Consider the following 57,671-nt stretch of genomic DNA (forward strand, 5'->3'; position numbering starts at 1 on the left):
CTTTCGCTCACCGTTGCGAGGTGGCGTATATTACGCTTTCCTCTTTCAGAGTCAAGCGTTTAATTTCGCTTTTCTCTGCCGGTATTCATCGCTGAATCCCGCTGACCCGGCGGGCTGTAAGCCGTTGTTCCGTGTCAGTGGAGGCGCATTATAGGGAGTTATTCCGAAGTGACAAGGGCTAAATGCAAAAAACTTTTTAACCGCCTCTTTTTTCATCATTACGGCGCGTAATGTAGCAAAAAACCGGCGTTTTGCCGTTTTAACCAACGAAGTAAGCCGCCAGATGGCATACTGGTAAGGTAAAAAAGAGAAAGGAACGGCACGTATGTCTTTAAGCGCACAGCAGTTGGCGGCACAAAAGAATATCTCCTGGGTATTAGCGGAGAAGCTGGCTCAAAAAATTTTGACCGGTGAATATCAGCCAGAAAGTATCCTTCCAGGCGAGATGGAACTGGGCGAGCAGTTTGGCGTGAGCCGCACCGCCGTGCGTGAAGCGGTGAAGACGCTAGCGGCAAAAGGCATGCTTTTACCACGACCGCGCATCGGAACGCGGGTGATGCCACGCAGCAGCTGGAACTTTCTCGATAAAGAACTCCTGGCCTGGTGGTTAACAGAAGATAACTTCTCCGATGTTGTCAGCCATTTCCTCGTGATGCGCGGCAGTCTGGAACCTCAAGCCTGTTTCCTGGCGTCAACCTCAGGGACGCCGGAGCAAAAAGCCCAGCTCAACGCTTTGATGGAGGAGATGGTTGAGCTGAAGAGGAACTTTCAGCGCGAACGCTGGATTGAAGTCGATATGGCCTGGCATGAACATATATATGAAATGAGCGGCAACCCTTTCCTGATCTCTTTCGCTTCTTTATTTCATTCGGTCTATCACACCTACTTCACGTCGATTACGCAGAATGAAGTGGTGAAACTGGATCTGCACCAGGCAATCGTTGATGCCATTCTGGATAGCGACGGCTTGCGGGCGCTGAGCGCCTGCCAGGCGTTGTTGAGCGCTCCCAACCATTCCGATAAATAGCAAGGGTATCGAATGACCAAAAAGAAAGCCCGCAGTATGGCCGGGCTGCCATGGATCGCAGCGATGGCTTTTTTTATGCAGGCGCTCGACGCCACCATTCTGAATACAGCCCTTCCCGCTATCGCCCATAGTCTCAACCGTTCACCGCTAGCGATGCAGTCGGCCATTATCAGCTATACGCTGACGGTGGCCATGCTTATCCCGGTCAGCGGTTGGCTGGCCGACCGCTTCGGCACGCGAAAAGTGTTTATCATCGCCGTCAGCCTGTTTACCCTCGGTTCCCTGGCCTGCGCGCTTTCCAACTCCCTGATGGAACTGGTTATCTTCCGCGTCATTCAGGGCATCGGCGGGGCCATGATGATGCCGGTAGCCAGGCTGGCGCTACTGCGCGCCTATCCGCGCAGCGAACTGCTGCCGGTGCTCAACTTCGTCACGATGCCTGGACTGGTCGGCCCTATCCTCGGTCCCGTGCTCGGCGGCGTACTGGTGACCTGGGCCAGCTGGCACTGGATTTTCCTGATTAATATTCCCATCGGTATTATCGGGATCGTGTATGCCCGCAAGTATATGCCGGATTTCACCACGCCACGGCGCCGCTTCGACACGCTCGGTTTTATCCTGTTTGGCCTGAGCCTGGTTCTGTTTTCCAGCGGAATCGAGCTGTTTGGCGAGAAAATTGTCGCCACATGGATGGCTCTGGCGGTTATCGCCCTGAGCATCGTTTTACTGTGGGCCTATATTCGTCACGCTCGCCGCCATCCCACGCCGCTCATTTCGCTTTCTTTATTCAAGACGCATACTTTCTCTGTCGGGATTGCGGGAAACCTGGCCACGCGCCTGGGTACCGGTTGCGTTCCGTTCCTGATGCCGCTGATGTTACAGGTTGGCTTCGGTTATCCGGCGATCGTCGCCGGCTGCATGATAGCGCCTACGGCTATTGGTTCGATTATTGCGAAATCAACCGTCACCCAGATTCTTCGCTGGTTTGGTTACCGTAAAACGCTGGTTGGGGTCACGATATTTATTGGCCTGATGATCGCTCAGTTTTCGCTGCAATCGCCGGATATGTCGATCTGGATGCTGCTGCTGCCGCTCTTCATTCTGGGAATGGCAATGTCCACCCAGTTCACCTCCATGAACACCATCACGCTCGCCGATTTAACCGATGAAAACGCCAGCAGCGGCAACAGCATGTTGGCCGTGACGCAGCAGCTATCGATCAGTCTCGGGGTCGCCGTTAGCGCGGCGGTGCTGCGGTTTTATGAAGGATTCGATAGCGCAAATACCATCGAGCAGTTTCACTACACCTTTATTACCATGGGGGTTATCACCGTGGTATCGGCGCTGGTATTTACCTTATTAAGAGCAAAAGATGGCCGCAACCTGATTAAGGAGCGGCACAAACGTTAGGCTGAGCCGCGAACCACCAGCTCGGGGGTTAACTGTACGCGCTGCTGTTTTTGTCCCGGGTCGGCCATACGGTGAATCAGCACATCGATGGCCAGCTCGCCCAGTTCATCTTTCGGTTGATGAATTGTGGTTAACGGCGGCGTCATATAGCGCGCCAGTTCAATGTCGTCATAACCTACCAGCGCCATATCCTGTGGGATACGCAGACCGCTCTGATAAAGGGCCTGATAGGCGCCTACCGCCATCGCATCGTTACCGATAAACACCGCCTGCGGCAGCGCTGGCAGCATCAGCAGCTTCTGCATGGCGCTGAAACCGCCGCCAAACTCAAAATCGCTGCTAATCACATATCCTTCAGGTACCGTGAGTCCGGCTCGGGCCATCGCTTCCTGATATCCCTCCAGGCGCAGTCGGGCAGGAGTTTTATCCAGCGGACCCGCAATACAGGCAATCCGCGTATAGCCCTGGTCGATCAGATACTGCGTCGCCATATCGCCGCCCAGCAGAGAGTTATCCTGAATCAGATCGCTATCGCCGTCGAACGGCGCCCAGTCCATCATCACCGTCGGTACAGAAGGGTAGCGCTGCATAATCTCCGGCGAAGGTTGATGCGTTTCAGTGCACAGCAGCAGTAAACCATCGACGCGCTTTTGCATCAGCGTCTCCAGATTACGGTTCATCCGCTGTTCATCGCCTTCGGTATTACACAGCACAAGGCTATAACCCCGTTCAAAGCAGCTGCGCTCCACGCCGCGCACCAGCTCCGAGTAAAACGGATTGGTACTGGCGGTAATGAGCATGCCTATGGTGCGGGTTTGATTTAATTTGAGACTGCGCGCCAGCGCGGACGGCGCGTAGTTCAGGCTCTTAATCGCGGCGTCGACTTTAGCGGTAATAGCTTCGCTAACGAAACGATCTTTGTTGATGACATGAGAAACCGTCGAAGTGGAAACGCCCGCAATGCGGGCTACATCCTTCATGGTAGCCAATCGTTACCCCTGTTGACGTAAAAATTCGTCTATTTCTTTTCGCCAGGGCACGGAGGGCTGAGCCCCTTTGCGGGTGACGGCGATAGCGGCGGCGGCATGGGCAAAACGAATCGCCTGCGCCAGTTCGCTACCTTCAAGCAGCGCGGTGACCAGCGCACCATTAAAGGTATCGCCAGCGGCGATGGTATCAACCGCCTGCACTTTAAAACCGGGAACCCGACGACCTTCACCTTCGCTGCTGGCCCATACGCCACGGCTGCCAAGCGTAATGATCACCGTACCAATACCTTTATCATGGAGCACTTTGGCGGCTTTTGCCGCATCATCGTCGCTTTCTACGCGAACGTCGGTGAGCTTTTCCGCTTCGGTCTCGTTAGGGGTAATGATATCCACCAGCGTGAGCAGATCATCGGGCAGTTCACGTGCCGGCGCCGGATTGAGGATAACTGAGGTTTGATTCTGGTGAGCGATTTTCGCCGCGGCCAGTACGCTTTCCAGCGGCGATTCCAGCTGCATCAGCAGCGCCTGCGCGCCGGCAATACGCTCTTTTTCCGCATCAACCTGAGCCACGCTGAGCGCGGCGTTAGCGCCAGCATGAATACCGATAGTATTCTCACCTTCAGCGTTAACAAAAATCAGCGCCACGCCGGTTGATTCTCCGGCAACGGCCCTGATCGGCGCGACGTCGATATTATCGCTTTTCAGCTGACGACGAACGCGTTCGCCAATATCATCATCGCCGGTACAGGCGATAAAGGCGATATTGGCTCCGCTGCGTCCGGCAGCAACCGCCTGGTTTGCGCCCTTACCGCCAAAAGCGACCTGATAGTGATGACCGGTAACGGTTTCACCCGGCGTTGGGAAAGCGTCAAGATTCAGGATGTGATCGGCGTTGATACTGCCAAGGACGACAAGTTTGCCTGCGGTTTTCATAATCAATATTCCCGGAAAGCGCGCCACCGGAATCCGGTGGCGCATGCCCTGCTTTTCTTTATTATGTTGTCCCTCGGACCGTCGCCGATCCGAATCGCACATTATTGCTTAATGACCAGTTTCAACTCAACCGGATAGCTGGTTTCCACTTTTTCGCCCTTCAGCACTTTATCGGCTGTCTCAACGCCTTTCACGCCGATCTGCTCCGGTAACTGGGCGATGGTCGCTGCCAGTTTGCCACTATTTACCGCTTTTTCGCCATCCGGAGTGCCGTCAAATCCAACAACCATCACATCAGATTTGCCTGCCGTTTGCAGGGCACGCAGCGCGCCCAGCGCCATTTCATCGTTTTGGGCGAATACGGCCTGCACATCAGGATGCGCCGTCAGCAGGTTCTGCATGACGTTGAGGCCCTTGGTACGGTCAAAATCTGCCGGCTGGCTGGCCAGAACGTTAAACTTATGCGCAGCAACGGCCTGCTGGAAACCTTCTCCACGCTCGCGCGCCGCGGACGTCCCGGCAATGCCCTGTAGTTCAATGATCTTCGCGCTTTCACCGACTTTCTTCGCGATATAGTCACCGGCCATCTTACCGCCCAGCACATTATCAGACGCGATATGGCTCACCACGTCGCCTTTTGACGCCTGACGGTCGAGGGTGATAACCGGAATTTTAGCCTGGTTAGCCAGCTTCACGGCGTTACCCACCGCATCGGAATCCGTTGGGTTGATCAGCAGCAGTTTGGTACCACGAACGGTTAAATCCTGCACGTTAGCCAGCTCTTTGGCCGGGTTATTCTGAGAGTCCAGAACCACCAGGTTATAGCCCAGTTTGTCCGCTTCTTTTTGCGCGCCATCCTTCAGCGAGACAAAGAACGGGTTGTTAAGGGTTGAGATAACCAGAGCGATAGTGTCTTTTGCCATCGCGTTTGCGCTTACGGTCGCACTTAACGCTACAGCAGAGACCAGGGTCGCCAGTTTTTTCATATTCATAGTTAAGATGTCCTGTAGAGTTATCAGTTACTGCTTCTTGTTATCTACCAGTACCGCCAGCAAAATAACCACCGCTTTCACGATCATCTGGTAATAGGATGAAACGCCTAATAAATTCAGTCCGTTGTTCAGAAAGCCAAGGATCAACGCGCCAATCAGCGTCCCGACAATACGGCCTTTACCGCCCGCAAGGCTGGTACCGCCGAGCACCACCGCCGCAATCGCATCCAGTTCATATCCGGTGCCCGCCGTCGGCTGCGCGGAAGAGAGACGCGCGACCTCAATAATGCCGGCCAGCGAGGCCAGCATGCCGCACAAAGAATAGACGATGATTTTAACTTTATTCACGCTGATGCCGGAAAGACGCGTTGCCGCTTCGTTGCCGCCGAGCGCGTAGATATAACGACCCAGGCGGGTATGGTGCAGCATGTACCAGGCGGCCAGGAAGACGATCGCCATAATCCACACCGGCGTTGGGATCCCAAGCGGACGGCCAATCCCGAACCAGCCAAACAGATCGGCGTTGTCGGTAAAGCCGGTGTTTACCGGGCTGCCGTTGGTATACACCATCGTCACGCCGCGCAGCAGCAACATCATGACCAGCGTGGCGATAAATGCCTGTACGCGCCCTTTCGCCACGATTACGCCGGTCACGGCGCCAATTGCCGCACCTAACGCCAGCGCAGCGGCCACCGCCACCAGCGCGTTGACCTCAATCCCCACAATGGAAGCCGCCACCGCGCCGGTCAGCGCCAGCAGGGAGCCGACGGACAGGTCGATGCCCGAAGTCAGGATAACCAGCGTCATCCCAACCGCCATAATGGCGTTAACTGAAGTCTGCTGCAGAATATTGAACAGGTTATTCACGGTAAAAAAGTTGGGGCTCATGGTCGAGACAATCGCAATCAGCACCAGCAGGGCAATCAGCGATTTTTGCTCCATCAGCCACGCTTTTGTGAAGTAGCGACGACCAGAAACAGCCGGGTTATTCATCTTTTTTACTCCTGATTCACACGGTTAAGCTTGCCCACAGCGGCAGCCATCAATACTTCCTGGGTGGCCTGCTCGCGTGTGAATTCACCGCCGAGGTGCCCTTCATGCATCACCATGATGCGATCGCTCATGCCCAGCACTTCCGGCATCTCCGAAGAGACCAGAATGATGCTCAGGCCTTCGGCTTTAAACTGGTTAATCAGCTGGTAGATCTCTTTCTTCGCCCCGACGTCGACGCCGCGGGTCGGTTCATCAAGGATCAGCACCTTCGGACGGGTCATCAAGCCGCGGGCAATCGCCACCTTCTGCTGGTTACCGCCCGATAGCAGCCCAATAGCCTGCTCCATCGACGGCGTTTTCACATTAAACAGGCGGATAAAATCACCTACCGCCTGCTGTTCATCTTTATGCTTCAGGCTACCGCCGCCGCGGCTGAAGTAACGCAGCGCGGTGAGCGACATATTCTCTTTAACCGACATGCCGAGCACTAAACCATCGCGCTTGCGGTCTTCGGAGATATAAACAATGCCGTTGGCCAGGCCATCCTGCGGAGAACGCGTAATGACCTCATGCCCATCCAGGGTAACCGATCCGCTGCTGCGCGGCAGCGCACCGTACAGCACCTTCATCAGTTCGGTTCGTCCGGCGCCCATCAGCCCGGCGACGCCGAGGATTTCGCCCTGGCGCAGAATAAAGGAGATGTTCTCCACCCCTGATCCACACAGGTTGTCGACCTTAAGGCGAACCGCGCCCGGAGCTTTGTCCAGATGCGGATACTGATCCTCCAGCTTGCGGCCGACCATCATCTCAATCAGCAGATCTTCATCCAGGCTGGCCACTTCGCGCTCGGCGATAAACTGCCCATCGCGGAAGACCGTGACGTCATCGCAAATCTCGAAGATCTCTTTCATACGGTGAGAGATATAGACAATACCGCGCCCCTGCGATTTCAGTTCGCGGATCACGCGGAACAGGGATTCGGTCTCGGTGTCGGTTAGCGCGTCGGTGGGCTCATCCATAATGATGACCTTCGACTCAAAGCTCAGCACTTTAGCGATCTCGACCATCTGCTGATCGCCGATCGACAAATCGCCCACCAGCTTTTGGCTGTTGAAGCGTAAGTTCAGCTTTGCCAATAGCTTGTCAGCTTCGGCATACATCGTTTTCCAGTCAATTTTGCCAAAGCGATTCACAAACTCACGACCGAGGAAAATATTCTCGGCGATCGTCAGCTGGGGGATCAGGTTGAGTTCCTGGTGAATGATGCCGATTCCGGCTTCCTGAGAAGATTTAGGTCCGTTGAAGGTGGTCTCTTTCCCCAACCACAGCAGCGAACCGGCATCGCGGGAGTAGATACCGGTCAGCACCTTCATCATGGTGGACTTGCCGGCACCGTTCTCCCCGACCAGCGCCATCACGCGACCTGGATAGACATTTAGCGAGGCGCCGGAGAGCGCCTTGACGCCAGGGAACGCTTTATCGATCCCTTTTAGTTGCAATAAGGCTTCCATATCGGCGACCTCAGAACGTCACGCCGGCACAGAGAATAACGTTCGCATACGGGGAACACTCCCCGCTGCGAATCACCGCCTGACTGTCTGCGGTTTCTTTTTTAAACTGCTCATGACTGGTGTAACGAATTTCAATGGTGTTTCCCTGGTGCTGCTGCAGCTGCTCAAGGTGAGTGAGCAACGTCGCATGGAGCTGCGGATTAAGGGTTTTAATCTCTTCCGCCAGGATAGCCGCTTCAACCTGCATTTCGCTCGTCACCACCTCCAGAACCTGCATAAAGGAGGGAACCCCGTGGGTTAACGCCATATCAATACGCGTGCTGCTGCGGGGAACCGGTAAACCAGCGTCGCAAACAACCAGCGTATCGGTATGCCCCAGACGGGAGATGACCGACGAGATATCAGCATTGAGGACGGTACCTTTTTTCATTTTCTCTTTTGCTCCATTAGCGAAACGTTTCGCTGGTATAAGTATTAGCAATAAGAGAACAGAAAACCATCACCAGATGTGAGAATTGTGATCGTCATCGAAACGTTTCGCAACGCAGCAGCGAGAAAGTCTGAAGCGAGCAGATAAAACAAAAAAGCCCTTCATTAAGAAGGGCCCTAGTGAATCAAATCTCAACCTGGGTGCCGAGTTCAATAACCCGGTTAGGCGGGATTTCGAACTGATCCGGCGCCCGCAGGGCGTTGCGCTGCAGCAGCAGATACAGCTTGCCGCGCAGGCGCAGATACCACGGCCGCTTGCCGATGATCAACGACTCATGCGACATAAAGAAGGAGGTCTCCATCATCCGGCAGCTCAGGCCTTCCAGCCCGCAGCGGTGGAAAACCTCTTCGACGTTCGGCGTTTCGCGCCAGCCGTAGCTGGCAACGACGCGCCAGAACGACGGCGATATCTGTTCAATCTGTACGCGACGAACGTTATGTACGTACGGCGCGTCTTCGGTACGCAGCGTGAGCAAAATCACCCGCTCGTGCAGCACCTTGTTATGCTTCAGGTTGTGCAACAGCGCGAAAGGAATCACGTTCAGCGCCCGGGACATATAAACAGCGGTACCCGGCACGCGAACCGGCGGCGATTTTTCAAGAGAAGAGATCATCGCCTCCAGAGAATTACCGTGCTCATGCATCCGACGCAGAAGGCGGAAACGCTCGCTCTTCCAGGTGGTCATGATGGTAAACATCACCAGACCGAGGGTCAGAGGCAGCCAGCCGCCGGAGACGATTTTATCGAGGTTCGCGGAGAAGAGCGGGATATCAATGCACATAAAGGCAACCAGCAGCAGCGCCACAATAAACTTATTCCAGTGCCAGTTTTGCCGCGCCACCGTCGTGAACAGAATGGTGGTCAGCACCATCGTTCCCGTTACCGCAATACCGTATGCCGCCGCCAGATTCGAGGAGTGCTCAAAGTTAACAATCACGATGACCACCGAGATATAGAGCAGCCAGTTGATAAACGGGATGTAAATCTGCCCGGACTCCATTTCCGAGGTGTGAATAATACGCATCGGCGACAGGTACCCCAGACGCACGGCCTGGCGAGTCAGAGAGAAGACGCCGGAGATAACCGCCTGGGAAGCGATAACCGTCGCCAGGGCGGCAATGATCAGCATTGGGATCAGCGCCCACTCCGGCGCCAGCAGAAAGAACGGGTTTTTAATCGCTTCCGGATGTTTAAGCAGCAGCGCCCCCTGACCAAAGTAGTTCAGTACCAGCGAAGGCAGCACGACCGAAAACCAGGCCAGGCGAATCGGCAATTTGCCGAAATGCCCCATGTCGGCATACAGCGCTTCCACGCCGGTAATCGACAGCACCACCGCCCCCAGCGCCACAAACGAGACGGTTTTATATTCGAGGAAGAAATGAACCGCCCAGTAAGGGTTCAACGCCTGCAGCACTTCAGGGTTAGCGAAAATACTGCGCGCGCCCAGTACCGCCAGCAGCAGGAACCAGATCAGCATAATCGGCGCGAACAGCTTACCCACCATGCTGGTACCGTGCTTTTGAATGGCAAATAGCAGCGTCAGGACAATGATGGATATGGGCACAACCCAGGTATCCAGGTCCGGAGCGATAATTTCCAGACCTTCTATCGCCGACATCACCGAGATGGCAGGGGTAATGACCACCTCGCCATAAAAGAAGCTGCCGCCGATAAGCCCAAGGATCACCAGGATGGACGTGGCGCGCGCGGAAGTGTTTCGCCCCGCCAGCGACATTAACGTCAGGATCCCGCCTTCACCGGCGTTATCTGCCCGCATCACGAAGGTGATGTATTTGAGTGAAACAGTAAGAATTAATAGCCAAAAAATGAGCGACAGGAAGCCAAAAACAGCATCACGCTCAACGCCAAAGCCAAACTGACCTGACAGACATTCACGAAGTGTATACAGTGGACTGGTGCCGATATCGCCGTATACCACGCCGATTGCCGCCAGCGTTATTGCCGGCAGCGATTGCTTATTATCAGTGCTCATAGACTAGTCTTTTCGTTTATAAAACAAATGTGTGCCTAGTCCCTTGGCCCACAAAAAGCGCACAGTATGCACGATTATTTGCTGAATCGTACCCCTAACTGACATCATCTTAACCTGACTCAAAGAAAATAAATCGATTCTTCAGGCTATTACCACCCCTAATCAAACATCTATACTCGACCTAACAACGACATTCTAAAAAGCACGCAACTCTATTATGGCTCAATCACATTTACTGGCAGAAAGAATTTCCCGGCTCAGCGCCGCGCTGGAAAAAGGACTCTTCGAACGCAGCCACGCAATACGCCTTTGCCTGCTTGCCGCCCTCAGCGGCGAGAGCGTTTTTCTGCTGGGCCCGCCGGGGATCGCCAAAAGCCTGATTGCCCGTCGCCTCAAGTTCGCCTTCCAGCAGGCTCGCGCATTTGAATACCTGATGACCCGTTTCTCCACGCCGGAAGAGGTCTTTGGCCCACTCTCCATTCAGGCGCTGAAAGATGAAGGGCGCTACGAACGTTTGACCGCCGGCTATCTTCCGGAAGCTGAAATTGTTTTTCTCGATGAGATCTGGAAAGCGGGCCCGGCGATTCTCAATACGCTGCTGACGGCGATAAACGAACGCCATTTCCGCAACGGGGCGACCGAAGAGAAGATCCCCATGCGCCTGCTGGTGGCGGCGTCGAACGAGCTCCCGGAGGCAGACAACAGTCTGGAAGCCTTATACGATCGTATGCTTATCCGCCTATGGCTGGATAAGGTACAGGATAAAACGAACTTCCGCTCAATGCTGATAAGCCAGCAGGACGAGAACAGTAATCCTGTCCCGGCGAGTTTGCAGGTCAGCGACGAGGAATTTCTGCAATGGCAGCAGGATATCGGCAGCGTGAAGCTACCGGACAGCGTATTTGAACTGATTTTCCAGCTGCGCCAGCAGCTGGATACGTTGCCAAACGCGCCTTACGTCTCAGATCGTCGCTGGAAAAAAGCCATTCGTCTGCTGCAGGCCAGCGCCTTTTTCAGCGGCCGCGACACCATTGCGCCAATAGACCTGATCCTGCTGAAGGATTGCCTGTGGCACAATATTGAGACGATGAATCTGATGTCCGTGCAGATTGAGACCTTAATGACCAGCCACGCCTGGCAGCAGCAGGCGATGCTCACCCGCCTCGGGTCGATTATTCAACGGCGCATTCAGCTTCAACAGCAGCAAAGCGATAAGACCGCGCTAAAAGTCACCCGTCTCGGCGGGATGTTCAGCCGTAAACCTCATTATGAACTGCCTGCTGAAGTGCAGGACCCCACGCTAACGCTGCTTCTCCAGCAGCCGCTAAAACTGCACGACCTGGAAGTGATTCATATTACGTTTGTTCGTGAAGAGCTTGCTCACTGGCTGGAGAAAGGGGGTGAGATCCGCGGCAAGCTCAACGGCATTGGTTTTGCCCAGCAGCTGAATATGGATGTCGATACCAGCCAGCATCTGGTCGTGCGCGATGTGAGCCTGCAGGGGTCGCGACTCTCCCTGCCCGGTAGCGAATCACGGGAAAATATGCCGGCAGAAATCAGGCAACAGCTGGAGGCGCTGGACGACGAATGGCATCAGCAACATAACCGCTTCAGCGAACAGCAAAAATGTCTGTTTATTCCCGGCGAGTGGCTGGGGCGCATTGAAGCCAGCCTGCAGGACGTGGGAACGCAGATTAAACAGGCCCGCCAGTCATGACGCTGGACATGCTGAATGTCATGCTGGCAGTCGGCGAAGAGGGCATGATCGATGAGATGCTGCTGGCCCTGCTGGCAGCGCCTCAACTCGCGGTATTCTTTGAAAAATTTCCGCGGCTCAAAAATATTATCGCCGCCGACATTCCTCGCTGGCGGGAAGCGGTCAGATCGCGACTAAAAGAGACCAACGTCCCGCCCGAGCTGGATGCGGAAGTTCAGTGCTATCAGCAATCACAGCGGCTTTCCACCTCGCAGTTTATCGTCCAGCTGCCGCAAATTCTGAGCCAGCTGCATAAGCTGCACTCCCCTTTTGCCAGCCAGGCGCAGCAGCTGGTGGACAACAACAGCACCTTTACGCCGGCGCTGCACACGTTATTCCTTCAGCGCTGGCGTCTGAGCCTGGTGGTGCAGGCAACCTCTCTTAATCAGCAGCTGCTGGATGAAGAGCGCGATCAGCTTCTGAGCGAAGTTCAGGAGCGCATGACCCTCAGCGGCCAGCTCGAGCCCGTGCTGGTGGAGAATGATAATGCGGCGGGACACCTGTGGGACATGAGCGCCGGAGAGCTGAAGCGAGGCGATTACCAGCTGATCGTTCGCTACGGGGACTTTTTAAGCCAACAACCTGAACTCATGCAGCTCGCCGAACAGCTGGGGCGCTCGCGTGAAGCGAAAGCGGTGCCGAAAAAAGATGCGCCGATGGAGACCTTCCGCAGCCTGGTGCGCGAACCGGCTACCGTACCGGAGCAGGTCGACGGTCTTCAGCAAAGCGACGATATTCTACGTCTGCTGCCGCCTGAGCTGGCCACCCTCGGCATCACCGAGCTGGAGTTTGAGTTCTACCGCAAGCTGGTTGAAAAGCAGCTGCTGACCTATCGACTACATGGCGATGCGTGGAAGGAAAAGATCACCGAACGGCCGGTAACGCGCCAGGACGTTGATGAACAGCCGCGCGGGCCGTTTATCGTCTGCGTCGATACTTCCGGCTCAATGGGCGGTTTCAATGAACAGTGCGCCAAGGCGTTTTGTCTGGCGCTGATGCGGGTCGCTCTGGCGGATAACCGCCGCTGCTTCATTATGCTGTTTTCCAGCGAAGTGGTGCACTACGAACTCACCGGCCCGCAGGGGCTGGAACAGGCGATTCGTTTCTTGAGCCAGCGCTTTCGCGGCGGCACCGATCTGGCCAGCTGCTTCCGGGCGGTGATTGAGCGTATGCAGAATCCGCAGTGGGTCGATGCTGATGCGGTGGTGATTTCTGATTTTATCGCCCAGCGCTTGCCGGATGAGGTGATCAATAAGGTGGGAGAGCTACAGCATAAACATCAACATCGTTTTCATGCGGTGGCGATGTCGGTACACGGCAAGCCCGGCATTATGCGCGTATTCGATCATATCTGGCGCTTTGATACCGGGTTGCGTAGCCGCCTGCTGAGACGCTGGCGGCGTTAATCACTGATTAAAGAAGCGCAGCAACGCTTTGACGAACCTGGGTTGGCCACACGCCGCACTGCACCTGGCCGATATGCTCAAGCTGCAGCAGCAGCATCGTCAGGCGAGACTGGCCAATGCCGCCGCCAATCGTCTGCGGCATCTCTCCGCGCAGCAGCGCCTGGTGCCATTCCAGCTGCAGGCGATCTTCGTCGCCGGTCATCGCGAGCTGACGCTTCAGCGCTTCGGCATCGACGCGGATCCCCATTGAAGAGAGCTCGAATGCATCTTCAAGCACCGGGTTCCACACCAGAATATCACCGTTCAGACCGGCATAGCCTTCAGCGGCAGACGTGCTCCAGTCATCGTAATCCGGCGCGCGAACGTCGTGACGCTGGCCATCGGAAAGCTTGCCGCCGATACCGATCAGGAATACCGCGCCCAGCTCTTTCGCGATCGCCCGCTCGCGGCCCTTGGCATCAAGATCCGGATAGCGGCTTAAAAGCTCTTGGCTGTGAACAAACTGGATCGTCTCCGGCAAGAAAGGCGTGAGGCCAAACGCTTTACTGACGGCGTCTTCGGTCGCTTTGATCCCGGCATAGATCGCTTCAACGGTTGCTTTCAGCGTGCCGCAGTGGCGCTCTCCATCACCCATTACGCGCTCCCAGTCCCACTGGTCAACGTAAACGGAATGGATGGGAGTTAATCGGTCTTCATCGGGACGAAGGGCCTTCATGTGCGTGTACAGCCCTTCGCCCGCGCTGAAGTCGTGTTGTCCCAGGGTTTGACGCTTCCACTTCGCCAGTGAATGAACCACTTCGAACTGGGCGTCTGGCAGTGTTTTCACTTTAACCTGAACCGCTTTTTCGCAACCAGAGAGGTTATCCTGGGTCCCATCGCCCACGCGGCTTAAGATCGGCGCCTGGACTTCGATCAGGCCGAGCTTCTCTTCAAGCTGGCGGGAAAAGTGTGACTTAACGAAACTAATCTGGCGTTGTTTTGCGATGTATGCGGTTTTCATTTTTTATAACTCCTGCGTCCTGTTGCCATTGATTAAGCAACAAAACAGCGCTGCAATTCAATAATCCAACAACAAAAAGCCTGCATCGATTTTGATTCATTAAAATTTGAGGCTAAAATAGAAATATTCGTCAAACTTCATAAGAAAAACCTATGGAAAATTATCAGATCGACAATCTGGACCGCGGCATTCTTGAGGCCTTAATGGCCAACGCGCGCACCGCCTATGCTGAACTGGCAAAACAGTTTGGCGTCAGCCCGGGGACCATTCACGTGCGGGTAGAGAAAATGAAGCAGGCCGGAATTATTACCGGCGCACGCATCGACGTCAGCCCCAAGCAGCTGGGTTACGATGTAGGATGTTTTATCGGCATCATTCTGAAGAGCGCGAAAGACTACCCCTCCGCGCTGGCCAGGCTAAACAGCCTGGATGAGGTTACTGAAGCCTATTACACCACCGGACACTACAGCATCTTTATAAAGGTGATGTGCCGATCGATTGATGCGCTCCAGCATGTACTTATCAACAAGATCCAAACAATTGATGAAATTCAGTCCACTGAAACGCTGATCGTCCTGCAAAACCCGATTATGCGTACCATCCGCCCGTGAATCGGGCTTTTTAATCCCACATTTTTCCACAGGTAGATCCCAGCTCGCTCACAGCGTACAATACGCCACTCTGAATAGTGGAGCGGGCGATCATGGCAGAGATAACTCTTATCAGCGGCAGTACGCTGGGTAGCGCAGAATATGTATCAGAACATCTGGCGGAAAAGCTGGAAGAGGCTGGACACAGCACGACTATTCAGCACGGCCCGCTGCTCGACGATCTGCAGGCGGAAGGGATCTGGCTGGTTATCTCTTCGACGCATGGCGCCGGGGACATTCCCGATAATCTTCTGCCTTTCTATGAAGCGCTTCAGGAGAAGCAGGTCGACCTCTCTGCGGTCCGTTTTGGCGCAGTCGGCATCGGTAGCCGTGAATACGATACCTTCTGCGGAGCAATTGATAAGCTCGAGACGGCGCTCAACGCCTGCGGGGCAAAACAGATCGGTGAAACGCTAAAAATTAACGTTCTCGAACATGAAATTCCGGAAGATCCGGCCGAGATTTGGCTGGGATCCTGGAAAAACTTGCTCTGAGAATTGTAAAGATCATACTTTCTTCTGTGGATAACTATGCTTAAAAGCTTGGATCAACCGGTAGTTATCCAAAGTATAACCCTTGACTGATTTTTGTGCTGTGTATAACCCTTCATTTTGATCCCAGCTTATACGGACCAGGATCACCGATCATTCACAGAAAGCGATCCTTCTTAAGCGTTTGATCTTAAATCGCGGATCTGACTTATCCACAAGACAAGCCGATCCTAATAAGAGATCACAATAAAACAGATCTCTAAATAAAAGATCTTCTTTTTAATACTCAGGATCCCGGCGCTTTCTCGAAAGGCTAAAGTTGAGTAGAATCCACGGCCCGGGCTTCACTCTATTTTCAAACCGCTTTATGCGAGGCATACCACCATGTTTTATCAGGATCCTTTTGACGTCATCATCATTGGCGGGGGTCATGCAGGCACTGAGGCCGCGATGGCCGCAGCGCGAATGGGTCAACAGACTCTGCTTTTGACACACAATATCGACACGCTGGGGCAGATGAGCTGCAACCCGGCGATTGGCGGCATTGGGAAAGGACACCTGGTAAAAGAAGTGGATGCGCTTGGCGGCCTGATGGCGAAGGCAATTGACCACGCCGGCATCCAGTTTAGGATACTAAACGCCAGCAAAGGCCCTGCCGTTCGGGCGACTCGCGCTCAGGCAGACCGTGTGCTATACCGGCAGGCCGTACGTACCGCGCTGGAAAACCAGCCTAATTTAATGATCTTCCAGCAGGCGGTGGAAGATCTGATTGTCGAAAACGATCGTGTTGTTGGCGCCGTCACCCAGATGGGGCTTAAATTCCGCGCCAAAGCGGTGGTACTGACCGTCGGAACCTTTCTCGACGGTAAGATCCATATCGGCCTGGATAATTACAGCGGCGGTCGTGCAGGCGATCCTCCGTCGATCCCGCTGTCCCGCCGCTTGCGTGAACTGCCGCTGCGCGTCAGCCGCCTGAAAACCGGTACCCCGCCGCGTATCGATGCGAGGACGATTGATTTCAGCGTTCTGGCACAGCAGCACGGCGATAATCCGATGCCGGTCTTCTCGTTTATGGGAGATGCTTCGCAGCATCCGCGTCAGGTGCCGTGCTACGTCACGCATACCAACGAGAAAACGCATGACGTGATCCGTAATAACCTCGATCGCAGCCCGATGTATGCCGGCGTGATTGAAGGGATCGGTCCCCGCTACTGTCCTTCGATCGAAGACAAGGTCATGCGCTTTGCCGATCGTAACCAGCATCAAATTTTCCTCGAGCCGGAAGGCCTGACGTCCAACGAAATTTATCCAAATGGCATCTCCACCAGCCTGCCGTTCGATGTCCAGATGCAAATCGTCCGCTCAATGCAGGGGATGGAAAATGCAAAAATCGTTCGTCCTGGCTACGCTATTGAGTACGATTTCTTTGACCCGCGCGACCTGAAACCGACGCTGGAAAGTAAATTTATCCATGGCCTGTTCTTTGCCGGCCAGATTAACGGCACCACAGGTTATGAAGAAGCCGCCGCTCAGGGCCTGCTGGCAGGCCTGAACGCCGCTCGTTTCTCCGCCGAGAAAGAGGGGTGGGCGCCTGGCCGCTCTCAGGCTTACCTTGGCGTCCTGGTAGACGATCTGTGTACTCTCGGTACCAAAGAACCGTACCGCATGTTTACCTCTCGTGCGGAATACCGCCTGATGCTGCGTGAAGACAACGCCGATCTGCGCCTGACCGAACAAGGTCGTGAACTGGGTCTGGTGGATGACGAACGCTGGGCGCGTTTCAACGAGAAGCTTGAGAGCATTGAACGTGAACGTCAGCGTCTGAAAACCAGCTGGGTTAATCCGCTGGCGGAAAGCGCTGCGGAAGTGAATGCTCGACTGACGGCGCCTTTGTCCCGTGAAGCTAACGGTGAAGATTTGCTCCGTCGTCCGGAAATGACCTACGAACAGCTGGTGCAGATGACGCCGTTCTCGCCGGGTCTTGAGGACAAGCAAGCGGCTGAACAGGTCGAAATTCAGGTAAAATACGAAGGCTACATCGCGCGCCAGCAGGATGAAATCGAGAAACAACAGCGCAACGAGAACACGTTGCTGCCTGCTACGCTTGATTATCGCCAGGTGAATGGGCTGTCGAACGAGGTCATTGCCAAGTTGAACGACCATAAGCCGTCTTCGATAGGGCAGGCATCGCGTATTTCCGGCATTACGCCTGCGGCAATCTCGATTTTGCTGGTGTGGTTAAAAAAGCAGGGAATGCTGCGCCGTAGCGCCTGATATTCCACTGAACGATACATGGGCGAATAGCGCATCAGATATCCGTCAGGTCAATTTCTCAGCCCGGTAAGCGTATCGCCTCCGGGCTCATTGTTTTTAAACAGGTAACGATCGTGCTCAACAAACTTTCTCGTCTGCTTGATGAAGCAGGTATTTCACTTACCGATCACCAGAAAAACCAGCTTGTCGCCTACGTTGGCATGCTGGATAAGTGGAATAAGGCCTATAACCTGACCTCGGTTCGCGATCCTGACGAGATGCTGGTACGCCACATCCTCGACAGCATTGTTGTTGCGCCATACCTTAAAGGAACGCGTTTTATCGATGTCGGTACGGGGCCTGGGCTGCCGGGGATCCCGCTGGCTATCGTGCGTCCTGAATCCCACTTCACCCTGCTGGACAGTCTGGGCAAGCGAGTACGTTTCCTTCGGCAAGTCCAGCATGAGCTCAAACTGGATAACGTCACCCCGGTACAAAGCCGTGTGGAAGAGTTCCCGGCAGAGCCGCCGTTTGACGGCGTGATTAGCCGCGCATTTGCGTCGCTGAATGACATGGTGAGCTGGTGCCATCATTTACCTGCAGAGAACGGTCACTTTTATGCGCTCAAGGGCTTAGCGCAGGAAGATGAAATGGCAAATCTGCCGGAAGGGGTCGTCATTAAGGAAGTTGTCGAACTGCATGTGCCTCAGCTGGAAGGGGAGCGTCACCTTGTGGTGATTCAGCCAAAAATGATTTAATTTTTATCAAAAAATGTGAAAAAAACACGGTCCGTGGATGTTACAAAAATAAAAGTCACGGCAGGGTATTATCGGACTGTCTTTAACCCTGGGGTTACCAGGGGTTTTCTTTCCGTTAACTTTGCCCTGTTGCTTTACCAACAGAATAGTCAACATTGAAAATATCAGTACGCTAAAAATCTCGCTGCTTGCACTTCATACTGATGTTAAATTTTTATTATGAATGTCAATAAAAGGTTTTTATTGTATATGGGATTGTTTTAGAAAGAATACCTGGTTTTTATGTTGAATATCAAACGGATAAAAAATTGAGTTTTATGTACAGAATTAATTCGATTTCGCGAAAAATGTTTATTATGTGATCTGATGCACGCTTTAATTGCCGATTTTTCGCGGTATTTGCAGTTTTGCATGACGGCTCACAGATCGGTGAAATGCATGAAAAGTTGTCTGTCGGAAAATAATTAAACATTTATTCACTATTTTGCTACTTATTGTTTGAAATCACGAGGCGTCACCGTATAATTTGTCCGCTTTTTGATGCTTGACTCTTCGTCTTAAAGGACGTTTTATACGACACGCGACATACCTCGAAGGGAGCAGGAGTAAAAACGTGATGTCAGTGTCGCTCTTGAGTCGAAACGTTGCTCGTAAGCTTCTGTTTATTCAGTTACTGGCAGTAATAGCAAGTGGACTGCTGTTCAGCCTCAAAGACCCTTTCTGGGGCATCTCCGCGGTGAGTGGAGGTTTGGCGGTTCTTTTGCCAAACATGATATTTATGATTTTTGCCTGGCGTCATCAGGCGCATACACCAGCTAAAGGCCGAGTGGCCTGGTCCTTCGCCATTGGTGAAGCCTTCAAGGTGTTGCTGACCTTCGCCTTTCTGGCGGTGGCGCTGGCGGTTTTGAAAGTGGTATTTTTGCCGCTGATAGTGACGTGGGTTTTGGTGCTGGTGGTACAAGTTCTGGCGCCAGCTGTAATTAACAACAAAGGGTAAAAGGCATCATGGCTTCAGAAAATATGACGCCGCAGGATTACATAGGCCACCATCTGAACAACCTTCAGCTGGACCTGCGTACATTCTCGCTGGTGGATCCGCACAACCCCCCGGCCACCTTCTGGACGCTCAACATTGACTCCATGTTTTTCTCAGTGGTGCTCGGTCTGTTATTCCTGTTTATGTTCCGCAGCGTGGCTAAAAAGGCGACAACCGGCGTACCTGGTAAATTCCAGACCTTCATTGAGATGATCATCGGCTTCGTCCATGGCAGCGTCAAAGATATGTATCACGGCAAGAGCAAGGTCATTGCTCCGCTGGCCCTCACCGTGTTCGTCTGGGTATTCCTGATGAACCTGATGGATCTGCTGCCTATCGACTTTATCCCTTGGATCGGCGAACACGTTCTCGGTCTGCCTGCTCTGCGCGTGGTGCCGTCAGCTGACGTTAACATCACCCTGTCGATGGCGCTTGGCGTATTTATCCTGATTCTTTTCTACAGCATCAAAATGAAAGGCGTGGGCGGGTTCGTTAAAGAACTGACCCTGCAGCCGTTCAATCACTGGGCGTTCATTCCTGTCAACTTAATCCTTGAAGGGGTAAGCCTGCTGTCAAAACCTGTATCACTGGGTCTGCGACTGTTCGGCAACATGTATGCCGGTGAGCTGATTTTCATTCTGATTGCTGGCCTGTTGCCGTGGTGGTCACAGTGGATTCTGAATGTGCCATGGGCCATTTTCCACATCCTGATTATTACGCTGCAAGCCTTCATCTTCATGGTTCTGACGATCGTCTATCTGTCGATGGCATCTGAAGAGCATTGATTTTTACCAACATACTACGTTTTAACTGAAACAAACTGGAGACTGTCATGGAAAACCTGAATATGGATCTGCTGTACATGGCTGCCGCTGTGATGATGGGTCTGGCGGCAATCGGTGCTGCGATCGGTATCGGCATCCTCGGGGGTAAATTCCTGGAAGGCGCAGCGCGTCAACCGGATCTGATTCCTCTGCTGCGTACTCAGTTCTTTATCGTTATGGGTCTGGTGGATGCTATCCCGATGATCGCTGTAGGTCTGGGTCTGTACGTGATGTTCGCCGTCGCGTAGTAAGTTGTTCGAAAGAAACCTAAGCCACAGAGTTATTTTTTAAGAGGTATTGTGCTGTGAACATGAACGCAACAATCCTCGGCCAGGCCATCGCGTTTGTTATCTTCGTATGGTTCTGCATGAAGTATGTATGGCCGCCTTTAATGGCTGCCATCGAAAAGCGCCAGAAAGAAATTTCTGACGGTTTAGCTTCTGCAGAACGCGCTAAGAAAGATTTGGACCTTGCACAGGCCAACGCGACCGACCAGCTGAAAAAAGCGAAAGCGGAAGCCCAGGTAATCATCGAGCAGGCGAACAAGCGTCGCTCTCAGATCCTGGATGAAGCAAAAGCGGAAGCAGAACAGGAACGCACCAAAATCGTCGCACAGGCGCAGGCTGAAATCGATGCCGAACGTAAACGTGCCCGTGAGGAGCTGCGTAAGCAGGTTGCTATCCTGGCTGTTGCTGGCGCCGAGAAGATCATCGAACGTTCCGTGGATGAAGCTGCTAACAGCGACATCGTGGATAAACTTGTCGCTGAACTGTAAGGAGGGAGGGGCTGATGTCTGAATTTGTAACGGTAGCTCGCCCCTACGCCAAAGCAGCTTTTGACTTTGCCGTCGAACACAACAGCGTTGAACGCTGGCAGGATATGCTGGCGTTTGTTGCTGAAGTGACTAAAAACGAAGAAATGGCAGAGCTACTCTCTGGCGCACTGGCGCCGGAAACGCTCTCTGATGTGTTTATCGCGGTTTGTGGTGAGCAGCTGGACGAAAATGGTCAAAACCTGATCCGGGTGATGGCTGAAAATGGTCGTCTGAAAGCGCTCCCTGATGTTCTCGAGCAGTTCATTCACCTGCGCGCTGCCAGTGAGGCAACCGCAGAGGTAGAAGTTATTTCTGCCGCTCAAATGAGTGACGAACAGCTTGCGAAAATTACCGCCGCGATGGAAAAACGTCTGTCACGCAAAGTTAAGCTGAATTGCAAAATCGATAAGTCTGTAATGGCAGGCGTAATCATCCGTTCGGGTGATATGGTCATTGATGGTAGCGTACGCGGCCGTCTTGAACGCCTTGCAGACGTCTTGCAGTCTTAAGGGGACTGGAGCATGCAACTGAATTCCACCGAAATCAGCGAACTGATCAAGCAGCGCATTGCTCAGTTCAATGTTGTGAGCGAGGCTCATAACGAAGGTACTATCGTTTCTGTAAGTGACGGTGTTATCCGCATTCACGGCCTGGCCGATTGTATGCAGGGTGAGATGATCGCTCTGCCGGGTAACCGTTACGCTATCGCACTGAACCTGGAGCGCGACTCCGTAGGTGCAGTTGTGATGGGTCCGTACGCTGACCTCGCCGAAGGTATGAAGGTTAAATGTACTGGCCGTATCCTTGAAGTTCCGGTTGGCCGCGGCCTGCTGGGACGTGTGGTTAACACCCTGGGTGCACCGATTGATGGTAAAGGTCCGCTGGAGCACGACGGCTTCTCCGCCGTTGAAGCTATCGCGCCGGGCGTAATCGAACGTCAGTCCGTCGATCAGCCGGTGCAGACCGGTTATAAATCCGTTGATGCCATGATCCCAATCGGTCGTGGACAGCGTGAACTGATCATCGGCGACCGTCAGACCGGTAAAACCGCGCTGGCTATCGACGCCATCATCAACCAACGTGATTCCGGCATCAAGTGCGTCTACGTAGCCATCGGCCAGAAAGCGTCCACGATTTCTAACGTGGTACGTAAACTGGAAGAACACGGCGCGCTGGCTAACACCATCGTTGTGGTTGCAACCGCATCTGAATCTGCCGCACTGCAATACCTGGCGCCGTACGCCGGTTGTGCAATGGGTGAATACTTCCGCGACCGCGGTGAAGATGCGCTGATCATTTATGATGACCTGTCTAAACAGGCCGTTGCTTATCGTCAGATCTCCCTGCTGCTCCGCCGTCCGCCTGGACGTGAAGCATTCCCGGGCGACGTATTCTACCTCCACTCTCGTCTGCTGGAGCGTGCTGCACGTGTTAACGTCGAATACGTTGAAGCTTTCACCAAAGGTGAAGTGAAGGGTAAAACCGGTTCTCTGACTGCGCTGCCGATTATCGAAACCCAGGCGGGTGACGTTTCTGCGTTCGTTCCGACCAACGTAATTTCCATTACCGATGGTCAGATCTTCCTGGAAACCAACCTGTTTAACTCCGGTATTCGTCCTGCGGTTAACCCGGGTATCTCCGTATCCCGTGTTGGTGGTGCAGCTCAGACCAAGATCATGAAGAAACTGTCCGGTGGTATTCGTACCGCTCTGGCACAGTATCGCGAACTGGCGGCGTTCTCCCAGTTTGCCTCTGACCTTGATGATGCAACCCGTAAGCAGCTGGACCACGGTCAGAAAGTGACCGAACTGCTGAAACAGAAACAGTATGCGCCGATGTCCGTTGCGCAGCAGTCTCTGGTTCTGTTCGCGGCAGAACGTGGTTATCTGGCGGATGTCGAGCTGTCGAAAATCGGTAGCTTTGAAGCCGCTCTGCTGGCTTACGTCGACCGTGATCACGCTCCGTTGATGCAAGAGATCAACCAGTCCGGTGGCTATAACGACGAAATCGAAGGCAAGCTGAAAGGCATCCTCGATTCCTTCAAAGCAACCCAATCCTGGTAAAGTCTGGCGGCTTGCTCTAGGGCAGGCCGCAAGGCATTGAGGAGAAGCTCATGGCCGGCGCAAAAGAGATACGTAGTAAGATCGCAAGCGTCCAGAACACGCAAAAGATCACTAAAGCGATGGAAATGGTCGCCGCTTCCAAAATGCGTAAATCGCAGGAGCGTATGGCGGCCAGCCGTCCTTATGCAGATACGATGCGCAAAGTGATCGGTCACCTTGCGAACGGTAATCTGGAATATAAGCACCCTTACCTGGAAGAACGCGACGTTAAACGCGTGGGCTACCTGGTGGTGTCTACCGACCGTGGTCTGTGCGGTGGCTTGAACATTAACCTGTTCAAAAAGCTGCTGGCGGAAATGAAAGCATGGTCCGATAAAGGCGTTCAGTGCGAACTCGCAATGATCGGCTCCAAGGGCGTGTCGTTCTTTAATTCCGTTAGCGGTAATGTTGTCGCCCAGGTGACGGGTATGGGGGATAACCCATCCCTGTCCGAACTGATTGGTCCGGTAAAAGTGATGTTGCAGGCCTACGATGAAGGCCGTCTGGACAAGCTGTATATTGTCAGCAACAAATTTATTAACACCATGTCTCAGGTTCCAACCATCACTCAGCTGCTGCCGTTACCGGCTTCAGAAGATGGTGAGTTGAAGCGTAAATCCTGGGATTACCTGTATGAACCCGATCCGAAAGCGCTGCTGGATACCCTGCTGCGCCGTTATGTGGAATCTCAGGTTTATCAGGGCGTGGTAGAAAACCTGGCCAGCGAGCAGGCCGCACGTATGGTGGCGATGAAAGCCGCGACCGACAATGGCGGCAGCCTGATTAAAGAGCTGCAGTTGGTATACAACAAAGCTCGTCAGGCCAGCATTACTCAGGAACTCACCGAGATCGTCGGTGGAGCATCCGCGGTATAACCAGGTTAATTCGTAGAGGATTCAAGATGGCTACTGGAAAAATTGTCCAGGTAATCGGCGCCGTGGTCGACGTCGAATTCCCTCAGGATGCCGTACCGCGCGTGTACGAGGCTCTTGAGGTACAAAATGGTAGTGAGAATCTGGTGCTGGAAGTTCAGCAGCAGCTCGGCGGCGGTATTGTTCGTACCATCGCCATGGGTTCTTCCGACGGTCTGCGTCGCGGTCTGGAAGTAAAAGACCTCGAGCATCCGATCGAAGTCCCGGTAGGTAAAGCAACGCTGGGTCGTATCATGAACGTACTGGGCCAACCGGTAGACATGAAAGGCGACATCGGTGAAGAAGAGCGTTGGGCTATCCACCGCGCAGCACCTTCCTACGAAGAGTTGTCAAACTCTCAGGAACTGCTGGAAACCGGCATCAAAGTTATCGACCTGATGTGTCCGTTTGCGAAGGGCGGTAAAGTTGGTCTGTTCGGTGGTGCGGGTGTAGGTAAAACCGTAAACATGATGGAGCTGATCCGTAACATCGCGATCGAGCACTCCGGTTACTCCGTGTTTGCGGGCGTAGGTGAACGTACTCGTGAGGGTAACGACTTCTACCACGAAATGACCGACTCCAACGTTATCGATAAAGTATCCCTGGTGTATGGCCAGATGAACGAGCCGCCGGGAAACCGTCTGCGCGTTGCGCTGACCGGCCTGACCATGGCTGAGAAGTTCCGTGACGAAGGTCGTGACGTTCTGCTGTTCGTCGATAACATCTATCGTTACACCCTGGCCGGTACTGAAGTATCCGCACTGCTGGGCCGTATGCCTTCAGCGGTAGGTTACCAGCCGACTCTGGCGGAAGAGATGGGCGTTCTGCAGGAACGTATCACCTCCACCAAAACCGGCTCTATCACTTCCGTACAGGCGGTATACGTACCCGCGGATGACTTGACTGACCCGTCTCCAGCAACCACCTTTGCGCACCTTGACGCAACCGTGGTACTGAGCCGTCAGATCGCTTCTCTGGGTATCTATCCGGCAGTTGACCCGCTGGACTCCACCAGCCGTCAGCTGGATCCGCTGGTTGTTGGCCAGGAGCACTACGACACCGCTCGTGGCGTTCAGTCCATCCTGCAGCGTTATCAGGAACTGAAAGACATCATCGCCATCCTGGGTATGGATGAACTGTCTGAAGAAGATAAGCTGGTGGTAGCTCGCGCGCGTAAGATTCAGCGCTTCCTGTCCCAGCCGTTCTTCGTGGCAGAAGTATTTACCGGTTCTCCGGGCAAATACGTCTCCCTGAAAGACACCATCCGTGGCTTTAAAGGCATCATGGAAGGCGAATACGATCACCTGCCGGAGCAGGCGTTCTACATGGTCGGTTCTATCGACGAAGCCGTGGAAAAAGCCAAAAAACTTTAACGCCTTAATCGGAGGGTGATATGGCAATGACTTACCACCTGGACGTCGTCAGCGCAGAGAAACAAATGTTCTCTGGTCTGGTCGAGAAAATCCAGGTAACGGGTAGCGAAGGTGAACTGGGTATTTACCCGGGGCACGCGCCGCTGCTCACCGCCATTAAGCCTGGTATGATTCGCATCGTTAAGCAGCACGGTCACGAAGAATTTATCTACCTGTCAGGCGGCATTCTTGAAGTGCAGCCGGGTAGCACGACCGTTCTGGCTGATACGGCAATTCGTGGCCAGGATCTCGACGAAGCGCGAGCCCTGGAAGCGAAACGTAAGGCTGAAGAGCACATTAAGAGCTCTCATGGTGACGTGGACTACGCTCAGGCGTCTGCGGAACTGGCCAAAGCGATCGCTAAACTGCGCGTTATCGAGTTGACCAAAAAAGCGATGTAACACCGGCTTGAACGCTAAAAGCCAGTCTGGTTTCCAGGCTGGCTTTTTTTATGGCTTCGTTTCAGAAAAAACAAAACTAAAAAGTGGGTTTAAAAATTTTGTGATGCATATCTCATTTTTGTTGATCGTTTAAAAGATGAAGCGTAGACTTGTTTTTGTGATGTGAATCACAAAAAATCATCAAAAACGTAATCGCTATCCAGGAAGAGATCATGAAACTGCTTAATAAAATCGTCGCTTTCTTCAGTGCTATGAACGTAACCTTCGGTACGTTCAACCACTAAGAAGTCAACTTTCCAGACTGTTTTTGCGCTGTACCGCTAACTAAAACGACAACACATGCGGTGTGAAGCAGACAGAAAGTGAAAAGGTCGCCCCAGGGCGACCTTTATGTTTTTCACGCATAGCGGGTTAGTTGCGGCTAAGGAAGTTACCGGTGTTGAAGCTGCCGTCGGCCTCACGCGTCAGCGGATCCGGCAGCGCCAGCGTCTGATAATCGGCGCTGTTAATGCGTTTTCCCTGAGCGTTGATGCTTCTGCCGCCGTGGATAAAATAGTTGCTATCGTCAATATTCCCGACAACGGCATCGTCATATTTCGCAGGCTGGCTGCGCAGGGAAAGGTTCTCGCTGAAGGTGCCCTGCGTTTCCGGCGCACCGTACGGACTCGGGCGGAACAGGTAGTTAAAGCGCTGGTTATCTACCGCGACGTTGTTAACCACCACCAGCTTGCCGGGGTTAAAGTTGTCGGTAAAACCGTCCAGATGGTTATCGATGGCGATGCTGTTACGTACCTCGTGGGCGACCGGCTGCCCTTCCCCACCGAGCTTAAACCCGTTACTGGTATTATTGCGGGCAATAGAGTTCTCGATCACCACAACGCCGTTTGCACCGTCCTCAATTTTATTAAACAGGTCGAAACCGTCGTCGATATTATCGTGCGAGTAACAGCCCTCCAGCCGGTTACCCTCTCCTACGCGCATTTTCACCGCGAAGCCGTCGGCGTTAATTTTGCCCGGATCCTCGTTACTAAAGGATTCAGAATTCACTACCCGGTTAAAGCTGGCCCACAGCGGGCGTCCAACATCCGCCGGAGAGGAAATTTGAATGCCGGTATCATCGTTACGATACGCGGTGACGTTCTCGATCAGGTTATGGCTGCCCTGTACGCGCAGGCTCTTGTCCGTGATCTCAATCCCATCGATATGCCAGTAGCTGGCATCCAGCAGCAGCCCGTGAATAACCGCTTTTCCGTCGGCTTTTAGCGTTTTGATTTTGTCCTTCAGGCCGCTGGCGCTGACAGGAATGGCCGTTTGCGGGTAATCTCCGGCGGCTAATACAATTTGCCCGCCGGGCGGGACGAGTTTGATAGCGGAGACGAAATCCAGCGGCGAGTCCGCCGTCCCTTTTGCCTGAGATTGTCCCTCTGGCGCGGCGTAGAGCGTATTGCCTGTCACTTGGGGACTCTGTTCAACCGTCAGCGTCTGGGTCAGCGTTTCCGCGCCGGTAGCCGGAGTGAAGCGGATTTCGAACGTGCTTTTATCTTTCAGTACGGCAGGCTGGGTAAACATTTCCCCGGCCTTCACGGTTTTATCCTGCCCGATCACCACTTCATCCTGACGAACGGTGATGCGCCCATCGCTGTTGGTGCGCGCCTGTAGGATGTAAGCTTTGCTCTGGCTTACTGTTCCCGAAGCAATTTGCATAACCGGCGGCCAGCCTTTAGCGACATACGGCGCGGAGGGAACCGTATGTGCCGCTGAGGTGGTGAGCGAGGCGTTGCTGACGGTGATTTTTGCATTACGTGAGGCGAAGAAGCCGACGTAGTAATGTTCTTTATCCTGCCGGGCAACCAGATCGGCGTGAGGAACCTGCTGGCTTACCCATTCATTACTGCCCGTTGCTGCCCATGAGGTAATAAACCCGTCGTTGGTGCGTTCCAGTCTGAGCTGGAACGTCGGCGTTTGCTGGATATCGATTTTCTCTTTATAGCTCTGACGCTTTATTGATGCGCCCGCATTGCCCCACGGTTGGGTTATCCCTTCCCGGCTGATAGCCTGCAATTTGATATGTGAGCCATCTTTTTTATCCTGCGTCATAATGGCGTTCATCACCATATTGGATGCCGCCGGAAACTCTTCGTAGCCGACCTTCAGCGGCTGTTGACGCGGAACTCCTATTACATCGCGGACCAGCAGTCCCGCACCTTCCTGTGCCGCAGGACGCGCGCCATTTTCCGGGCCAAACTGATTGACGGTCACCGTAGCCTGCAGGATAAAATTCTGGCTGGTCGGTAGCCGGGTGTAAAAGAAGGTCAGTCCGTCGTGAGAATTGGCTATTTTACCTCCCCGGCTCTCGATGGTAATGGGCTGGCTGAGGTCGGCGACGTCCTGCGGCGTCAGTTTTTTTCCGGCGATGGTGACATCGTTGACGCCAATTTTTTCCGGCAGAACATTCGAGGAAAAATTGCTGTCGGTAGATTGCCCAAAGGCGATTGCCCGCCACTGATGACCATCGTTGGCCTGCAGCGGTAGCGCGATCATCGTACTGCAAAGGGTTAATGCCAAAGGTATTTTGTTATTCATTCTTTTCTCCTGGGTAATTATTAACCGGCATTATCAGGAAAATGAAATGGTGTTTCTATTTATCACGTCACAATTAATGAATATTAAAACTGTGTTTTATTTTATGGGTTTTCTTTATTTACCCGCCAAAAAAACAGCAAAAGCAGAGGGATAGCCGGCATTGCCACTCATTAAAATGCTTTTTTTGCGCTAAACGGGTTTGCGCTGACTAAAAATACCCACCTAAAATGGTGTATAGCGTTACACTTGTGCATTTTATCTTCGTCTCGTTTCATGATGAAAAATATGTAGATATTTCAACGTGAAAGGCTTTTACTTTTCGTTCCAACAGCAGTCAGGATGCGTATGTCAAACAGTCCGATGAGCGTGGTTATTCTTGCCGCTGGCAAAGGTACCCGCATGTATTCCGATCTTCCTAAGGTGTTGCATTCGCTGGCCGGGAAGCCAATGGTGCAGCATGTTATTGATGCAGCTAAAGAATTAGGCGCTTCCGCCGTACATCTGGTGTACGGGCACGGCGGCGATCTGCTTCGCCAGACGCTGCACGAAGATAACCTCAACTGGGTCCTGCAGGCCGAACAGCTAGGTACCGGCCACGCTATGCAGCAGGCGGCGCCGTTCTTCAGCGATGATGAAGATATCCTGATGCTGTACGGCGACGTGCCGCTCATTTCCGTCGAAACATTGAAGCGTCTGCGGGAAGCGAAACCGCAGGGCGGCATCGGTCTGTTGACGGTGAAGCTTGACGATCCGACCGGCTACGGCCGCATCACGCGCGATAACGGCGCGGTGACGGGCATTGTCGAGCATAAGGACGCCAGCGACGAGCAGCGCCGGATTCAGGAAATTAATACCGGGATTCTGGTCGCCAATGGCGCGGATCTTAAACGCTGGCTGGCTAAGCTCACCAACAACAACGTTCAGGGTGAATACTACATCACCGATATTATCGCCATGGCCTATGAAGAAGGTCGTGAAATTGCCGCTGTTCATCCTCAGCGTCTAAGCGAAGTGGAAGGCGTGAATAACCGCCTGCAGCTCTCCCGGCTTGAGCGCGTCTGGCAGTTTGAAAAGGCTGAAGAACTGCTGCTCGCGGGCGTTATGCTGCGCGATCCGGCGCGTTTTGATCTGCGCGGCGTGCTGAAACACGGGCGCGATGTCGAAATTGATACTAACGTTATCTTCGAAGGTGACGTGGTGCTGGGGGATCGGGTAAAGATTGGCACCGGCTGCGTCATCAAGAACAGCATCATTGGTGATGATTGCGAGATCAGCCCCTATACCGTAGTAGAGGATGCTCATCTGGCAGCCGCCTGTACCATTGGGCCGTTCGCGCGGCTGCGCCCAGGCGCTGAGCTTCTCGAAGGCGCGCACGTCGGCAACTTTGTTGAAATTAAAAAGGCGCGTCTGGGTAAAGGCACGAAGGCCGGGCATCTTTCCTATCTCGGAGACGCCGAGATAGGCGATAACGTGAATATCGGCGCGGGCACCATCACCTGTAACTATGATGGCGCAAATAAGCATAAAACGGTGATCGGCGATGACGTGTTTGTTGGCTCAGACAGCCAGCTGGTCGCTCCGGTGACCGTCGGCAAGGGGGTCACCATTGCCGCAGGAACAACGGTAACGCGTAACGTTGCCGATAATGAATTAGTGTTAAGCCGCGTGCCGCAGGTTCATAAACAGGGCTGGCAGCGCCCGGTGAAGAAAAAGTAACGCTATTTCTCTTTCGCCCTTTTCGGGGAAAGAGCGGGGTGAGGGGATAAAATAATCCTCCCCCCACGGCAGTACCCATAAAAATAACCCCACTCTCTACAAGGCTCGGGGCGCCCGAAAATACGGGTAAACAGGTTGACCGACAACGTATGGCATACAGCCAAAATCGGAATTAAAAACTATGTGTGGAATTGTTGGCGCAGTCGCGCAGCGTGATATTGCTGAAATCCTTCTCGAAGGTTTACGTCGTCTGGAATACCGCGGTTATGACTCCGCCGGTCTGGCCGTCGTCGATAACGAAGGTCATTTGAACCGCGTTCGCCGCCTCGGGAAAGTACAGATGCTGGCCCAGGCGCTGGAAGAACATCCGTTGCACGGCGGTACCGGGATTGCCCATACCCGCTGGGCGACGCACGGCGAACCGTCTGAAGGTAACGCGCATCCGCATGTTTCTGACCATATTGTGGTGGTGCATAACGGGATTATCGAAAACCATGAGCCGCTGCGCGAGCTGTTGCAGTCGAGGGGCTACGTTTTCGCCTCCGAGACTGACACGGAGGTTATTGCGCACCTGGTTCACTGGGAGCTGGAACAGGGCGGTACTCTGCGTGATGCGGTTCTGCGGGCTATCCCGCAGCTGCGCGGCGCTTATGGCACCGTGATCATGGATTCCCGCGATCCGGGTACGCTGCTGGCCGCTCGTTCAGGAAGCCCGCTGGTGATTGGCCTGGGGATGGGGGAAAACTTCATTGCCTCCGATCAGCTGGCGCTGCTGCCGGTTACCCGCCGCTTTATCTTCCTCGAAGAGGGCGATATTGCGGAAGTCACCCGCCGTTCCGTGACTCTCTTTGACAAATCCGGCGCCGAAGTGCAGCGCCCGGATATTGAATCCAGTCTGCAGTACGACGCGGGCGATAAAGGTATCTATCGTCACTATATGCAGAAAGAGATCTACGAGCAGCCGAACGCCATCAAAAATACCCTCTCCGGGCGCATTAGCCACGGCGAGGTTGATTTAAGCGAGCTGGGCCCGCAGGCTAACGAGCTGCTGTCTAAGGTCGAGCATATTCAGATCATCGCCTGCGGTACCTCCTACAACTCAGGTATGGTGTCCCGCTACTGGTTTGAGTCGCTGGCAGGGGTGCCGTGCGATGTTGAAATCGCCTCCGAGTTCCGTTATCGCAAATCGGCCGTGCGTCGCAACAGCCTGATGATCACCCTCTCTCAATCCGGCGAGACGGCGGACACCCTCGCCGGCCTGCGCCTGTCGAAAGAGTTGGGCTATCTGGGGTCGCTGGCGATTTGTAACGTGCCTGGATCATCCCTGGTGCGTGAGTCCGATCTGGCGATGATGACCAACGCCGGGACGGAAATCGGCGTCGCCTCGACTAAAGCCTTCACGACGCAGCTGACCGTTCTGCTGATGCTGGTGGCGAAACTGGCGCGACTCAAAGGCCAGGATGCGTCGATTGAACATGATATCGTGCATGGTCTGCAGGCGCTGCCGAGCCGCATTGAGCAGGTGCTTTCGCAGGACAAGCGTATTGAGGCGCTGGCTGAGAACTTCTCTGACAAACACCACGCGCTGTTCCTTGGCCGCGGCGATCAGTATCCCATTGCCCTGGAAGGGGCGCTGAAGCTGAAAGAGATCTCCTATATTCATGCGGAAGCCTATGCTGCCGGCGAGCTGAAGCATGGTCCGCTGGCGCTGATTGACGCTGAAATGCCGGTGGTGGTGGTCGCGCCGAACAACGAACTGCTGGAAAAATTGAAATCCAACATTGAAGAGGTTCGCGCTCGCGGCGGCCAGCTGTACGTTTTTGCTGACGGCGATGCGGGTTTCACCGGCAGCGACAATATGCACATCATTGAGATGCCGCATGTTGAAGAGGCGATCGCGCCAATCTTCTATACCGTACCGCTGCAGCTGCTGGCGTATCACGTCGCGCTGATCAAAGGGACTGACGTTGACCAGCCGCGTAACCTGGCGAAATCAGTTACCGTGGAATAACGATTTTACAGCGCTGAAAGGGCTGCCGTCCGGCGGCCCTTTTTATTTGCGGCGAACAGCGAGATCCCACCCGCTTTATGACAGCCTGTCATTTTTGAGACGCTTTTGCGCTGTCATAAAAATAAAATTTTCCGCTAATCTTTCTATCATTAACCATAGTAACAATATGATTTGTATTGTTTTTATTTAACGTAAATTCCCGTCTTTTTGCTTGTCATAAAACTGTAATAATTCGTACATTTTACTGTCACCTGTTTGTCCTATTTTGCTCACCATAGCTTCGAAACAATGGTTTACGAATCCAGCAGGAGACATTATGAACGTTATGCGTACCACCGTCGCAACAGTTGTCGCCGCGACCTTATCGATGAGCGCTTTCTCTGTTTTTGCAGCAGCAAGCCTGACTGGCGCAGGTGCAACTTTCCCCGCGCCGGTGTATGCCAAATGGGCAGATACCTATAACAAGGAAACGGGTAATAAAGTCAATTACCAGGGTATCGGCTCCTCTGGCGGCGTAAAACAAATTACGGCCAACACCGTAGACTTCGGTGCTTCTGATGCACCTCTTGCTGATGACAAGCTGGCTCAGGAAGGTCTGTTCCAGTTTCCGACCGTTATCGGCGGCGTAGTGCTGGCAATTAACCTGCCTGGCGTGAAATCCGGTGAGCTGGTGCTTGACGGTAAAACGCTGGGTGATATCTACCTGGGCAAAATCAAAAAATGGGATGACGCGGCGATTGCTAAGCTCAACCCGGGCATGAAGCTGCCTTCTCAGAACATCGCGGTGGTTCGTCGTGCCGATGGTTCCGGTACTTCCTTCGTTTTCACCAGCTATCTGGCGAAGGTGAACGAAGAGTGGAAATCTAAAATCGGCGCGGGCTCAACCGTTAACTGGCCGACCGGTCTGGGCGGTAAAGGCAACGACGGCATCGCCGCGTTCGTTCAGCGTCTGCCGGGCTCTATCGGCTACGTAGAATATGCCTACGCAAAACAGAACAACCTCGCTTACACCAAACTGCTGTCCGCCGATGGCAAGCCGGTGAGCCCGACTGAAGATAACTTCGCTAACGCGGCGAAAGAAATCGACTGGAGCAAATCCTTTGCACAGGATCTGACGAATCAGAAAGGCGACAACGCATGGCCGATCACTTCAACCACCTTCATTCTGGTTCACAAGGCTTCCAACAAGCCAGAGCAGACCGCCGAAGTGCTGAAGTTCTTCGACTGGGCGTATAAAAATGGCGGTAAAGAAGCCAACGCGCTGGACTATGCTACCCTGCCGGAAAGCGTGGTTGAGCAAGTTCGCGCGGCATGGAAGACCAACGTAAAAGACAGCAGCGGTAAAGCGCTGTACTAATACCCGTCAGCCTTCGAGCTACAGGTGCGTTGGCAGCGCTTGTTCACCCCGGTCACATAGCCCATCTATGTTCCCGGGGATCCACAAGCCAGCTGCCTGCCTGCAGCTCGAATTATTTAGGGTATGGCATTACCTTTGCCAGAAAGATCAGTAAACTACGATTTTTTCTGGCCCGAAACTGAAGAGTAACTTATGGCTGCAACCAAGCCGGCATTTAACCCTCCGGGGAAAAAGGGTGACATAATTTTCAGCGTGCTGGTAAAACTGGCGGCGCTGATTGTGCTATTGATGCTTGGCGGCATCATCGTCTCCCTTATCATCTCGTCCTGGCCAAGCATTGAGAAATTTGGCTTTGCCTTTCTGTGGACCAAAGAGTGGGATGCGCCGAACCAGATTTTCGGCGCCCTGGTACCCATTTACGGGACGCTGGTCACCTCATTTATCGCGCTGCTGATCGCCGTACCGGTGAGCTTCGGTATCGCGCTGTTCCTGACGGAACTGTCACCCGCCTGGCTGAAGCGCCCGCTGGGTATCGCTATTGAGCTGCTGGCCGCGATCCCCAGTATCGTTTACGGCATGTGGGGCCTGTTTATTTTCGCCCCGCTGTTTGCGACCTATTTTCAGGAGCCGGTTGGCAACGTTCTGTCGACCATTCCGTTCGTTGGCGCGCTCTTTGCGGGCCCGGCATTTGGTATCGGTATTCTGGCGGCGGGCGTGATTCTGGCCATCATGATCATTCCTTACATCGCGGCCGTTATGCGTGACGTCTTTGAACAGACGCCGGTGATGATGAAAGAGTCCGCCTACGGTATCGGCTGCACAACGTGGGAAGTTATCTGGCGTATCGTTCTGCCTTTCACCAAAAACGGCGTGATCGGCGGGGTAATGCTCGGTCTGGGGCGCGCGCTGGGGGAAACTATGGCGGTGACCTTTATTATCGGCAACACCTACCAGCTTGATAGCGCTTCGTTATATATGCCGGGCAACAGCATCACCTCCGCGCTGGCGAATGAGTTTGCCGAAGCGGAAACCGGACTGCACGTTGCCGCATTGATGGAGCTGGGCCTGATTCTGTTCGTTATCACCTTTATTGTTCTGGCCGCATCGAAGTTTATGATCATGCGCCTGGCTAAGAATGAGGGGGCTCGCTAATGGCGACGATTGAATTACAAACCACCGCGGAGCTGGCGGAATCCCGTCGCAAAATGCAGGCAAAACGCCGCATGAAAAACCGTCTCGCCCTGACGCTATCGATGGCGACCATGGCGTTTGGTCTGTTCTGGCTGATCTGGATCCTGATGTCCACCGTCACCCGCGGCATCGATGGTATGAGCCTGGCGCTGTTTACTGAAATGACGCCGCCGCCAAATACGGCGGGCGGTGGTCTGGCAAACGCCCTGGCGGGCAGCGGATTGCTGATCCTCTGGTCGACGGTTATCGGTACCCCGCTGGGGATTCTGGCGGGGATTTATCTGGCGGAATATGGCCGTAAATCCTTGCTGGCCGAAGTGATTCGTTTTATTAACGATATCCTGCTTTCCGCGCCGTCGATTGTCGTCGGTCTGTTTGTTTACACCATCGTCGTTGCGCAGATGCAGCACTTTTCCGGCTGGGCGGGCGTGATTGCGCTGGCGCTGCTGCAGGTGCCTATCGTTATTCGTACTACTGAAAACATGCTGAAGCTGGTTCCGGACAGCCTGCGTGAGGCGGCATATGCGTTGGGTACGCCGAAGTGGCGCATGATCTCTGCGATCACCCTGAAAGCATCGGTATCGGGCATTATGACCGGTATTCTGCTGGCCATCGCCCGTATCGCCGGGGAAACGGCGCCGCTGCTGTTTACCGCGCTCTCCAACCAGTTCTGGAGCACCGACATGATGCAGCCGATTGCTAACCTGCCGGTGACGATTTTCAAATTTGCCATGAGTCCCTTTGCGGAGTGGCAGCAACTGGCATGGGCCGGGGTCTTGATTATCACCCTGTGCGTATTGCTGCTGAACATTCTGGCGCGCGTTGTTTTCGCGAAGAATAAACACGGTTAATTTTTGCGGCGCGGCGAAACGCGGCGCCGAATGAGGAAAAGAACGAGATGAGTATGGTGAATGCGACCCCGGGTAAACTTTCAGTTCGTAACCTGAATTTCTACTACGGAAAATTCCATGCCCTGAAAAACATCAACCTGGATATTACCAAAAACCAGGTTACGGCGTTTATCGGACCGTCAGGCTGCGGTAAATCCACGCTGCTGCGTACGTTCAACAAAATGTTTGAGCTGTACCCGGAGCAGCGTGCGGAAGGCGAAATTCTGCTCGATGGCGATAATATTCTGACCAACACCCAGGATATCGCTCTGCTGCGCGCCAAAGTGGGGATGGTGTTCCAGAAGCCGACGCCGTTCCCGATGTCGATTTATGACAACATCGCCTTTGGCGTGCGCCTGTTTGAGAAGCTTTCCCGCACGGATATGGATGAGCGCGTGCAGTGGGCATTGACCAAAGCCGCATTGTGGAATGAAACCAAAGATAAACTGCATCAGAGCGGATATTCTCTCTCCGGTGGCCAGCAGCAGCGTCTGTGCATCGCGCGCGGTATCGCTATTCGTCCGGAAGTTCTGCTGCTGGATGAGCCCTGCTCGGCGCTGGACCCGATCTCTACCGGGCGTATTGAAGAGCTGATCACTGAACTGAAACAGGATTACACCGTCGTTATCGTGACCCACAACATGCAGCAGGCCGCGCGTTGCTCCGACCATACGGCATTTATGTATCTTGGCGAGCTGATTGAATTCAGCAACACGGACGATCTGTTTACCAAGCCCGCTAAGAAGCAAACTGAAGATTATATTACTGGCCGCTACGGTTGATTGCCCTTCTGCTATCAGGCTCTAACCTATTGGGCAATCAGGAGATACTATGGATAACCTAAATCTTAACAAACATATTTCCGGCCAGTTCAATGCTGAACTGGAGTACATCCGCACCCAGGTCATGACCATGGGTGGGCTGGTGGAGCAGCAGCTTTCTGATGCGATCACCGCGATGCATAACCAGGACAGCGAACTGGCAAAGCGCGTTATTGACGGCGACAAGCAGGTCAATATGATGGAAGTGGCGATCGATGAGGCCTGCGTGCGCATCATCGCCAAGCGTCAGCCGACCGCCAGCGACCTGCGTCTGGTGATGGCGATTATTAAAACCATCGCCGAGCTGGAACGCATCGGCGACGTCGCGGATAAAATCTGCCGCACCGCGCTGGAAAAATTCTCCCAGCAGCATCAGCCGCTGCTGGTGAGCCTGGAATCGCTGGGGCGCCACACCGTGCAGATGCTGCATGATGTGCTGGACGCCTTTGCGCGTATGGACCTTGATGAAGCGGTGCGTATTTATCGCGAAGATAAGAAAGTCGACCAGGAATATGAAGGCATCGTGCGCCAGCTGATGACCTATATGATGGAAGATTCGCGCACCATTCCAAGCGTCCTGACCGCCCTGTTCTGCGCCCGCTCGATTGAGCGTATCGGCGACCGTTGCCAGAACATCTGCGAATATATTTTCTACTTCGTCAAAGGTCAGGATTTCCGTCACGTTGGCGGCGACGAGCTGGATAAACTGCTGGCCGGGAAAGATCCTAAAGAGTAATAAATCACAGAGACTAATTCTGATAAAGGATGTATCAGAATTAGTTATGATTAATTTTACTCCTGTTTTTAATTAACAAAATTGGTGCGATTGTCGTCACAAATAATAATTTCATCAATTGTGGTTTGATTTTAATAGCGTAACAATGCGGTACATTAATCGGGTGACTTGTTGCGGCAAGGCTCGAATAAAAACTCTGGATTGTTACTGCGCAAGCAGGCAAAACCTGACATCACCGTTAACCTGGTGATGTCAGGTTTTTTTTTGCCAGATAATCCGCCATCAGCCGATGAAAGGGATTGTTACCGCAGCGCGGGCAAAACCTGAAGCAAGCCTCCTCTGTTTTCTGCAGGGGGATTGCTTCAGGTTTTTTTTGATTTGATGCAAGGCTGTTTGTGGGTAAACCAGGATGGTATTAACCGAATAAATAATAGTGCTGGTTTTAATAACGTTCTTTTTTTCCTTAAGGGGAACACCTTTTCGGTAACAAGCTTTATTCGATAGAAAAATAAAAATACGCCTTCGCGTTAGTTGACATTTTATCGCGATACTCAGTTGCACGCATTTTTATATAAAGGGAACTTATGTTTAAAAGAAATCTGATTACCCCGGCAATACTTATTATGGCGCCGCTCGCTTATACAACCCATGCTATGGCGGAATCGCTAACCGTTGAACAGCGTCTTGAGCTTCTGGAGAAGGCGCTTAAGGATACGCAGAGCGAACTAAAAAAATATCAAGATGAAGAGAAGGCCAGAAATCGACTCTGGATTGCCGGTACGCAGCCTGGCGCACCTGAGCAGAGCGCGTCCGCGCAGGTTGTCAGCGCGCCCGCGCCGGCCGGCGGCGCTGCAAAACCGGCGGCGGTTCTGGTGAAAAACGAACAGCCCGCGGCTAACGGCGAGTCCATTTACAGCTCGATGACAATGAAGGATTTCAGCAAGTTTGTGAAGGATGAAATTGGCTTCAGCTATAACGGCTATTACCGTTCCGGCTGGGGGACCGCATCCCATGGTTCACCTAAGTCCTGGGCGATTGGCTCGCTGGGTCGCTTTGGTAATGAATATTCGGGCTGGTTTGATTTACAACTTAAGCAGCGGGTTTATCAGGAAGGCAATAAGCGGGTTGATGCGATCGTGATGCTTGACGGCAACGTCGGGCAGCAGTATTCCTCCGGCTGGTTTGGCGATAACGCTGGCGGCGAGAACTATATGCAGTTCTCTGATATGTACGTCAACACCAAAGGTTTCCTGCCATTCGCGCCGGAAGCGGATTTCTGGGTGGGTAAGCACGGTGCGCCGAAAATTGAAATCCAGATGCTGGACTGGAAAACGCAAAGAACCGATGCCGCAGCCGGCGTTGGTCTTGAAAACTGGAAGGTGGGCTCGGGTAAGTTTGATATTGCGCTGGTGCGCGAGGACGTTGATGACTACAACCGTACGTTGACCAAAAGCCAGCAAATTAACACCAATACTATTGATATTCGTTATAAAGAGATCCCGCTTTGGGATAAGGCGTCATTGATGGTCAGCGGCCGGTATGTCGCGGCAAATCAGAGCTCATCCGAGAAATATAATGAAGGTAATAATGGATATTATGAATGGAAAGATACCTGGATGGCGGGGACGTCGTTAACGCAGAAATTTGATAACGGCGGATTTAACGAATTTTCCTTCCTGCTGGCAAATAACTCCATCGCCAGCAGCTTCTCGCGCTATGCGGGATCCAGCCCGTATACCACATTCAACGGCAGATACTATGGCGATCATACCAACGGCACCGCCGTTCGCTTGACCTCGCAGGGGGAAACCTATTTGAGTGATGACATCATCATGGCGAACGCCATCGTTTACTCCTTTGGTAATGATGTCTACAGCTACGAGACCGGCGCGCACTCCGATTTTGAGTCTCTTCGCGCCGTCGTGCGCCCGGCCTGGATCTGGGATAAATATAATCAGACCGGCGTTGAATTGGGCTATTTCAAGCAGCAGAACAAAGATAGTACCGGCAAGAAATATAACGAATCCGGCTACAAAACTACCCTGTTCCATACCTTTAAAGTGAATACCAGTATGCTGACCTCCCGCCCGGAAATTCGTTTCTATGCGACTTATATTAAAGCGAAGGATATCGACCTGGATAAGGCGGCTAACAGCAATACCAGCAGCATTTTTGAAGATGGTAAGAACGATCAGTTTGCCGTTGGCGCTCAGGCTGAAATCTGGTGGTAAGGCTGGCAACGGTCAGGACAAAATTCTAAAGAGGATTAACGATGAAACGACATGCTATTTACTTCGCTCTGGCGCTGGCGGGCGCGGCGTTTACCGCTCATGCCGCGCCGTTTCCGGCCACGCCGAGCGCGGCGATCCCGGTCAGCCAGTATATTACCCAGGTTAACGCCGATAAGAGTATCACCTTCCGCCTGTTTGCCCCGGATGCAAAACGGGTGTCCGTGGTAACGGGGGCAACGCCGGATACCTTTGTCTCCCATGATATGAGCAAAGATGAGCAGGGGGTCTGGACATGGAAAAGCGATGCGCTGGCTCCCAATCTCTACGAATACTATTTTGATGTCGACGGATTCCGTTCCGTCGATACCGGTAGCCGCTATCAGAAGCCACAGCGTCAGGTGAATACCAGCCTGATCCTGGTCCCCGGCAGCATTCTTGACGATCGCGCGGTCGCTCACGGCGAGCTACGAACCCTGACCTATCATTCAAAGGCGCTGAACGCTGAGCGTCGCGTCTACGTGTGGACGCCGCCAGGCTATACCGGTACCGGCGAATCGCTGCCGGTGCTCTATTTCTATCACGGTTTTGGCGACAGCGGACTGTCGGCCATCGACCAGGGCCGTATTCCACAAATCATGGATAACCTGCTGGCGGAAGGCAAAATCAAGCCCATGCTGGTGGTGGTGCCGGATACCGAAACCGATATTCCTGACGCGGTTGCGGAAAACTTCCCGCCGCAGGAGCGGCGTAAAACCTTCTATCCGCTGAATGCGAAAGCGGCTGATAAAGAGCTGATGAACGATATTATTCCGCTGATTGATGCGCGCTTTAACGTGCGTAAAGACGCGGACGGCCGGGCGCTTGCCGGGCTGTCGCAGGGCGGTTATCAGGCGCTGGTCTCCGGAATGAACCATCTGGAGAGCTTCGGCTGGCTGGCGACGTTCAGCGGCGTAACGACAACCACGGTACCGGATGCCGGCGTCGAGGCGCAGCTACACAACCCACAGGCGATCAACAAGCAGCTGCGTAACTTTACCGTCGTCGTGGGCGAGAAAGACGTGGTTACCGGCAAGGATATCGCCGGGCTGAAAGCGGAGCTGGAGAAGCAGAAAATCAACTTTGATTACCATGAGTATCCGGGCCTGAACCATGAAATGGACGTCTGGCGTCCCGCCTACGCCGAATTTGTACAGAAGTTGTTCAAATAGCATGAAGGAGCCAGTTCGCTGGCTCCTTATCTTCAATACCTTGAGGGAGACAATATGAAATTAATCGTGACGGAAGATTATGCCGAGATGAGCCTGGTCGCCAGCCATCACGTTCTGGGCTACATCACCGCGCCGCGCAGGGTGAACCTGGCGGTAACGGCAGGCAGTACGCCGAAGAAAATGTATGAACATCTGACGGCCGCGGTTAAAGGTAAATCGTTCTATTCTCAGGTCCATTATTACAACTTTGACGAGATTCCGTTCCGCGGACAGAATCGTGAAGGCGTGACCATTTCCAATCTGCGCAGCCTGTTTTTCACCCCCGCGCAAATCTCTGAAGAGAATATCCACCCGCTCAGCCATGAAAACTTCAGGCATCACGACCAGCGGTTACAGGACGAAGGGGGCCTCGATCTGATAGTGATGGGCCTCGGCGCTGACGGCCATTTTTGCGGTAATTTGCCGAATACCACGCGCTTCCACGATGCGACGGTGGAAGTCTCTATCGTCGGCGATATGGTGGATCTGGTCGCTCACGGCGAGATGGACGGCGACTTCTCTGCGGTGCCGGATAGCTACGTCACGATGGGGCCAAAAAGCGTCATGGCGGCGAAAAACCTGCTGCTGATCGTCAGCGGCGCGGCAAAAGCGCAGGCGCTAAGGCAGGTGATTGAAGGCGAAGTCAGCGAGCGGGTTCCGGCTTCGGTGCTGAAATTACATCCTTCCCTGGTGATTGTGGCTGATAAAGCGGCGGCTGCGGAGTTGAGTCAACCGTAATCCACTTTCAGCGTAGCGCAGGCGGGACGCGCCCTGATAGCGCTACGCTCCGGGTTTATCGCGTTATATTCCAGCCGCGCGCCTGCCATAACTCAGGTAGCTCTTCGAGGCGGGTAAACGTCGTCACCTTCGGATGTTCGATCGGCTTATTATGCGGATCGGCGCAGAAGTAGAACACTTCCATGCCGGCGGCGATCCCCGACTGCGCGCCTGCGCTGGAGTCGTCGACAAGAATGCAGTTCTCGACGTTAACGTTCATCGCTTTTGCGGCATGCAGCATCAGGGCCGGATCGGGCTTCCAGCGCTGGATATCGTAGCCGCTGTACAGACGCTCCGGGAAATGGTGCAGCATTGCGGTTTTACCGAGAGAGTGCTGCATTTTGCTCACCGGGCCGTTGGAGACCACGCACATCGGCACGCTGACCGCGTCCAGCAGCGCCTGTGCGCCAGAAATGACTTCCAGTTCAGTATCAAACAGGCGCGCGACTTCATCGCGGTACACCGGCTCAAGGGTCGCCTTATCCAGATTAACGCCGTACTCCGCGTTAATGGTGTCGATAATCTCGTACAGCTTGACGCCTTTGAAGCGCTTAAAAATCTCGTCTAAATCCAGCGTAATGCCGAATTCCCTGAACATGTGAACGTAGGCGCGGGAGCAGATCACCTCGCTGTCGACCAGCGTGCCGTCACAGTCGAAAAATACTGCTTCTGGTTGGGTCATGTCGTTTCCATTTTAATAAGTTAACGTTTTCGTCTTGCTGATTAGTGAGACGCAATCGTTGCCGTATAAGCAAAATCGATGAAAAAAAGTATCTCACAACCGCCCTTATTGTCGCATTTTGGTATAGGATAGCGACGAATTTTCCCTCCTTTGTTCGGAAACCGATAATGAGTCAACAACAAACCAGCCAGTCATCTGGCCCGGGTCTGCTGGAGCGCGTGTTCAAACTACGTGAACACGGCACGACGGCACGCACCGAAGCGATTGCAGGTTTCACCACTTTTCTGACAATGGTGTACATCGTTTTTGTTAACCCACAGATCCTCGGCGTGGCGGGTATGGATACCAGCGCCGTGTTCGTCACAACCTGTCTGATCGCCGCGTTCGGCAGCATCATGATGGGCCTGTTCGCTAACCTTCCGGTGGCCCTGGCGCCGGCGATGGGACTGAACGCCTTCTTTGCTTTTGTCGTGGTACAGGCAATGGGCCTGCCGTGGCAGGTCGGGATGGGCGCGATTTTCTGGGGGGCGGTTGGCCTGCTGCTATTGACGATTTTCCGCGTACGCTACTGGATGATCGCCAATATCCCGGTTAGCCTGCGTATCGGTATCACCAGCGGTATTGGCCTGTTCATCGGTATGATGGGCCTGAAGAACGCCGGCGTGATCGTCGCCAACCCGGAAACCCTGGTGAGCATCGGCAACCTGACGTCCCACAGCGTACTGCTGGGCATTCTTGGCTTCTTTATTATTGCGATTCTGGCTTCCCGCAACATCCACGCCGCGGTGCTGGTTTCTATCGTGGTTACCACGCTGCTGGGCTGGCTGCTGGGCGACGTTCACTACACCGGCATCGTATCCATGCCGCCGAGCGTCACGACGGTCATTGGGCATGTTGACCTGGCAGGCTCGCTGAATCTCGGCCTGGCGGGCGTGATCTTCTCGTTTATGCTGGTGAACCTGTTCGACTCCTCCGGTACCCTGATCGGCGTGACCGATAAAGCTGGTCTGGCCGATGCGCAGGGTAAGTTCCCGCGGATGAAGCAGGCGCTGTTTGTCGATAGCGTCTCGTCCGTTGCGGGCTCCTTTATCGGCACCTCTTCCGTAACCGCCTATATTGAATCTTCCTCGGGCGTTTCCGTAGGCGGACGTACCGGCTTAACCGCCGTGGTCGTTGGTCTCTTGTTCCTGCTGGTGATCTTCCTGTCGCCGCTGGCGGGTATGGTCCCGGCCTATGCCGCAGCCGGCGCGCTGATTTACGTTGGCGTCCTGATGACCTCTAGCCTGGCGCGCGTGAAGTGGGATGATTTAACCGAATCAGTGCCGGCGTTTATTACCGCCGTGATGATGCCGTTTAGCTTCTCCATTACGGAAGGTATTGCCTTAGGCTTTATCTCTTACTGCGTAATGAAGATCGGTACCGGTCGACTGCGCGACCTCAGCCCATGCGTGATTGTGGTTTCGCTGCTGTTTGTGCTGAAGATTGTGTTTATCGACGCGCATTAATACCCGCGCCGTCACACTCAGCCGTTCTGGCGAGTGTGACGGCGTCTATCAGGCTTTAACTCGCTGAATATACTCGGCAAAAGCGCTAAGCTGTCCGCTCAGATGGTCGAGCGTGCTCTGATCGACGACTTTCCCCTCCTGCGGATCCACTTTGTTCTGAATCACGCCGCCCATAAATTCGGGCTTATTCATCACCATAGCGTCGAGGAATACCAGAATCTGACGCAGGTGATACTGACAGCGCGCACCGCCAATAGCTCCCATCGAACTGGTTTGAATCAGTACCGGCTTACCGGCCAGCGGCTGTTCCGGCAGGCGAGATAGCCAGTCGATGGCGTTTTTCAGGCCGCCGGGCACCGAGTAGTTGTATTCCGGCGTAACGATAACCACGCCATCAGCCTCGCGAATTTGCTGAGCGATATCCTGAACGCTTTGTGGGAATCCCTCTTCCTGCTGGACGTCGGCATCATAGAGAGGAATATCGCCAATGGACGGTAACGCGGAAACCGCCATTCCTGCGGGCGCGATGCCGGGGAGGGTACGCGCGACCATGGCATTAAAAGAGCCTTTGCGCAGACTTCCGAGTAACGTAACAACTTTCAACGTATCAGACATGATTGCTCCTTTGCATCATGATGGCCGGGTTATCCGGTCAGTTGAGGGAGAAGGCTTTTTCTACCGGTAAATGGGTGAAACGCATCAGCCGGGCGGACGGCTCTCTGGCGCGAGCCTGCGCGTCGGGCAGGCTGCGCCAGCCCTCTTTACCATTATATTCCCAGACTTTCAGCTGGCCGATATCCGGACTGGCGGCGATGGACCAGACCAGCACCGTTTCGGCATCGCACACCGCTTCGATTGACTGCGTCCCGCTTGTCCGTAATCGTCCGGAGCCCGGAAGAAGCTGGAGGTTAACGGCGTTTTCACCGGTCAGTTTCATGACGCTTTTGCGGAGTGCGTCAAGCTGAGCGCGCGCTTCATCGGGATCGTGCTGGTTGCTAATCCATACCCGCTCATTACTGTTAAAGACGTAGCGGTCGGCGTCGGGCGAGGCATGTAAACTGCGGGAGGCGTGCGGTAATTCCATATCCAGGCCGCAATCACCTTCGGTGGATAACGCGACGCCGACAATATTCCCGGCATAGGAGATGGAAAAACGCGGGAGATTTTCGTCGCGGAAAGCGGGTTTTCCATTCTCTTCGTCAATAATTTCAGGAAGTTCGCTGATGCCGTACAGCATAAAGAGGAGTTCTGCGAGGAGTGACCGTGATGCGCGATAGCGGCTTTGTCGGTACTCAGGCAGGCGGCTGGCGGATTGATGACAGGCCGCTGACAGGCGTGTTGATAGCGGTTCCCGGGTGTTGAGTATCCCTCTTGCAAAATGCGTTGCCATTCGTCGCTCCGTGATTAATGGTCAATGATAGAAATTGCGAATTATATTATCGCTCAGAATTGCCAGGTTTTAATGCGGAAATCACCCCTTGCGCAATAAATTGCATAAATTTTACAATTTATTGCGCAAGACGGGCTAATCCAACGCTAGAGCGGTTCAGTATAGAGCTGCCTGAGCGTTTCTCGCAGCCAGACGATCTTCGGATTGTAGCTGTTGCGCTTATGCCACAGGAGGGTGAAGGGGACGCGTATTTTCTCCAGCAGGGACGGCTCCAGCGGCAACGGGAGTGAAACCAGCGGCAGATGGTGCTGTTGATTGTAACGCTGGCAATAGCGCGGGGCGGTGGCCAACATCGTATGATGAGGCTGGGCCGCCATAAACAGCGACTGCTCAAAACCCGGAACGGTCAACGCCACGGTGCGTTTATGCCCCAGATCGTGCAGAACATCATCCAGCGCCCAGGTATCGCTTTGTTCCCAACAGATATTGATATGCGGATAACGCAGGAAAGTGTCCAGATTCCACTCCTCGTTCAGCGCGGGATGATCGGCGCGCAGCCATACCTGCGGAAGATCGGTAAACAGGATTTCAAAATCGATATACCAGGGCAGCAGGCTGAGCTGTTCACGGGAGCGAGGATGGGTTTCCCGGCCGCAAAAACCGATGTCGACTTCACCGCGAATAATCGCATCCAGCGAATCATAATCCCAGTTACGCAGGCGGATCAGCGCCTGCGGATAGCGCTGGTAGATCCGCTGTGAAAGCGTATTCAGCAGGATCATCAGCAGCGGCGACTCTGCCGCCAGCTCAAACTTTAACCCGCTCGGCATGGTGTGATGAGGCTTATCGAGGATCTGATTACCCATCTGCATCCAGTCCGCCAGATCCTGCTCCATACTGCTCATCAGCGGCGTGGGTGACAGCCCCAGAGGCGTTTTGACAAACAGCGGATCGTCAAACCAGGCGCGCAGCTTGGCCAGCGATTTACTCACCGCCGACGGCGAAACGTTCATCCGTTTCGCCGTGCGGGTGACGCTGAGCTCCTGGGTTAAGAGCTGCAGGCACAGCAGCAGGTTAAGATCGAGACTCGACAGGGGTTTCTTCATAGCGTTGCGCGGCCCGCGCCGGAGAGGTGACCATAATCAGAACAATGCTCACTATGCTACAGGCAATAAGTATCCCGATCAGCATATTCATCGCGCTGAGTCCGATGATAGCCGCCAGCCAAATCCACAGTGAAGAGCCGCAGACCTGAGCAATTCCCAAAACAGAACTCGCCACGCCGGCGCGCAGGGTGAATGGCCCAAGGGCCTGACTCATTGCTACGCCAAAGCCGGCGGAGAACCCGGCGCAAATCAGTCCCAGACCCAGCATCGTCATCGTCTGGCTGGGGGAGAGGCTCAGCAGCACGCCGGCGATAAAGAACAGCACCTGCGAGGTCAGCATCAGGGTGCGGGGCTTAAATAGCGTCAAAGCGAACGGCGTTGAGAACGACACCACCATGCTAACAAGCGCCATTAGCGCCATCGCCATGGAATAGGTGCCGCGATCGAAGCCCATCACTTCCATCATGATCACCGGGGAGACGTTAACGTAAGTCAGGATAGCCGTCACGCTCAGGGTGGTTATGATAATTCGGCTGAGAAAAAAGCGGTTAAGCAGCGACTCGGGGACATTATTTTGCTGCATCGCCGCATGTGGCGCGGCTGTGGGACGCGTTTCCCGCAAGATAAAGACCGAGAGCAGTCCCACCAGAACGCCCATGCCTGTCATGGTATAGAACAGGCTCTGCCACGGGTATTTCAGCATAATCAGGTGGCCGAGTACCGGCGCCAGTACCGGAATAATGCAGGTGATACCGTTAAGGAGGGAAAGCACTTTCGCCCGGCGGCGATCGTCGAGGGTATCGCGCAGCACCGCAAAGGCGACGACGTAGCAGCTGCCCGCGCCAATCCCCTGAATAAAACGCCCAGCCAGGAAGTGGGCGCTGACCTGCGCCTGCGAGCAGAGAAGGGAGGCCAGTATGAAGACAACGGCACCGAAAATCGCCACCGGCTTGCGCCCTGATTTATCGGCGATACGACCCGCAAACAGCATCGCCGCGGCCATTCCCGCCAGATAAACCGAAAAGGCGATATGCAGCTGCGCTTCACTGGCCCCCAGATCCTGCGCAATGCGCGGTAGACCGACCAGATACATATCGATGCCGGATGGATAAAGCAGAACCAGCGCAAAACTGCAGATAAGAAAGCGTGCCATAGAACCCCTCGCATTAGAATGCGGTACAGAATAGTGGGGTTCGTGCGGGAGTACGAGTTGCCATTTGGACAACAACGATTTCCTGGGAGGAAAAACGGTTGAAAGATGTGCAGCGATAATTTAATTATTTGTTTTTATATCGCTTTTTGATATTTCCAATCAAGCGATCGCGTCCCGCATTATTTCCAGATCTTGGCCATACCTTCACTTTCTGGCCTGACGCTGGAAAACCCAAATTTGGCGTACAGTTCGGGAACATCCGCCACCAACGAGACGTATGCCCCTTTAACCGCGTTTTCATCCAGCCAGGAGACGATTTTCTGCATGATCTGGCGACCGAGACCTTTTCCCTGATGGGCCGGGTCCACGGCGACGTCGACGATTTCAAAGTTCAGCGCGCCGTCGCCGACGATGCGTCCCATACCAACGGGCACGCCCGCATAGAGGACATGCACGCCGTAGCAGCTACGCGGCAGACCCGCGCGGGCGCGGCGACATACCTGATATGACGCGCAGGCGACAAAAATCTTCCGCCGAAGGGACGGTATCAATAAACGTGTAATCAGCCATCATTGTCGTATCCGGTAAGTGGGAGTACCGATAAGGGTAATAGACAAAGCGATACGCCGTGAAGACGCTAAAGGAAAATAATTAACCCGCTTTAACAGGACGTTAAGGCGAGTGAGTACGCTTTATTTAATCTCATTTCTGATGCCCTGCTGATAGGGTGTGTTTTTTCCGCAACTATCTGTTTATGCCCATCATACTTCAAGTTGCATGTGCGTTGGCTTTGTTACTCGGCCTAAGATCTCGCCCCTACGGGAACAGCGCAAGCGCTGTTCAAGACACAAGTACCTACCGTCATATGGCATACGAGTAGTGACTCCCCGAGTGTTATGAACCCCTGCTTTGGAGGCTCGTATAATATTTTTTTTGCATTTATCCTGACCCCATAAATAGGCGATGGTTGAGAGCCGCCTGCATTCAAATTTTTATTTAAAGAGCAGCCATGATCGATGCTGGAATCTCGACGCTCGGCTGTATAAAAAGGCAATGTTGTGAAGCGTTATTTTGTAGTGCGTTAAGAGAAAGCGAGCAAGTACCTGAACATATTAGAACTGGGATAACCAGGGGGGGGTAAAGTGATAGTTGAGTGCTTTTATGTATCTTGTTGTTTTTTAATAAATGTTTTGGTGGTTTTGATGTTTTTTTCGGGGTGTTGAGCGAAGTCCAATAATGGATGAAATATTCTGTTGAGATGGTTGGGGGTTCTATTTCATAATCTTTTGCAGATTAATATTACATAAGGAAGTTGGCGTGTAAGCATTAGGGTGCTGATTGAAATGCGCCATGGGCTTTCTTTTTCAATATTTTACTCCGCTGTTTGTCATCTTAAATAATGTATTTAGGGGGGTCATTCTTCCCTGAATGAACCGTTGTATGGTTCTATTTTAAAAGAATGAATGAGTAATGATTATATTTTTATTAAGGATTAAATAATGAAAAAGCAATTTGTAATGACTGCTGTGGCAGCATTGTTCAGCGTAGGGATGGGTGTGGCTCATGCGGTTGATGGAACGATCAACTTCGTCGGTACCGTTACTGCCGACAGTTGCACCGTGGATATCAACGATCAGACAAACCCAACCCTGAACCTGGGTACCGTGAACACGGTTGATCTGGCGAAAGCTGGCGACACCGGTCCGGCAACGAACTTTACGCTGGATCTCACCGCTTGCCCGAATACGGTTACCGCAGCAAGCGTGACTTTTACTGGTAATGCCGATGGCTCTATGAACACGGCGTTCAAAAATGAGTCCAGCGACAGCGGCGCGGCTACTAATGTTGGCGTTCAGCTGTACGACGCATCTGCAGCCAAAGTCAGCCCGTCTTCTGCTGTCGACGTTAGCTCTTTCCTGACGGCGGACGCTACCACTACCGAAGCACATATTCCATTCACCGCTCGTATGGTTGCTGTGGCTGATACCGCAACTGCCGGTACGCTGGTTTCTCACGCTGACTACACCATCAGCTACCAGTAACCCTCCGTATCAGGGAGAACGCCAGGGCACGGAGGCCCTTGTTTTCAAACGATTAGGAAAGAGGATGCAACGGTTCATGAGAAAGTCAGTTATTTACGGTCTGCTGGCGGCTGCGATGTGCGCCGTAACATCTGCGCACGCAGGGGTCGTTATCGGCGGTACGAGACTGGTTTATCACGGCGGCGATAAGGAAGCGTCCATTCAGGTGATGAACAGCGCTAACGGTCAGATTCCCTACCTTATTCAAAGTTTTGTCGATGACAAAGGCCCGAAAGGAGATCGTCCTGGTACCACCGGTTCGCTGCCCTTTACCGTTACGCCACCGCTGTTTCGACTGGATGCTGGTTCAGAAAATACGATTCGCGTTGTCAGAACAGGGGGGAATTTCCCGGCAGATCGGGAAAGCGTTTACTGGCTGGATGTGAAGGCGATACCGGCAAACAATCCGGCGGATAAGGGCAAGAACGTGCTGCGCTTTTCGCTGAAAAACCGAATCAAACTTTTTTATCGTCCCAAAGGCGTTGCCGATCCCACCAGTGAGGCAATGGAGGCGATCGGTTTTCACAGGACGGGCAACAAGCTGACCGTCACCAATCCAACCCCCTGGTATCTGAGCTTCTTTAAGCTGAACGTCGGTGACAAAGTGGTCGATACGGCGTTTACCATGGTCGCGCCGCACGGTTCGACTGATTACACCATTCCGGCAGGGGCAGGCGGGAAAATCACCTGGCAATATATCAATGATTATGGCGCAGGATCGTTGGTTCTGGACGGGAAAGGGTAATCATGTCTCAACCATCCATAGACGTAGCGGGCAAAAGCAGCGCTTTTTTATTACAACCGCTTGCCTGCATTATTATTTTAGCGCTGTATGGAACGCAGGGCGCGCTGGCTCAGGATGAGTTCGATATGGCGGCGCTGGAGACCAGTGGGCCCAAACTTAACGTTGATCTCAGCCAGTTTTCCCAACCCGGTTCACAGCTACCGGGTCGCTACCACGTAGACGTTTATGTGAACCATGAGCAGGTTGACACGCAAACGCTGGACTTTGTGCAGGATAAACATGGGCAGCTTACGCCTGTGGTGACCCCCGCGCTGTTGGCGCAGTGGGGTATTAAGATTGGTGATATCGATGCGCTGCGGAACAAGAACAGTATCAACGATCTGGCTGCAACCGTCCCGGATAGCCAGATCAGACTTGATTACAGCCAGATGCGTCTGGATCTCACCATACCGCAGGCTGACGTCAACAGCGCGGCGCAGGATTCCGTCAGCCCGACGCTGTGGGATGAAGGAGTGCCGGCGCTGCTGCTGGGCTATGACTTTAACGGTTCAAACACCTGGCGCGACGAGAACGATTCTGGAAGGGAAGATAGCTATTTTCTGAACCTGCACAGCGGCATTAACCTGGGCGCGTGGCGGTTGCGAAACTACAGCACCTGGACCTACAGCAAATCGCCGGAATATCACGACACCACAAGCGGCGAAGACGTTAGCAGCGGCGGGAGCAGCGAAAGCGACTGGAGCTCCATCAACACCTTTTTACAACGCGACGTGCAGGCCGTACAGGGGCTGTTAACGCTGGGCGATGCGACCACTCCTTCCGATGTTTACGACGGTTTTACGTTCCGCGGCGTCCAGCTTTCTTCAGACGATGACATGCTGCCTGACAGTCTGCGCAACTTTGCGCCAACGGTACATGGCATTGCAACCAGCAACGCGACGGTCACCATTCGCCAGAATAATAGCGTGATTTACCAGAAGCAGGTACCGCCGGGGCCGTTTAAGATCGACGATCTCTACCCAAACTCCACAAACGGCGACCTGCTGGTAACGATTAAAGAGTCAGACGGCAGCGAACGCAGCTTTGTCCAGCCGTTCTCCAGCGTGGCAATCATGCAGCGCGAAGGGCATCTTAAGTATGACTTCACCGGCGGTAAATACCGCAGCAACAGCGATGGTCAGGAGCCGAAGTTCGCCCAGATGACGCTGATCTACGGCCTACCGTACGATATGACGATATACGGCGGTACGCAGCTGGCGGATAGCTACCAGAACGGGCTGTTGGGGATGGGATTCACCCTCGGTGAACTGGGCTCCATCTCCTTTGACGGGGCCTATTCCTCGGCCGATTTGAGCAATGACGAGCACAAAGAGGGGCAGTCCATACGCGCCCAGTACTCAAAAAGTATGCTCAGCACCGGCTCAACGATCACGCTGGCGGCATACCGTTATTCCACTAAGGGCTACTACAGCTTTCAGGATGCGGCGGATCTAATCGTCGATGATTCTCACGATGACGACCTGAACGACCAGGATGAATTTGACTTAAGCCATAACAAACGTTCCCGCTGGCAGCTGTCACTCAGTCAGTCGCTACCAGAGGGCTGGGGATCGCTTTATGCGAGCGGCTACCAGCAGGATTACTGGGACGAAGGTGGATATGAGCGAAACCTGTCCCTCGGCTACGACACCAGCTGGGATGGCATGACGTTGGGCCTGAACTACACCTTCAGCAGCATGCCGGGAACAGAGGACGACCATCAGGGCGCGTTGAATATCAGTATCCCGCTGAGTAAATGGCTGCCGAAAGCCTATGCCGGATACAGCCTCAACACTAACCGCCACGGAGACACCACCCAGCAGGTCAGCTTGTACGGTACGGCTTTGAAGGATTCGAACCTTAGCTATAGCGTGATGGAAGGCTACAGCAACCATGAAAATTCCGGCAATAACGGCACGCTATCCGTCGATTATACCGGTCGCGCGGGCGAAGCGAACATGGGTTACAACTACGATCCGGACAGCAGGCAGGTGAACTATGGCGTGCAGGGCGGAGTGGTGGTGCACCCTTACGGCGTCACCTTTTCGCAGTCGCTGAGTGAGGATATCCAGTCGCTGGCGCTGGTGCGCTCGCCGGGGGTCAGCGATGTGACCGTGGAAAACGGCACCGGGGTCAGCACCGACTGGCGCGGTTATGCCATCGTACCTTATCTCACGCCGTATCGCCGCACGACGGTAAGGCTTGATACCAGCACCCTGGCCGACAATGCGGAAGTCGATAGCTCCACGGCGCAGGTGGTGCCGACGGAAGGGGCGATTGTACTGGCGGGGTTTAAAACGCATATCGGTGCGAGGGTGTTGATGCATCTGCATCACGCGAGTACGGACGTTCCTTTCGGCGCCACCGTCACGCTGGCAGAGGACGACAGCGTCAATAGCATCGTTAGCGACGGCGGTTCAGTGTATCTGACCGGGATGCCGCAGCAGGGCGACATCCTGGCACAGTGGGGCAAAGGAAAAAATGCGCAGTGCCATGCCCATTATCAGCTGCCACAAGAGGGTGAAAAAACTGGCGTAATTAATCTTGATGCGCAATGTCAGTAGAGAAAAGGTGGTGAAATGAAAAACAGAACAACATGCAGGCCGCCGTTGACAGGGCAGCGCGAGGCAAACACACGGTTTTTTCGCCAGGCGGTAATGGCTGGATGCGCTTGCACGCTATCGCTGAATGTCTGGGCTTCAGAGTGTTACTCGAGTGTTGCCTCAACGAGCGTTGATCTGAAAACGATATCGGTGTCGCCGGATCTGGCCGTTGGACAATCGATTACCGGCGGCGATAAAACGTTTGATTCGGTTCAGTTTGCGTCATGTGAATCCTCATTTACGGTAGAGAAATACTTTTATGGTTATCTCTATTCGTCGTTGGCTTCGGCGGGAACCTATAACGGCCGACTGACTTTTAAAACCAATTTGTCCGGCGTTGGCGTTCAGCTTGGCGCCAGCATGTCGGATACGAAAGGGGCCTCGGGCAACGGCTGGATAACCAGCGGCTCGTCAATAAAGCTGTTAACCGATGACAGTATCGGTTGGGGGGCGATGATTTATATGTCGATTACCCCAAAGCTTAATTTAATTAAAATCGCCGATTCGGTAAGCGGCGGTACGCTCTCCGGAAAGGTTGGTTACGGTCAGGCGAACGGCAACCAGGGGTCGGCAAATATCGATATTAATTTCACTGGCACGTTGTCGGCCAGCGGCTGTACCCTCTCCGGCGGCTCGGATCTGAGTTTTACGCTTGATGATGTGCAAAAAAGCGAACTGCCTTCGGTCGGGAGCACTTGGGGAGAGAGCAGTGAAAAAGATATATCGCTGAGCTGTACTGCCGGAACGAATGTCTATTTTACCCTTAGCGGCACACAGGAACCTGGCACCAGTGATACCAGTATATTAAAGAATAATGGCACCGCTAAAGGACTTTCCGTGCAGGTGATGGATCTGCATGGCGGCGGTAATCACCCGGTCAATCTGAATTACCGCTGGTCGCCGATTACCAGCTCAGGGACGACGGCAAAAATACCGCTCGCCGCGCGTTATATTCGCACGGGCGACTTAACCCCGGGCTCCGTTGACGCCAGCGCCACCTACACGCTTGATTATGATTAAGGAGAATGAATATGTTTCTGCGTTTATTTTTTCTCCCTTTGTTACTGCTAGCGATAGCGTCATTAGCTGAGGCTGACGGGGGCAATATTCATATTACGGGAAATTTGACGGCTCAATCCTGCACAGTAGATGGCGCTACAGATTTTACGCTTTCTTTGGGTACGGTTGACCGGGCGGATTTACCTTCTGTGGGTTCAACGGCTAATCAGGTTGGACTCAATATCCCGCTAAGTTGTATCAGCGGTACGAAAGTAATAATACAGATTGACGGCACCAGCGTAAGTGACAATAACACGGTCATGGTAAATACCGGTACCGCGGAGGGGGTCGGTACGCAATTACTGGAGCCCAACAATAACAACAGGCCTGTCCCACTCGGGAGTTCCTGGACAATTATCGAAAATTCACAGACCAGCGAAGTGATTACTCTTGGCGCCAGATTCTACAGAACAGGCGATGTGGTTCCCGGAACGGTGAATGCGACGGCGACTTATACCCTCTCATATGAATGAAAATGACAGGGTAGATATTTTTCTGCCCTGTCAGGTTATCGCGCTGTGCTTTCATCAGACCGCAGGCGGTCAGTAATGAAATCTCGATATGATTTATGCAGGTGCAGTTCGTGAGTTCTTTTGCTTGCCGCTAAACATTTGATGTGATTTTTAGCGTAAAAAGTGAACAATGACACAGCGTTTTTAATTCAGAATACAAAATCGCGGATGGTCCCGCACGACTACGCGCCAGTACAAACAATAAAAACCCGCATTAACAATCAGTTAGTGCGGGTTAGTCAATGCTCACATACTGAGCTTATTTACCAATACAGAAACTTGAGAAAATGCGTCCCAGCAGGTCGTCGGAGGTAAACTCGCCGGTGATTTCGCTCAGGCTCTGCTGGGCCAGGCGCAGCTCTTCCGCCAGCAGCTCGCCAGCCCAGGCGCCCAGCAGCTGCGCTTTACCCTGCTGAAGATGCTCTGCGGCGTCGGACAGCGCCTGCAAATGGCGGCGGCGCGCCAGAAAGCCGCCTTCCATATTGGTTTCAAAGCCCATGCTCTGCTTGAGATGATTACGCAGCACGTCTACGCCCTCGCCGGTACGCGCCGAAAGGCGAACAAGTGAGTGGTCATTCACTTCGCTCAGCCCCAGCGTTTCTCCGGTGATATCCGCCTTGTTGCGCACCACGGTAATCGGCAGGTTTTTCGGCAGACGGGCGATAAAATCTGGCCAGATATCTGCCGGATCGGTCGCATCGGTGGTGGTACCATCGACCATAAACAGCACGCGATCGGCTTGTTCAATCTCCTGCCAGGCGCGTTCGATGCCGATACGTTCGACCTCATCGTTCGCATCGCGCAGGCCGGCGGTATCAATGATGTGCAGCGGCATACCGTCGATATGGATATGCTCCCGCAGCACGTCGCGGGTGGTACCGGCAATATCGGTGACGATAGCCGCCTCCCGGCCCGCCAGCGCGTTCAGCAGGCTTGATTTCCCGGCGTTCGGCCGCCCGGCAATGACGACCTTCATCCCTTCGCGCAGCAGGCTACCCTGGCGCGCTTCGGCGCGCACGGCGTCAAGATCGGCGATAACGTCGTTTAGCTGGGCTTCGATTTTGCCATCGGAGAGGAAGTCGATCTCTTCGTCCGGGAAATCAATGGCCGCTTCCACGTAGATGCGCAGGTGCGTCAGCGCTTCCACAAGATGGTTTACGCGAGTGGAGAATGCGCCCTGCAGCGAATTCAGCGCAGAACGCGCCGCCTGCTCGGAGCTGGCGTCGATCAGGTCGGCAATGGCTTCTGCCTGTGCCAGGTCGAGCTTGTCGTTTAAAAACGCGCGCTCGGAGAACTCGCCGGGCCTGGCGATGCGCACGCCCGGCAGCGTCAGAATGCGTTTCAGAAGCAGGTCGAGGATAACGGGGCCGCCGTGGCCCTGAAGCTCCAGCACGTCTTCGCCGGTAAAGGAGTTCGGGCCGGGGAACCACAGCGCAATCCCCTGATCCAGCGCGCTGCCGTCGCTGTCTTTAAACGGCAGGTAGTCGGCATAGCGCGGCTTCGGCAGCTTGCCCAGCACCGCCTGCGCAACGTCGCGCGCCTTCAGGCCAGAGATGCGCAGAATGCCCACACCACCGCGTCCCGGTGGGGTTGCCTGGGCGACGATAGTGTCGTTATGGCTCATGGTGACTCTCTATGTGGATGTAAAAAAGGCGGTCTATTGACCGCCTTCTCTGGCATTAACTTTACCGTAGATTCTCGAAATAGTTCAAGTTGCAGGAAGGCGGCAAGTTAGAGAGGCCCCTGGAGCTTACTGAAGTAAGTGACCGGGGCGAACTAACGAAGCCAACGCATCTGCGGCTTGAAGAATGAAGAGAATCAGGATTTTTTCTTCTCGCGGCTATGCAGGCCACGCTTCTCCAGACCACGGTAAATCAGCTGCTGCTGAATAATGGTGACCAGGTTGCTGACGATATAGTAAACCACCAGACCGGACGGGAACCACAGGAAGAACACCGTGAAGATGACCGGCATAAAGGTCATGATCTTCTGCTGCATCGGGTCGGTCACGGTGGTCGGAGACATCTTCTGGATGAAGAACATCGTCGCGCCCATGATGATCGGCAGGATGTAGTACGGGTCTTGCGCCGACAGGTCGTGGATCCACAGGATAAACGGCGCATGACGCAGTTCAACCGAGGCGCTCAGCATGTAGTACAGCGCAAGGAAGATTGGCATCTGGATAATCAGCGGGAAGCAGCCACCCAGCGGGTTAACCTTCTCAGCTTTATACAGGGCCATCATTTCCTGGCTTTGACGCTGCTTGTCGTCGCCCAGACGCTCGCGCATTGCCTGAATCTTCGGCTGCAGCATACGCATCTTCGCCATGGAGGTGTACTGCGCTTTAGTCAGCGGGTACATGATGCCACGAACGATAAAGGTGATGACGATGATGGAGAAGCCCCAGTTGCCCAGGAAGCTATGGATCCATTTCAGCAGTTTGAACAGCGGCTGAGAGATAAACCACAGCCAGCCGTAGTCGACGGTCAGGTCAAGATGCGGCGCAACGGCGGCCATTTTGTCCTGAATAGCCGGGCCGACCCACAGGGTGCTTTCCAGCTTATCGGTTTGACCCGGCTGCACCAGAACCGGCTGAGATTTGTAGCCGATTGCCACAATACCGTTGCCGAGATTCGCGGTGTAGAAGTTGTTAGTACCGGTGTTCTGCGGAACCCATGCGGTAGTAAAGTACTGCTGCAGCATGGCAACCCAGCCGTTTTTGGTGCTGACGTTCAGGTTTTCGTTATCGACGATAGTATCGAATTTATATTTTTCGTACTTCGTTTCAGACGTTGAGTACGCCGCGCCACGGAAGGTGTGCATCGTCGTCAGACCGCCGGTCTGCGTGTCGCGATGCGTCGGCAGGTTGGCGGTTTGCTTCAGCTGGCCAAAGGTCGACAGTTCCAGCGGTTTTTCGCTGGCGTTCTGCACGCTATAGCCGACGTTCACCGCATATTCACCGCGCTTCAGGGTGAAAGTTTTAGTGAATACGTTGCCTGCTTTATCGGTGTACGTCAGAGGAATGACGATTTCGTTCTGGCCATCAGCCATCACAAACGCATCTTTATCGACGTTATACAACGG

49 protein-coding genes and 1 pseudogene (1 of these 50 running past the window's edge) are annotated in these 57,671 nt (G+C 53.7%); 33 read left to right on the forward strand and 17 right to left on the reverse strand.

The features are described from left to right. The first annotated feature begins 325 nt into the window (after positions 1–325). Positions 326–1,027, forward strand: a complete 702-nt coding sequence (locus ABLU96_RS15025; RefSeq protein ID WP_004855803.1) for a FadR/GntR family transcriptional regulator — start codon at positions 326–328, stop codon at positions 1,025–1,027. 12 nt (positions 1,028–1,039) lie between these two features. Beyond that, entirely contained in the window at positions 1,040–2,437 is a 1,398-nt protein-coding gene (gene mdtD, locus ABLU96_RS15030; RefSeq protein WP_004855800.1) for a multidrug transporter subunit MdtD, read from the forward strand. On the opposite strand, the gene rbsR is transcribed toward mdtD, so the two are convergent. From rbsR to kup, 7 genes are all read right to left on the reverse strand, one after another. Next, positions 2,434–3,426: a ribose operon transcriptional repressor RbsR gene (gene rbsR / locus ABLU96_RS15035; RefSeq protein ID WP_014227359.1), complete on the reverse strand. Its 993-nt coding sequence runs from the start codon at positions 3,424–3,426 to the stop codon at positions 2,434–2,436. The two genes, mdtD and rbsR, sit on opposite strands and share 4 nt — an antisense overlap. 3 nt (positions 3,427–3,429) lie before the next feature. Next, complete coding sequence (gene rbsK, locus ABLU96_RS15040; RefSeq protein WP_163520874.1) at positions 3,430–4,362, reverse strand: ribokinase; 933 nt, start codon at positions 4,360–4,362, stop codon at positions 3,430–3,432. A 98-nt stretch (positions 4,363–4,460) separates the two neighbouring features. Beyond that, positions 4,461–5,351, reverse strand: coding sequence for a ribose ABC transporter substrate-binding protein RbsB (gene rbsB / locus ABLU96_RS15045; RefSeq protein ID WP_004855794.1), 891 nt, complete (start codon positions 5,349–5,351; stop codon positions 4,461–4,463). Positions 5,352–5,378: 27 nt separating this feature from the next. Further along, on the reverse strand, positions 5,379–6,344 hold the full coding sequence (gene rbsC / locus ABLU96_RS15050) for a ribose ABC transporter permease (RefSeq protein WP_004855792.1): 966 nt from the start codon (positions 6,342–6,344) through the stop codon (positions 5,379–5,381). A 5-nt stretch (positions 6,345–6,349) separates the two neighbouring features. Further along, entirely contained in the window at positions 6,350–7,855 is a 1,506-nt protein-coding gene (gene rbsA, locus ABLU96_RS15055; RefSeq protein ID WP_009653315.1) for a ribose ABC transporter ATP-binding protein RbsA, read from the reverse strand. Positions 7,856–7,865: 10 nt separating this feature from the next. Next, positions 7,866–8,285 carry a D-ribose pyranase gene (rbsD, locus tag ABLU96_RS15060; protein WP_014227356.1) on the reverse strand — a complete coding sequence of 140 codons (420 nt, stop codon included), beginning with the start codon at positions 8,283–8,285 and terminating at the stop codon, positions 7,866–7,868. Positions 8,286–8,469: 184 nt separating this feature from the next. Continuing rightward, positions 8,470–10,338: a low affinity potassium transporter Kup gene (gene kup / locus ABLU96_RS15065; RefSeq protein WP_014227355.1), complete on the reverse strand. Its 1,869-nt coding sequence runs from the start codon at positions 10,336–10,338 to the stop codon at positions 8,470–8,472. A 217-nt stretch (positions 10,339–10,555) separates the two neighbouring features. Here kup and ravA point away from each other — a divergent pair, with 217 nt between their 5' ends. Together ravA and viaA are read left to right on the forward strand one after the other, a co-directional pair. Continuing rightward, on the forward strand, positions 10,556–12,055 hold the full coding sequence (gene ravA / locus ABLU96_RS15070; protein ID WP_014227354.1) for an ATPase RavA: 1,500 nt from the start codon (positions 10,556–10,558) through the stop codon (positions 12,053–12,055). After that, a complete protein-coding gene (gene viaA / locus ABLU96_RS15075; protein ID WP_014839869.1) occupies positions 12,052–13,500 on the forward strand; it encodes an ATPase RavA stimulator ViaA in 1,449 nt (482 codons plus the stop codon). Before ravA ends, viaA begins: the two co-directional genes overlap by 4 nt. Positions 13,501–13,507: 7 nt before the next feature. On the opposite strand, the gene asnA is transcribed toward viaA, so the two are convergent. Further along, on the reverse strand, positions 13,508–14,500 hold the full coding sequence (gene asnA, locus ABLU96_RS15080; RefSeq protein WP_064406052.1) for an aspartate--ammonia ligase: 993 nt from the start codon (positions 14,498–14,500) through the stop codon (positions 13,508–13,510). 152 nt (positions 14,501–14,652) lie between these two features. Here asnA and asnC point away from each other — a divergent pair, with 152 nt between their 5' ends. The 13 genes from asnC (at position 14,653) to ABLU96_RS15145 (ending at position 26,152) form a co-directional block, all read left to right on the forward strand. Beyond that, positions 14,653–15,111 carry a transcriptional regulator AsnC gene (gene asnC / locus ABLU96_RS15085; RefSeq protein WP_004107306.1) on the forward strand — a complete coding sequence of 153 codons (459 nt, stop codon included), beginning with the start codon at positions 14,653–14,655 and terminating at the stop codon, positions 15,109–15,111. A gap of 92 nt (positions 15,112–15,203) precedes the next feature. Then, entirely contained in the window at positions 15,204–15,644 is a 441-nt protein-coding gene (mioC, locus tag ABLU96_RS15090; protein WP_049078764.1) for an FMN-binding protein MioC, read from the forward strand. Positions 15,645–16,025: 381 nt separating this feature from the next. Beyond that, a complete protein-coding gene (mnmG, locus tag ABLU96_RS15095) occupies positions 16,026–17,915 on the forward strand; it encodes a tRNA uridine-5-carboxymethylaminomethyl(34) synthesis enzyme MnmG (protein ID WP_004855773.1) in 1,890 nt (629 codons plus the stop codon). 113 nt (positions 17,916–18,028) lie between these two features. Then, entirely contained in the window at positions 18,029–18,652 is a 624-nt protein-coding gene (gene rsmG / locus ABLU96_RS15100; protein WP_004855770.1) for a 16S rRNA (guanine(527)-N(7))-methyltransferase RsmG, read from the forward strand. Between the two features lie 616 nt (positions 18,653–19,268). Next, the gene (atpI, locus tag ABLU96_RS15105; protein ID WP_004127040.1) at positions 19,269–19,649 is read left to right on the forward strand and encodes a F0F1 ATP synthase subunit I; all 381 of its coding nucleotides are present in this window, start codon (positions 19,269–19,271) and stop codon (positions 19,647–19,649) included. A gap of 8 nt (positions 19,650–19,657) precedes the next feature. Further along, positions 19,658–20,473, forward strand: a complete 816-nt coding sequence (atpB, locus tag ABLU96_RS15110) for a F0F1 ATP synthase subunit A (protein ID WP_004127037.1) — start codon at positions 19,658–19,660, stop codon at positions 20,471–20,473. A gap of 47 nt (positions 20,474–20,520) precedes the next feature. Further along, a complete protein-coding gene (atpE, locus tag ABLU96_RS15115) occupies positions 20,521–20,760 on the forward strand; it encodes a F0F1 ATP synthase subunit C (protein ID WP_000429386.1) in 240 nt (79 codons plus the stop codon). Positions 20,761–20,816: 56 nt separating this feature from the next. After that, positions 20,817–21,287 (forward strand): F0F1 ATP synthase subunit B, encoded by a 471-nt coding sequence (atpF, locus tag ABLU96_RS15120; RefSeq protein WP_004107293.1) that lies wholly within the window; start codon positions 20,817–20,819, stop codon positions 21,285–21,287. A 14-nt stretch (positions 21,288–21,301) separates the two neighbouring features. Then, positions 21,302–21,835: a F0F1 ATP synthase subunit delta gene (gene atpH / locus ABLU96_RS15125; RefSeq protein WP_004855764.1), complete on the forward strand. Its 534-nt coding sequence runs from the start codon at positions 21,302–21,304 to the stop codon at positions 21,833–21,835. Positions 21,836–21,847: 12 nt separating this feature from the next. Beyond that, positions 21,848–23,389, forward strand: coding sequence for a F0F1 ATP synthase subunit alpha (gene atpA / locus ABLU96_RS15130; RefSeq protein WP_004127029.1), 1,542 nt, complete (start codon positions 21,848–21,850; stop codon positions 23,387–23,389). Between the two features lie 50 nt (positions 23,390–23,439). Then, positions 23,440–24,303, forward strand: coding sequence for a F0F1 ATP synthase subunit gamma (atpG, locus tag ABLU96_RS15135; RefSeq protein WP_004107278.1), 864 nt, complete (start codon positions 23,440–23,442; stop codon positions 24,301–24,303). A 26-nt stretch (positions 24,304–24,329) separates the two neighbouring features. Continuing rightward, on the forward strand, positions 24,330–25,712 hold the full coding sequence (gene atpD, locus ABLU96_RS15140; RefSeq protein WP_004107276.1) for a F0F1 ATP synthase subunit beta: 1,383 nt from the start codon (positions 24,330–24,332) through the stop codon (positions 25,710–25,712). 20 nt (positions 25,713–25,732) lie between these two features. Further along, entirely contained in the window at positions 25,733–26,152 is a 420-nt protein-coding gene (locus ABLU96_RS15145; protein WP_004107274.1) for a F0F1 ATP synthase subunit epsilon, read from the forward strand. A 411-nt stretch (positions 26,153–26,563) separates the two neighbouring features. Here ABLU96_RS15145 and ABLU96_RS15150 read toward each other — a convergent pair whose 3' ends face one another. Then, positions 26,564–28,735 (reverse strand): right-handed parallel beta-helix repeat-containing protein, encoded by a 2,172-nt coding sequence (locus ABLU96_RS15150; protein WP_064406048.1) that lies wholly within the window; start codon positions 28,733–28,735, stop codon positions 26,564–26,566. A 345-nt stretch (positions 28,736–29,080) separates the two neighbouring features. On the opposite strand from ABLU96_RS15150, the gene glmU reads away from it, so the two are divergent. The 10 genes from glmU to ABLU96_RS15200 all read left to right on the forward strand — a co-directional run bounded on the left by glmU (position 29,081) and on the right by ABLU96_RS15200 (position 41,673). Further along, positions 29,081–30,451, forward strand: coding sequence for a bifunctional UDP-N-acetylglucosamine diphosphorylase/glucosamine-1-phosphate N-acetyltransferase GlmU (glmU, locus tag ABLU96_RS15155; RefSeq protein ID WP_032751777.1), 1,371 nt, complete (start codon positions 29,081–29,083; stop codon positions 30,449–30,451). 181 nt (positions 30,452–30,632) lie between these two features. After that, positions 30,633–32,462, forward strand: a complete 1,830-nt coding sequence (gene glmS / locus ABLU96_RS15160) for a glutamine--fructose-6-phosphate transaminase (isomerizing) (RefSeq protein WP_064406046.1) — start codon at positions 30,633–30,635, stop codon at positions 32,460–32,462. A 316-nt stretch (positions 32,463–32,778) separates the two neighbouring features. Next, positions 32,779–33,819, forward strand: coding sequence for a phosphate ABC transporter substrate-binding protein PstS (gene pstS, locus ABLU96_RS15165; RefSeq protein ID WP_004127017.1), 1,041 nt, complete (start codon positions 32,779–32,781; stop codon positions 33,817–33,819). Positions 33,820–34,011: 192 nt separating this feature from the next. Then, entirely contained in the window at positions 34,012–34,971 is a 960-nt protein-coding gene (gene pstC / locus ABLU96_RS15170) for a phosphate ABC transporter permease PstC (RefSeq protein WP_004107261.1), read from the forward strand. Further along, complete coding sequence (gene pstA / locus ABLU96_RS15175; RefSeq protein WP_004855748.1) at positions 34,971–35,861, forward strand: phosphate ABC transporter permease PstA; 891 nt, start codon at positions 34,971–34,973, stop codon at positions 35,859–35,861. Before pstC ends, pstA begins: the two co-directional genes overlap by 1 nt. Positions 35,862–35,908: 47 nt before the next feature. Next, the gene (gene pstB, locus ABLU96_RS15180) at positions 35,909–36,682 is read left to right on the forward strand and encodes a phosphate ABC transporter ATP-binding protein PstB (RefSeq protein ID WP_004855746.1); all 774 of its coding nucleotides are present in this window, start codon (positions 35,909–35,911) and stop codon (positions 36,680–36,682) included. Positions 36,683–36,731: 49 nt separating this feature from the next. Then, positions 36,732–37,457, forward strand: coding sequence for a phosphate signaling complex protein PhoU (gene phoU / locus ABLU96_RS15185; protein ID WP_004107251.1), 726 nt, complete (start codon positions 36,732–36,734; stop codon positions 37,455–37,457). Positions 37,458–38,041: 584 nt separating this feature from the next. Continuing rightward, the gene (locus ABLU96_RS15190) at positions 38,042–39,688 is read left to right on the forward strand and encodes a carbohydrate porin (RefSeq protein ID WP_064406042.1); all 1,647 of its coding nucleotides are present in this window, start codon (positions 38,042–38,044) and stop codon (positions 39,686–39,688) included. Between the two features lie 41 nt (positions 39,689–39,729). Next, a complete protein-coding gene (locus ABLU96_RS15195; RefSeq protein ID WP_064406041.1) occupies positions 39,730–40,896 on the forward strand; it encodes an alpha/beta hydrolase-fold protein in 1,167 nt (388 codons plus the stop codon). A 54-nt stretch (positions 40,897–40,950) separates the two neighbouring features. Further along, positions 40,951–41,673, forward strand: a complete 723-nt coding sequence (locus tag ABLU96_RS15200) for a glucosamine-6-phosphate deaminase (RefSeq protein ID WP_064406039.1) — start codon at positions 40,951–40,953, stop codon at positions 41,671–41,673. Between the two features lie 55 nt (positions 41,674–41,728). Here ABLU96_RS15200 and yieH read toward each other — a convergent pair whose 3' ends face one another. Further along, positions 41,729–42,394: a 6-phosphogluconate phosphatase gene (yieH, locus tag ABLU96_RS15205; protein WP_032718760.1), complete on the reverse strand. Its 666-nt coding sequence runs from the start codon at positions 42,392–42,394 to the stop codon at positions 41,729–41,731. A gap of 167 nt (positions 42,395–42,561) precedes the next feature. On the opposite strand from yieH, the gene adeP reads away from it, so the two are divergent. Next, positions 42,562–43,899, forward strand: coding sequence for an adenine permease AdeP (gene adeP, locus ABLU96_RS15210; protein WP_014839859.1), 1,338 nt, complete (start codon positions 42,562–42,564; stop codon positions 43,897–43,899). 48 nt (positions 43,900–43,947) lie between these two features. Here the strand turns inward: adeP and ABLU96_RS15215 are convergent, their stop codons facing one another. From ABLU96_RS15215 to ABLU96_RS15235, 5 genes and pseudogenes are all read right to left on the reverse strand, one after another. After that, positions 43,948–44,514 carry an NADPH-dependent FMN reductase gene (locus ABLU96_RS15215; protein WP_004855733.1) on the reverse strand — a complete coding sequence of 189 codons (567 nt, stop codon included), beginning with the start codon at positions 44,512–44,514 and terminating at the stop codon, positions 43,948–43,950. 37 nt (positions 44,515–44,551) lie between these two features. After that, positions 44,552–45,289 (reverse strand): hypothetical protein, encoded by a 738-nt coding sequence (locus ABLU96_RS15220; protein WP_046877123.1) that lies wholly within the window; start codon positions 45,287–45,289, stop codon positions 44,552–44,554. 146 nt (positions 45,290–45,435) lie between these two features. Then, positions 45,436–46,395 carry an HTH-type transcriptional regulator YidZ gene (gene yidZ / locus ABLU96_RS15225; protein ID WP_048262969.1) on the reverse strand — a complete coding sequence of 320 codons (960 nt, stop codon included), beginning with the start codon at positions 46,393–46,395 and terminating at the stop codon, positions 45,436–45,438. Then, on the reverse strand, positions 46,364–47,548 hold the full coding sequence (locus ABLU96_RS15230; protein WP_064407350.1) for an MFS transporter: 1,185 nt from the start codon (positions 47,546–47,548) through the stop codon (positions 46,364–46,366). Before ABLU96_RS15230 ends, yidZ begins: the two co-directional genes overlap by 32 nt. A gap of 179 nt (positions 47,549–47,727) precedes the next feature. Continuing rightward, a pseudogene (locus ABLU96_RS15235) lies at positions 47,728–48,121 on the reverse strand (GNAT family N-acetyltransferase). A 926-nt stretch (positions 48,122–49,047) separates the two neighbouring features. On the opposite strand from ABLU96_RS15235, the gene ABLU96_RS15240 reads away from it, so the two are divergent. The 5 genes from ABLU96_RS15240 (at position 49,048) to ABLU96_RS15260 (ending at position 54,548) form a co-directional block, all read left to right on the forward strand. Further along, positions 49,048–49,590 (forward strand): fimbrial protein, encoded by a 543-nt coding sequence (locus ABLU96_RS15240; protein ID WP_025107553.1) that lies wholly within the window; start codon positions 49,048–49,050, stop codon positions 49,588–49,590. Between the two features lie 76 nt (positions 49,591–49,666). After that, a complete protein-coding gene (locus ABLU96_RS15245; RefSeq protein ID WP_032751796.1) occupies positions 49,667–50,374 on the forward strand; it encodes a molecular chaperone in 708 nt (235 codons plus the stop codon). 2 nt (positions 50,375–50,376) lie between these two features. Then, complete coding sequence (locus ABLU96_RS15250; protein ID WP_057173438.1) at positions 50,377–52,977, forward strand: fimbria/pilus outer membrane usher protein; 2,601 nt, start codon at positions 50,377–50,379, stop codon at positions 52,975–52,977. 189 nt (positions 52,978–53,166) lie between these two features. Further along, complete coding sequence (locus ABLU96_RS15255; protein ID WP_025107556.1) at positions 53,167–54,036, forward strand: fimbrial protein; 870 nt, start codon at positions 53,167–53,169, stop codon at positions 54,034–54,036. A gap of 11 nt (positions 54,037–54,047) precedes the next feature. Then, entirely contained in the window at positions 54,048–54,548 is a 501-nt protein-coding gene (locus ABLU96_RS15260) for a fimbrial protein (RefSeq protein WP_025107557.1), read from the forward strand. Between the two features lie 298 nt (positions 54,549–54,846). Here ABLU96_RS15260 and mnmE read toward each other — a convergent pair whose 3' ends face one another. Then, positions 54,847–56,211 carry a tRNA uridine-5-carboxymethylaminomethyl(34) synthesis GTPase MnmE gene (gene mnmE / locus ABLU96_RS15265; RefSeq protein ID WP_025107558.1) on the reverse strand — a complete coding sequence of 455 codons (1,365 nt, stop codon included), beginning with the start codon at positions 56,209–56,211 and terminating at the stop codon, positions 54,847–54,849. Between the two features lie 194 nt (positions 56,212–56,405). Further along, positions 56,406–57,671, reverse strand: the 3' portion of a protein-coding gene (gene yidC, locus ABLU96_RS15270) for a membrane protein insertase YidC (protein WP_004855708.1). 381 nt of this gene lie beyond the right edge of the window; only the last 1,266 of its 1,647 coding nucleotides appear in the window; its start codon lies beyond the right edge, outside the window; it ends in the stop codon at positions 56,406–56,408.

The organism is Klebsiella sp. CN_Kp106 (assembly GCF_040064575.1).
Classification (GTDB): Bacteria; Pseudomonadota; Gammaproteobacteria; order Enterobacterales; family Enterobacteriaceae; genus Klebsiella; species Klebsiella michiganensis.

Coding starts and splice junctions, on each gene's coding strand:
- ABLU96_RS15215 (WP_004855733.1), bottom strand. CDS start 44,514: ATGTCTGATACGTTGAAAGTTGTTACGTTACTCGGAAGTCTGCGCAAA.
- ABLU96_RS15195 (WP_064406041.1), top strand. CDS start 39,730: ATGAAACGACATGCTATTTACTTCGCTCTGGCGCTGGCGGGCGCGGCG.
- ABLU96_RS15145 (WP_004107274.1), top strand. CDS start 25,733: ATGGCAATGACTTACCACCTGGACGTCGTCAGCGCAGAGAAACAAATG.
- pstS (WP_004127017.1), top strand. CDS start 32,779: ATGAACGTTATGCGTACCACCGTCGCAACAGTTGTCGCCGCGACCTTA.
- ravA (WP_014227354.1), top strand. CDS start 10,556: ATGGCTCAATCACATTTACTGGCAGAAAGAATTTCCCGGCTCAGCGCC.
- ABLU96_RS15190 (WP_064406042.1), top strand. CDS start 38,042: ATGTTTAAAAGAAATCTGATTACCCCGGCAATACTTATTATGGCGCCG.
- rbsA (WP_009653315.1), bottom strand. CDS start 7,855: ATGGAAGCCTTATTGCAACTAAAAGGGATCGATAAAGCGTTCCCTGGC.
- atpE (WP_000429386.1), top strand. CDS start 20,521: ATGGAAAACCTGAATATGGATCTGCTGTACATGGCTGCCGCTGTGATG.
- glmS (WP_064406046.1), top strand. CDS start 30,633: ATGTGTGGAATTGTTGGCGCAGTCGCGCAGCGTGATATTGCTGAAATC.
- atpA (WP_004127029.1), top strand. CDS start 21,848: ATGCAACTGAATTCCACCGAAATCAGCGAACTGATCAAGCAGCGCATT.
- ABLU96_RS15250 (WP_057173438.1), top strand. CDS start 50,377: ATGTCTCAACCATCCATAGACGTAGCGGGCAAAAGCAGCGCTTTTTTA.
- mnmE (WP_025107558.1), bottom strand. CDS start 56,211: ATGAGCCATAACGACACTATCGTCGCCCAGGCAACCCCACCGGGACGC.
- pstA (WP_004855748.1), top strand. CDS start 34,971: ATGGCGACGATTGAATTACAAACCACCGCGGAGCTGGCGGAATCCCGT.
- adeP (WP_014839859.1), top strand. CDS start 42,562: ATGAGTCAACAACAAACCAGCCAGTCATCTGGCCCGGGTCTGCTGGAG.
- ABLU96_RS15025 (WP_004855803.1), top strand. CDS start 326: ATGTCTTTAAGCGCACAGCAGTTGGCGGCACAAAAGAATATCTCCTGG.
- rbsB (WP_004855794.1), bottom strand. CDS start 5,351: ATGAATATGAAAAAACTGGCGACCCTGGTCTCTGCTGTAGCGTTAAGT.
- atpH (WP_004855764.1), top strand. CDS start 21,302: ATGTCTGAATTTGTAACGGTAGCTCGCCCCTACGCCAAAGCAGCTTTT.
- kup (WP_014227355.1), bottom strand. CDS start 10,338: ATGAGCACTGATAATAAGCAATCGCTGCCGGCAATAACGCTGGCGGCA.
- pstB (WP_004855746.1), top strand. CDS start 35,909: ATGAGTATGGTGAATGCGACCCCGGGTAAACTTTCAGTTCGTAACCTG.
- ABLU96_RS15200 (WP_064406039.1), top strand. CDS start 40,951: ATGAAATTAATCGTGACGGAAGATTATGCCGAGATGAGCCTGGTCGCC.
- ABLU96_RS15150 (WP_064406048.1), bottom strand. CDS start 28,735: ATGAATAACAAAATACCTTTGGCATTAACCCTTTGCAGTACGATGATC.
- atpD (WP_004107276.1), top strand. CDS start 24,330: ATGGCTACTGGAAAAATTGTCCAGGTAATCGGCGCCGTGGTCGACGTC.
- ABLU96_RS15240 (WP_025107553.1), top strand. CDS start 49,048: ATGAAAAAGCAATTTGTAATGACTGCTGTGGCAGCATTGTTCAGCGTA.
- ABLU96_RS15230 (WP_064407350.1), bottom strand. CDS start 47,548: ATGGCACGCTTTCTTATCTGCAGTTTTGCGCTGGTTCTGCTTTATCCA.
- mdtD (WP_004855800.1), top strand. CDS start 1,040: ATGACCAAAAAGAAAGCCCGCAGTATGGCCGGGCTGCCATGGATCGCA.
- pstC (WP_004107261.1), top strand. CDS start 34,012: ATGGCTGCAACCAAGCCGGCATTTAACCCTCCGGGGAAAAAGGGTGAC.
- glmU (WP_032751777.1), top strand. CDS start 29,081: ATGTCAAACAGTCCGATGAGCGTGGTTATTCTTGCCGCTGGCAAAGGT.
- asnC (WP_004107306.1), top strand. CDS start 14,653: ATGGAAAATTATCAGATCGACAATCTGGACCGCGGCATTCTTGAGGCC.
- ABLU96_RS15220 (WP_046877123.1), bottom strand. CDS start 45,289: ATGGCAACGCATTTTGCAAGAGGGATACTCAACACCCGGGAACCGCTA.
- ABLU96_RS15260 (WP_025107557.1), top strand. CDS start 54,048: ATGTTTCTGCGTTTATTTTTTCTCCCTTTGTTACTGCTAGCGATAGCG.
- atpG (WP_004107278.1), top strand. CDS start 23,440: ATGGCCGGCGCAAAAGAGATACGTAGTAAGATCGCAAGCGTCCAGAAC.
- yieH (WP_032718760.1), bottom strand. CDS start 42,394: ATGACCCAACCAGAAGCAGTATTTTTCGACTGTGACGGCACGCTGGTC.
- atpI (WP_004127040.1), top strand. CDS start 19,269: ATGTCAGTGTCGCTCTTGAGTCGAAACGTTGCTCGTAAGCTTCTGTTT.
- phoU (WP_004107251.1), top strand. CDS start 36,732: ATGGATAACCTAAATCTTAACAAACATATTTCCGGCCAGTTCAATGCT.
- ABLU96_RS15245 (WP_032751796.1), top strand. CDS start 49,667: ATGAGAAAGTCAGTTATTTACGGTCTGCTGGCGGCTGCGATGTGCGCC.
- mioC (WP_049078764.1), top strand. CDS start 15,204: ATGGCAGAGATAACTCTTATCAGCGGCAGTACGCTGGGTAGCGCAGAA.
- atpB (WP_004127037.1), top strand. CDS start 19,658: ATGGCTTCAGAAAATATGACGCCGCAGGATTACATAGGCCACCATCTG.
- rbsC (WP_004855792.1), bottom strand. CDS start 6,344: ATGAATAACCCGGCTGTTTCTGGTCGTCGCTACTTCACAAAAGCGTGG.
- mnmG (WP_004855773.1), top strand. CDS start 16,026: ATGTTTTATCAGGATCCTTTTGACGTCATCATCATTGGCGGGGGTCAT.
- viaA (WP_014839869.1), top strand. CDS start 12,052: ATGACGCTGGACATGCTGAATGTCATGCTGGCAGTCGGCGAAGAGGGC.
- yidZ (WP_048262969.1), bottom strand. CDS start 46,395: ATGAAGAAACCCCTGTCGAGTCTCGATCTTAACCTGCTGCTGTGCCTG.
- asnA (WP_064406052.1), bottom strand. CDS start 14,500: ATGAAAACCGCATACATCGCAAAACAACGCCAGATTAGTTTCGTTAAG.
- rbsD (WP_014227356.1), bottom strand. CDS start 8,285: ATGAAAAAAGGTACCGTCCTCAATGCTGATATCTCGTCGGTCATCTCC.